Annotated in this window: 50 protein-coding genes (1 of these 50 running past the window's edge); 32 read left to right on the forward strand and 18 right to left on the reverse strand. The window is 71.9% G+C overall.

The window, feature by feature from the left end; translation table 11 throughout:
- The 4 genes from ACWD4G_RS20280 to ACWD4G_RS20295 form a co-directional block, all read left to right on the forward strand.
- A protein-coding gene (locus ACWD4G_RS20280; protein WP_451295225.1) for an amino acid adenylation domain-containing protein crosses the window boundary here: on the forward strand, positions 1-16,122 show its 3' portion. 771 nt of this gene lie to the left of the window's left edge; only the last 16,122 of its 16,893 coding nucleotides appear in the window; the start codon falls outside the window, past its left edge; it ends in the stop codon at positions 16,120-16,122.
- Positions 16,123-16,238: 116 nt separating this feature from the next.
- Complete coding sequence (locus tag ACWD4G_RS20285) at positions 16,239-16,451, forward strand: MbtH family protein (protein ID WP_451295227.1); 213 nt, start codon at positions 16,239-16,241, stop codon at positions 16,449-16,451.
- Between the two features lie 37 nt (positions 16,452-16,488).
- Complete coding sequence (locus tag ACWD4G_RS20290) at positions 16,489-17,511, forward strand: TauD/TfdA family dioxygenase (RefSeq protein WP_451295229.1); 1,023 nt, start codon at positions 16,489-16,491, stop codon at positions 17,509-17,511.
- Positions 17,512-17,575: 64 nt separating this feature from the next.
- A complete protein-coding gene (locus tag ACWD4G_RS20295) occupies positions 17,576-18,838 on the forward strand; it encodes a diaminobutyrate--2-oxoglutarate transaminase (RefSeq protein ID WP_451295231.1) in 1,263 nt (420 codons plus the stop codon).
- A 149-nt stretch (positions 18,839-18,987) separates the two neighbouring features.
- On the opposite strand, the gene ACWD4G_RS20300 is transcribed toward ACWD4G_RS20295, so the two are convergent.
- Positions 18,988-19,980 carry an aldo/keto reductase gene (locus tag ACWD4G_RS20300; protein WP_451295233.1) on the reverse strand — a complete coding sequence of 331 codons (993 nt, stop codon included), beginning with the start codon at positions 19,978-19,980 and terminating at the stop codon, positions 18,988-18,990.
- A 73-nt stretch (positions 19,981-20,053) separates the two neighbouring features.
- Here ACWD4G_RS20300 and ACWD4G_RS20305 point away from each other — a divergent pair, with 73 nt between their 5' ends.
- The 8 genes from ACWD4G_RS20305 (at position 20,054) to ACWD4G_RS20340 (ending at position 25,117) form a co-directional block, all read left to right on the forward strand.
- Positions 20,054-20,500, forward strand: coding sequence for a hypothetical protein (locus tag ACWD4G_RS20305; RefSeq protein ID WP_451295235.1), 447 nt, complete (start codon positions 20,054-20,056; stop codon positions 20,498-20,500).
- Positions 20,497-21,138, forward strand: a complete 642-nt coding sequence (locus ACWD4G_RS20310; protein ID WP_451295237.1) for an HAD family hydrolase — start codon at positions 20,497-20,499, stop codon at positions 21,136-21,138. Before ACWD4G_RS20305 ends, ACWD4G_RS20310 begins: the two co-directional genes overlap by 4 nt.
- Before the next feature lie 103 nt (positions 21,139-21,241).
- Positions 21,242-22,429, forward strand: a complete 1,188-nt coding sequence (locus ACWD4G_RS20315) for a helix-turn-helix domain-containing protein (RefSeq protein ID WP_451295239.1) — start codon at positions 21,242-21,244, stop codon at positions 22,427-22,429.
- 413 nt (positions 22,430-22,842) lie between these two features.
- Positions 22,843-23,121: a hypothetical protein gene (locus tag ACWD4G_RS20320; RefSeq protein ID WP_451295241.1), complete on the forward strand. Its 279-nt coding sequence runs from the start codon at positions 22,843-22,845 to the stop codon at positions 23,119-23,121.
- Complete coding sequence (locus tag ACWD4G_RS20325; RefSeq protein WP_451295243.1) at positions 23,118-23,348, forward strand: hypothetical protein; 231 nt, start codon at positions 23,118-23,120, stop codon at positions 23,346-23,348. Before ACWD4G_RS20320 ends, ACWD4G_RS20325 begins: the two co-directional genes overlap by 4 nt.
- Positions 23,345-23,992 (forward strand): hypothetical protein, encoded by a 648-nt coding sequence (locus ACWD4G_RS20330; RefSeq protein ID WP_451295245.1) that lies wholly within the window; start codon positions 23,345-23,347, stop codon positions 23,990-23,992. Before ACWD4G_RS20325 ends, ACWD4G_RS20330 begins: the two co-directional genes overlap by 4 nt.
- Before the next feature lie 339 nt (positions 23,993-24,331).
- A complete protein-coding gene (locus tag ACWD4G_RS20335; protein WP_451295247.1) occupies positions 24,332-24,826 on the forward strand; it encodes a glycine-rich domain-containing protein in 495 nt (164 codons plus the stop codon).
- Positions 24,827-24,901: 75 nt separating this feature from the next.
- Positions 24,902-25,117 (forward strand): hypothetical protein, encoded by a 216-nt coding sequence (locus ACWD4G_RS20340; protein WP_451295249.1) that lies wholly within the window; start codon positions 24,902-24,904, stop codon positions 25,115-25,117.
- Positions 25,118-25,618: 501 nt separating this feature from the next.
- Here ACWD4G_RS20340 and ACWD4G_RS20345 read toward each other — a convergent pair.
- Positions 25,619-26,431 (reverse strand): SDR family oxidoreductase, encoded by an 813-nt coding sequence (locus tag ACWD4G_RS20345; protein ID WP_451295251.1) that lies wholly within the window; start codon positions 26,429-26,431, stop codon positions 25,619-25,621.
- Between the two features lie 66 nt (positions 26,432-26,497).
- Positions 26,498-27,922 carry a hypothetical protein gene (locus tag ACWD4G_RS20350; protein WP_451295253.1) on the reverse strand — a complete coding sequence of 475 codons (1,425 nt, stop codon included), beginning with the start codon at positions 27,920-27,922 and terminating at the stop codon, positions 26,498-26,500.
- Positions 27,923-28,092: 170 nt separating this feature from the next.
- On the opposite strand from ACWD4G_RS20350, the gene ACWD4G_RS20355 reads away from it, so the two are divergent.
- From ACWD4G_RS20355 to ACWD4G_RS20375, 5 genes are read left to right on the forward strand one after another with little or no spacing between them, the layout of a single operon-like run.
- Positions 28,093-30,528 (forward strand): MMPL family transporter, encoded by a 2,436-nt coding sequence (locus tag ACWD4G_RS20355; protein WP_451295255.1) that lies wholly within the window; start codon positions 28,093-28,095, stop codon positions 30,526-30,528.
- Entirely contained in the window at positions 30,525-31,085 is a 561-nt protein-coding gene (locus ACWD4G_RS20360) for a hypothetical protein (protein WP_451295257.1), read from the forward strand. Before ACWD4G_RS20355 ends, ACWD4G_RS20360 begins: the two co-directional genes overlap by 4 nt.
- Positions 31,082-32,215: a 3-oxoacyl-ACP synthase III family protein gene (locus ACWD4G_RS20365; protein ID WP_451295259.1), complete on the forward strand. Its 1,134-nt coding sequence runs from the start codon at positions 31,082-31,084 to the stop codon at positions 32,213-32,215. Before ACWD4G_RS20360 ends, ACWD4G_RS20365 begins: the two co-directional genes overlap by 4 nt.
- A gap of 19 nt (positions 32,216-32,234) precedes the next feature.
- The gene (locus tag ACWD4G_RS20370; RefSeq protein ID WP_451295261.1) at positions 32,235-32,525 is read left to right on the forward strand and encodes an acyl carrier protein; all 291 of its coding nucleotides are present in this window, start codon (positions 32,235-32,237) and stop codon (positions 32,523-32,525) included.
- A complete protein-coding gene (locus tag ACWD4G_RS20375) occupies positions 32,522-33,754 on the forward strand; it encodes a beta-ketoacyl-[acyl-carrier-protein] synthase family protein (protein ID WP_451295263.1) in 1,233 nt (410 codons plus the stop codon). Before ACWD4G_RS20370 ends, ACWD4G_RS20375 begins: the two co-directional genes overlap by 4 nt.
- Positions 33,755-33,761: 7 nt before the next feature.
- Here ACWD4G_RS20375 and ACWD4G_RS20380 read toward each other — a convergent pair whose 3' ends face one another.
- Positions 33,762-35,594, reverse strand: a complete 1,833-nt coding sequence (locus ACWD4G_RS20380; protein ID WP_451295265.1) for an endo alpha-1,4 polygalactosaminidase — start codon at positions 35,592-35,594, stop codon at positions 33,762-33,764.
- Positions 35,595-35,814: 220 nt separating this feature from the next.
- Here ACWD4G_RS20380 and ACWD4G_RS20385 point away from each other — a divergent pair, with 220 nt between their 5' ends.
- The gene (locus ACWD4G_RS20385; protein WP_451295267.1) at positions 35,815-36,180 is read left to right on the forward strand and encodes a hypothetical protein; all 366 of its coding nucleotides are present in this window, start codon (positions 35,815-35,817) and stop codon (positions 36,178-36,180) included.
- A gap of 112 nt (positions 36,181-36,292) precedes the next feature.
- Positions 36,293-37,189 carry a phosphotransferase family protein gene (locus ACWD4G_RS20390; protein ID WP_451295269.1) on the forward strand — a complete coding sequence of 299 codons (897 nt, stop codon included), beginning with the start codon at positions 36,293-36,295 and terminating at the stop codon, positions 37,187-37,189.
- Between the two features lie 67 nt (positions 37,190-37,256).
- Here ACWD4G_RS20390 and ACWD4G_RS20395 read toward each other — a convergent pair whose 3' ends face one another.
- The 5 genes from ACWD4G_RS20395 to ACWD4G_RS20415 all read right to left on the reverse strand — a co-directional run bounded on the left by ACWD4G_RS20395 (position 37,257) and on the right by ACWD4G_RS20415 (position 41,021).
- Positions 37,257-37,607, reverse strand: a complete 351-nt coding sequence (locus ACWD4G_RS20395) for an ArsR/SmtB family transcription factor (RefSeq protein WP_451295271.1) — start codon at positions 37,605-37,607, stop codon at positions 37,257-37,259.
- Between the two features lie 244 nt (positions 37,608-37,851).
- Entirely contained in the window at positions 37,852-38,307 is a 456-nt protein-coding gene (locus tag ACWD4G_RS20400; RefSeq protein WP_451295273.1) for an ATP-binding protein, read from the reverse strand.
- Positions 38,307-38,714, reverse strand: a complete 408-nt coding sequence (locus tag ACWD4G_RS20405; RefSeq protein WP_451295275.1) for a pyridoxamine 5'-phosphate oxidase family protein — start codon at positions 38,712-38,714, stop codon at positions 38,307-38,309. Before ACWD4G_RS20405 ends, ACWD4G_RS20400 begins: the two co-directional genes overlap by 1 nt.
- Entirely contained in the window at positions 38,711-40,471 is a 1,761-nt protein-coding gene (locus ACWD4G_RS20410; protein ID WP_451295277.1) for a SulP family inorganic anion transporter, read from the reverse strand. Before ACWD4G_RS20410 ends, ACWD4G_RS20405 begins: the two co-directional genes overlap by 4 nt.
- Before the next feature lie 190 nt (positions 40,472-40,661).
- Positions 40,662-41,021: a zinc ribbon domain-containing protein YjdM gene (locus ACWD4G_RS20415; RefSeq protein WP_451295279.1), complete on the reverse strand. Its 360-nt coding sequence runs from the start codon at positions 41,019-41,021 to the stop codon at positions 40,662-40,664.
- A gap of 266 nt (positions 41,022-41,287) precedes the next feature.
- Between ACWD4G_RS20415 and ACWD4G_RS20420 the strand changes: the two genes are divergently transcribed.
- Both ACWD4G_RS20420 and ACWD4G_RS20425 read left to right on the forward strand, forming a co-directional pair.
- Positions 41,288-41,662, forward strand: coding sequence for a hypothetical protein (locus ACWD4G_RS20420; RefSeq protein ID WP_451295281.1), 375 nt, complete (start codon positions 41,288-41,290; stop codon positions 41,660-41,662).
- Between the two features lie 181 nt (positions 41,663-41,843).
- Positions 41,844-42,215: an ArsR/SmtB family transcription factor gene (locus tag ACWD4G_RS20425; protein WP_451295283.1), complete on the forward strand. Its 372-nt coding sequence runs from the start codon at positions 41,844-41,846 to the stop codon at positions 42,213-42,215.
- Positions 42,216-42,259: 44 nt separating this feature from the next.
- On the opposite strand, the gene ACWD4G_RS20430 is transcribed toward ACWD4G_RS20425, so the two are convergent.
- Positions 42,260-43,150, reverse strand: coding sequence for a hypothetical protein (locus ACWD4G_RS20430; protein ID WP_451295285.1), 891 nt, complete (start codon positions 43,148-43,150; stop codon positions 42,260-42,262).
- A gap of 109 nt (positions 43,151-43,259) precedes the next feature.
- Positions 43,260-43,676 (reverse strand): hypothetical protein, encoded by a 417-nt coding sequence (locus ACWD4G_RS20435; protein ID WP_451295287.1) that lies wholly within the window; start codon positions 43,674-43,676, stop codon positions 43,260-43,262.
- 314 nt (positions 43,677-43,990) lie between these two features.
- On the opposite strand from ACWD4G_RS20435, the gene ACWD4G_RS20440 reads away from it, so the two are divergent.
- Complete coding sequence (locus ACWD4G_RS20440; protein ID WP_451295289.1) at positions 43,991-44,977, forward strand: helix-turn-helix domain-containing protein; 987 nt, start codon at positions 43,991-43,993, stop codon at positions 44,975-44,977.
- A gap of 126 nt (positions 44,978-45,103) precedes the next feature.
- On the opposite strand, the gene ACWD4G_RS20445 is transcribed toward ACWD4G_RS20440, so the two are convergent.
- Positions 45,104-45,619 (reverse strand): hypothetical protein, encoded by a 516-nt coding sequence (locus tag ACWD4G_RS20445; protein WP_451295290.1) that lies wholly within the window; start codon positions 45,617-45,619, stop codon positions 45,104-45,106.
- 211 nt (positions 45,620-45,830) lie between these two features.
- Between ACWD4G_RS20445 and ACWD4G_RS20450 the strand changes: the two genes are divergently transcribed.
- Positions 45,831-46,685 carry a MerR family transcriptional regulator gene (locus tag ACWD4G_RS20450; RefSeq protein WP_451295292.1) on the forward strand — a complete coding sequence of 285 codons (855 nt, stop codon included), beginning with the start codon at positions 45,831-45,833 and terminating at the stop codon, positions 46,683-46,685.
- On the forward strand, positions 46,682-47,896 hold the full coding sequence (locus ACWD4G_RS20455) for a glycosyltransferase (protein WP_451295294.1): 1,215 nt from the start codon (positions 46,682-46,684) through the stop codon (positions 47,894-47,896). The genes ACWD4G_RS20450 and ACWD4G_RS20455 overlap by 4 nt, the downstream gene beginning before the upstream one ends.
- A gap of 450 nt (positions 47,897-48,346) precedes the next feature.
- Here ACWD4G_RS20455 and ACWD4G_RS20460 read toward each other — a convergent pair whose 3' ends face one another.
- The 6 genes from ACWD4G_RS20460 to ACWD4G_RS20485 form a co-directional block, all read right to left on the reverse strand.
- Positions 48,347-48,550, reverse strand: coding sequence for a cold-shock protein (locus tag ACWD4G_RS20460; RefSeq protein WP_451295296.1), 204 nt, complete (start codon positions 48,548-48,550; stop codon positions 48,347-48,349).
- A 233-nt stretch (positions 48,551-48,783) separates the two neighbouring features.
- The gene (locus ACWD4G_RS20465; protein ID WP_451295298.1) at positions 48,784-49,122 is read right to left on the reverse strand and encodes a MerR family transcriptional regulator; all 339 of its coding nucleotides are present in this window, start codon (positions 49,120-49,122) and stop codon (positions 48,784-48,786) included.
- Between the two features lie 205 nt (positions 49,123-49,327).
- Positions 49,328-49,498: a hypothetical protein gene (locus ACWD4G_RS20470; protein WP_451295300.1), complete on the reverse strand. Its 171-nt coding sequence runs from the start codon at positions 49,496-49,498 to the stop codon at positions 49,328-49,330.
- A gap of 21 nt (positions 49,499-49,519) precedes the next feature.
- Positions 49,520-49,876, reverse strand: coding sequence for a PRC-barrel domain-containing protein (locus tag ACWD4G_RS20475; protein WP_451295302.1), 357 nt, complete (start codon positions 49,874-49,876; stop codon positions 49,520-49,522).
- Positions 49,873-50,382: a DUF5994 family protein gene (locus tag ACWD4G_RS20480; RefSeq protein WP_451295304.1), complete on the reverse strand. Its 510-nt coding sequence runs from the start codon at positions 50,380-50,382 to the stop codon at positions 49,873-49,875. Before ACWD4G_RS20480 ends, ACWD4G_RS20475 begins: the two co-directional genes overlap by 4 nt.
- An 89-nt stretch (positions 50,383-50,471) precedes the next feature.
- The gene (locus ACWD4G_RS20485) at positions 50,472-50,807 is read right to left on the reverse strand and encodes a hypothetical protein (protein ID WP_451295306.1); all 336 of its coding nucleotides are present in this window, start codon (positions 50,805-50,807) and stop codon (positions 50,472-50,474) included.
- Positions 50,808-50,897: 90 nt separating this feature from the next.
- Between ACWD4G_RS20485 and ACWD4G_RS20490 the strand changes: the two genes are divergently transcribed.
- From ACWD4G_RS20490 to ACWD4G_RS20525, 8 genes are all read left to right on the forward strand, one after another.
- A complete protein-coding gene (locus ACWD4G_RS20490) occupies positions 50,898-51,035 on the forward strand; it encodes a hypothetical protein (protein WP_451295308.1) in 138 nt (45 codons plus the stop codon).
- A 94-nt stretch (positions 51,036-51,129) separates the two neighbouring features.
- Positions 51,130-51,771, forward strand: a complete 642-nt coding sequence (locus ACWD4G_RS20495; RefSeq protein ID WP_451295310.1) for a hypothetical protein — start codon at positions 51,130-51,132, stop codon at positions 51,769-51,771.
- A gap of 355 nt (positions 51,772-52,126) precedes the next feature.
- The gene (locus ACWD4G_RS20500; RefSeq protein ID WP_451295384.1) at positions 52,127-52,783 is read left to right on the forward strand and encodes a sigma-70 family RNA polymerase sigma factor; all 657 of its coding nucleotides are present in this window, start codon (positions 52,127-52,129) and stop codon (positions 52,781-52,783) included.
- Positions 52,784-52,933: 150 nt separating this feature from the next.
- The gene (locus ACWD4G_RS20505) at positions 52,934-53,971 is read left to right on the forward strand and encodes an ABC transporter substrate-binding protein (protein ID WP_451295312.1); all 1,038 of its coding nucleotides are present in this window, start codon (positions 52,934-52,936) and stop codon (positions 53,969-53,971) included.
- Between the two features lie 68 nt (positions 53,972-54,039).
- On the forward strand, positions 54,040-55,014 hold the full coding sequence (locus ACWD4G_RS20510) for a FecCD family ABC transporter permease (RefSeq protein WP_451295386.1): 975 nt from the start codon (positions 54,040-54,042) through the stop codon (positions 55,012-55,014).
- A gap of 91 nt (positions 55,015-55,105) precedes the next feature.
- Positions 55,106-55,885 carry an ABC transporter ATP-binding protein gene (locus ACWD4G_RS20515; protein WP_451295314.1) on the forward strand — a complete coding sequence of 260 codons (780 nt, stop codon included), beginning with the start codon at positions 55,106-55,108 and terminating at the stop codon, positions 55,883-55,885.
- Positions 55,886-56,008: 123 nt separating this feature from the next.
- Complete coding sequence (locus ACWD4G_RS20520) at positions 56,009-56,452, forward strand: NUDIX hydrolase (RefSeq protein ID WP_451295316.1); 444 nt, start codon at positions 56,009-56,011, stop codon at positions 56,450-56,452.
- A 264-nt stretch (positions 56,453-56,716) separates the two neighbouring features.
- Entirely contained in the window at positions 56,717-57,229 is a 513-nt protein-coding gene (locus tag ACWD4G_RS20525) for a hypothetical protein (protein WP_451295318.1), read from the forward strand.
- The last annotated feature ends 54 nt before the right edge of the window (positions 57,230-57,283 follow it).

Raw genomic sequence — 57,283 nt, forward strand, 5'->3', positions numbered from 1 at the left:
CTGCGCGGCCTCTCCGGGGCCCGCTGGTCCCTCCCGGTGATCGCCGCCATGGCCGCCTACACCCACCGGGTCACCGGCGCCCACGACGTCATCGTCCGGCTGTTCATGGCGGCCCGGCTGAGCCCGCACGCCCTGGCGACACCCGCCATGCTCGTCAACGACGTCCCGCTGCGCGTCCCCGTCGACGGCTCCACGACCTTCGCCGACCTCCTCGACCGGGTCGCCGCCCGTCTCAACGAGGCGACCCGCCACCAGCGTTACCCCCAGGAGCGGCTGCGCCGCGATCTCACCGCCGCCGCCCAGCCGGGCAGCCTCGGCGGGCCCTCCGTGAACGTCCTGTCGTTCGCCTCACCCCGAGTGTTCTTCGGCACCGTCGAGGCGGAGGCCCACCAGCTGGCCTCCGGCCCCGTCCGGGATCTCGCGCTGCACGCGTTCGGCGATCCCGAGGGCGAGGGCATCGAGATCGTCCTCAACGCCCACCCGGGCCGCCACGCCCCCGACACGGCCGCCGAACACCGCGCCCGCTACCTCCGCCTGCTGGACACCGCCACCGAGCGCCCCGACCTCCCGATCGGCGCGATCGACCTCCTCGACGACCAGCAGTGGGAGCGATTCCACGCCTGGAACGAGACGGGTCGTACGACGAACGACGTCGACCGCACCACGAACGACGTCGACCGCACCACGAACGGGCCCGGCCGTACGACGAACGAGACCGGTCGGCCCACGGACCCCCGTTCCCTGGTCGCCCTGTTCGCGGAACAGGCGACCCGGACCCCCACCGCCGAAGCCCTCGTCTTCGACACCCACCGCCTCACCTACCGCGAACTCGACGCCCGCGCCAACCGCATGGCCCACGCCCTGCGCCGCGCCGGAGTCGGCCCCGAGGCCAGGGTGGCCGTCGTACTGCCCCGCTCGGCCGACCTGATCGTCGCCCTGCTCGCGACCCTGAAGGCGGGCGCCGCCTACGTACCCGTGGAGCCCGGTCTCCCGGCCGACCGGATCGCCTACCTCCTCGCCGACTCGGGCGCCCGCTTCGTCATCGACGAGGCGAACGTGGCGACCCTCGGCGCGGGCGAGCCGGACACGGACCCGGGTGTCGTCGTGCGCGGGGACGACGCCGCCTACGTCATCCACACCTCGGGCACCACCGGCCGTCCCAAGGGCGTGGTCGTCACCCACGCCGGGATCGCCGCGATGCTCGCCTGGATGCAGGACGAGTACGGGCTGACCCCGGCCGACCGTGTCGTGCACAAGACGCCGATCGGGTTCGACGTGTCGGTGTGGGAGGTCTTCTGGACCCTCACCCGGGGCGCGACGCTCGTCGTGGCCCGCCCCGACGGCCACCGCGACCCCGCCTACCTCGCCCGGCTGGTGCGCGACGAGCGGGCCACCGTCATCCACTTCGTCCCGGCCATGCTGGGCCCGTTCCTCGACGAATACAGCGCTCTGCCCAGCGAGTCGCTGCGCATGGTCAGCTGCGGCGGCGAGGCGCTTCCCACCGCGCTCGCCGACCGCTTCCACCGCCTGTCCGGGGCGCGGCTGCACAACTCCTACGGCCCCACCGAGTTCTCCGTGACGGCCACCTCCCACGCCTGCGCCCCCGGCGTACCGGTCACCATCGGCACGCCCACCACCGGCTCCCGCGCCTATGTACTCGACGCGGCCCTGCGGCCCGTGCCGGACGGCGCCACCGGCGAGCTGTATCTCGCGGGCGTCCAGCTGGCGCGCGGCTACCTCGGCCGGCCGGGCCTGACCGCCGACCGTTTCGTCGCCGACCCGTACGGCCCGCCCGGCACCCGGATGTACCGCACCGGCGACCTCGTACGCCGCCGCGCCGACGGCGAACTGGAGTTCGCCGGACGTACCGACGACCAGGTCAAGATCAACGGCCAGCGGGTGGAGCCCGCCGAGGTCGAGGCTGTCCTCGCGTCGGCGCCCGGCGTCCGACAGGCGGTCGTCCTCGTCCACGACACCGCCGCCGGCGGCCGTCAGCTCGCCGGGTACGTCACCGGCAGCCCCGAGACCGACCCGCGTGCCTGGCTCGCCGACCGGCTGCCCGCCCACATGGTGCCGGTGTCCGTCCTCACCCTGCCGTCGATCCCCGTCACCCCCAACGGCAAGGTGGACCGCCGGGCCCTGCCCGCCCCCGCCGAGCCCACCACCGGACGCGCGCCCTCGACCCCCGCCGAACGCACCCTGTACACCCTCGCCGCCGAACTGCTCGGCCGCCCCGGACTGGGCGTGGACGACGACCTGTTCCTGCTGGGCGCGGACAGCATCCACGCCATCCAGCTGTCCGGCCGCGCCCGCCGCCGGGGCCTGGACATCGCTCCCCAGGACGTCTTCGACCACCCGACCGTCGCCCGCCTCGCCGCCGCGAGCCACACGGTCCCGGCCGACGCCCCCGCCCCCGACGACGACCCGGTCGGCCCCTTCCCCGAGACCCCCATGGAGCGGCGCCTCACCGAACGCGGCGGCCCCACCGCCGGATACGCCCAGTCCCTGCTGCTCACCACCGAGCCCGGCCTGTCGTACGACGGACTGCGCGCCGCCCTCCAGAGGGTCCTCGACCACCACGACGCCCTGCGCACGCACGGCCGGGAGATCAGGCCGGTGGGCGCGGTCCGGGCGGAGGACTGCCTCGTACGCGTGGAGGACGGTGAGGTGTCCGCGCACCGGGAAACCGTCCGCCGCCAACTCTCCCCCGAGAACGGCGAGATGGTCCGAGCCGTCTGGTGCGACGCGGGCCCGTCCACCCCCGGCACCCTCCTCCTCGTCCTGCACCACCTCGTCGTCGACGGCGTCTCCTGGCGCATCCTCCTCACCGACCTCGCCGAAGCACTCGCGGCCGGAGCCGAGGGCCGTGCCCCGGCCCTGTCCCCGGCGGGCACCTCCCTGCGCCGCTGGGCCGAGCACCTCGCCGCCCTCGCCGACGACCCGGACACGCGGGCCGAACTCCCGCTGTGGACCGAGCGGTTGTCCACCGAGGAGCCCGTACTCGGCGCCCGCCCGCTCGACCCGGCCCGGGACGTCCACGGCACCGCCCGCACGGTCACCGTCACCGTCCCCGCCGACCTCACCGACACCCTGCTGACGACGCTGCCCGCCGCCTACCGGGCGACCCCCGACGACATCCTGCTCGCCGCGCTCTCGGCCGCCGTCCAGCGGCACCGGGGCGAGGGCGCCGTCCTCGTCGACCTGGAGGGCCACGGCCGCGACCATCTGCCCGCCGGGCTGGACGTGTCCACCACGGTCGGCTGGTTCACCCGTATCCACCCGGTGCGCCTGGGCGCCGGTACGGAGACCGGCCCCCACCTCATCAAGCGCACCAAGGAGGAGCTGCGTGCCGTCCCGCACGGCGGACGCGGCCACGCCCCGCTACGGGATCACCTCACCGACCTCCCGGCCCCGCAGATCTCCTTCAACTACCTGGGCCGCCTCGACGCGCACGCCCTCGGCGGCTGGCACCTCGCCGACTCGATGACGGCCGTGGAACTCCTCGCCGACCCCGGCCTCGCCCTCACCCACACCCTCCAGATCGACGCGTACGTCCGTGACGGCGCACTCACCGCCGTATGGACGTACCCGGAAGGCGTCCTCACCGACGCCGACGCCCGCGCCCTCGCCGACGCGTGGACCGGGGCGCTCGCCGAACTCGCCACGCACACCCGGGGCGGCGGCCTCACCGTCTCCGACGTGCCCCTCGTACGGATCACCCAGGAGGAACTGGACAAGTTCCGGGGCGCGGCGGACGTGCTGCCGCTCTCCCCGCTCCAGGAGGGCCTGCTCTTCCTGGCGCTGTACGAACCCGACGACCCGTACGTCGGGCAGCTCGTCCTCGACATCGACGGCGGCTACGACCGCGACCGGATGAAGGCCGCCGCGGGCGCGCTGCTCCACCGGCACCCGAATCTGCGCGCCGGCTTCCGCACCCGCCCGACGGGCGCCCCCGTCCAGATCGTCCCCGCCGATGTGAAGGTGGCGTGGAAGGAGGAACGGGAGGGCACCGAACTGGAGGACTTCCTCGCCCGTGACCGGGCGCGCGGCTTCAGCGTCGTCCGGCCCCCGCTGATCCGGTTCACCGCCCTCGGCGACCGCCTCGTCGTCACCCACCACCACCTGCTGGTGGACGGCTGGTCCCTGCCGCTGCTGGTCCGCGAGCTGTTCACGCTGTACGGCGGCGGTGGCGACCGCGACTGCGGCGGCGAGCTGCCCCCGGCCCCCGCCTACCGCGACTATCTGGCCTGGCTCGCCGAACAGGACCTGGACGCCTCCGCCGAGGCGGTGCGGAAGCGGCTCGACGGTCTGGCAGCGCCCACCCTGATCGCCCCTCCCGGGCACACCCCGGAGGGTTACGGCTTCCACGAGGTCGTCCTGCCCGAGGAACTGACCGACGCCCTGACCTCCGTGGCCCGTGCGCACCGGCTCACCCTCAACACCGTCTTCCAGGGCCTGTGGGCGCTGCTGCTGGCCGGGCTGACCGGGCGGGACGACGTCGTGTTCGGCACGACCCTCTCCGGGCGCCCGCCGGAGCTGCCCGGCGCGGAGTCGACGATCGGGCCCTTCATCAACACACTTCCGGCCCGGGTCCGGATCGAGCGGGACGAGCCGCTGGCGGCGCTGCTGGCCCGCATCCAGAGCGACCAGCAGGCGCTGCGGACGCACCAGCACGCCTCCCTGGCGACGATCACACGTGCCACCGGCTTCGAGTCGCTGTTCGACACGATCATCTTCTTCGAGAACTACCCGACGACCGACGGCATCGAGGCCGGCGGCCTGCGCCTCGCCCACGCCGACCTCGCCGAGCGCACCCACTACACCGCCAGCCTCTACGTCTTCCCGGGCGACCGGCTGAGGCTGCTGTTCGGTCACCGCACCAGCGCCATGAGCCCCGAGGCCATGACCCGCCTCGCGGACCTGCTGACCGGGCTGCTAGGGGAGGTGGCGGCGTCCGAACTCGCCGTATCCACCGGTGAGTTGGCGGCCGTGCCCGAGGCGGACCGGCTGCTGATCATGGGTGAGCGGGCCGACGACCCGACCGACTCCCCGGAGAGCGCCGGGCAGACCGGCGGCGGGGCGCCCCGCACACCGCAGGAAGAGACCCTGTGCGGCATCGTCGCCGAAGTCCTGGGCGTCGAGGAGGTCGGCGTCGACGACGAGTTCTTCGCGCTCGGCGGCACGTCGATCCTGATGATCCGGCTGGTCCACCGTGTACGCGACGAGTTCGGTGTGGACCTGTCCCTGCGGGACGTGTTCGCCGCGCCGACCGTCGCCGGGGTCGCCGAGCGGCTGTCGGGCATCGGCCCGCAGGCCAAGCGGATCACGGCGGACGAGCGGCCCGCCCGCGTGCCGCTGTCGTTCGCGCAGGAGCGCATGTGGTTCCTGCAGCGGCTCCAGGGCGGCTCCGGCACCTACAACATCCCCATCCAGGTCCGGCTGACCGGCCCCCTGGACGCGGACGCCCTCGGTGCCGCGCTCGCCGACCTCGTCGCCCGCCACGAGGCCCTGCGCACGCTGTACCTGGAGGACGACGACGGCCCGTACCAGCTCGTCCTCCCCCCGGAGACCCCCTTCGCCATGGAGGTCGTACGGGACGCCGGCCCCACCCCCGACCTGCTCGCCTCCGCCTCCCGGCCCTTCGACCTGGCCCGCGACCTGCCGCTGCGCGCCACCCTCTACCCGACCGGCCCGGACACCCACATCCTGCTCCTCGTGGTGCACCACATCGCCACGGACGGCGCCTCGCTGCGCCCGTTCACCGAGGACCTGTCCGCCGCCTACCGCGCCCGGCTCGCGGGCAACGCGCCCGAGTTCCCCGAACTGCCCGTCCAGTACGCCGACTTCGCGGTCTGGCAGCGCGACACCCTCGCCGGGGACCTGCCCCGCCAGATCGACCACTGGAAGCAGACGCTGCACGACCTTCCGCCGGAGGTCACCTTCCCCGGCGACCGGCCCCGCCCGGCGGTGGCCACCCACCGTGGCGACCACGTCGAGTTCTCCGTACGGCCCGAGCTGTACCAACGCATCCTCGACCTGGCCGGACGCACCCGCACCACCCCGTTCATGATCCTCCAGGCGGCCGTGTCGACGCTGCTGACCCGGCTCGGCGCGGGCGAGGACATCCCGCTCGGCGGTGTCATCGCCGACCGGCCCGACTCGGTCCTCGACGACGTGGTCGGCGTCTTCATCAACACCCTCGTCTACCGCGTCGACACCTCCGGCGACCCCCGCTTCGAGGACCTGCTGGACCGCGTCCGCGAGACCGGCCTCGCCGCCTACGCCCACCAAGGGGTGCCGTTCGAACGCCTGGTGGAGGAGCTGAACCCGGAGCGGTCCCGGTCCCGGCACGCCTTCTTCCAGGTGATGCTGGCCTGGCTGGACCTTACCGAGGCCCGTATCGACCTGCCCGGCGTGCACGCCGAACCCGGCCCGGTGACCAGCGGCACCTCCAAGTTCGACGTCCACTTCGACTGCCATGTCGAGGGCGACGGGCTGCTGTGCCGCCTGGAGTACACGACCGACCTGTACGACCGGCGCACCGCCGAGAGCTTCGCCGCCCGCTTCGTCCGCGTCCTGGAGAAGGTCACCGCCGACCCGGCGCTGCGGCTCTCCGAGGTCGACGTCCTCGACTCCGGCGAACGCGCCCAGGTGCTGAAGGGCTGGAACGACACCGCCGTACGGTTCGACGAACAGCCTTCCGTGGTCGAGCTGTTCGAGACGCACGCGGCCCGGCACCCGGACGCCGAGGCCGTCCGCTTCGAGGGTGAGCGGGTGACGTACGGCGAGTTCAACGCCCGCGTCAACCGGCTCGCGCACGCCCTGATCGCGCGGGGTGTCGGCCCCGAGTCGAGGGTCGCCGTGATGCTGCCGCGCTCGGTGGACCTGATGACGGCCCTGTGGGCGGTGCTCAAGACGGGCGCCGCGTACGTGCCCATCGACACCGGCTACCCGGCCGACCGCATCGCGTACATCCTTGAGGACTCCGGCGCCCGGCTGCTGGTCTCGGACCGGGACGTGGACGGCTTCGAGCGGATCGGAGCCGACACCGACGGACCGGCGCACAACCCGGGGGTGACGGCCCACGCGGACAACGCCGCGTACGTCATCTACACCTCCGGCTCCACCGGCCGCCCCAAGGGCACCGTCAACACGTACGCGGGCATGGCCAACCGGCTGTACTGGATGCAGCGCGACCACGAACTCATCGCCGCCGAGCGGGTGTCGCAGTCCACGCCGGTGAGCTTCGACGTGTCGGTGTGGGAGGTCTTCTGGACCCTGATGTACGGCGGCACGCTCGTCGTCGCCCGGCCCGACGGCCACCGCGACCCGCTCTACCTGGAGCGGCTGATGCGGGAGGAGTCCGTCTCGGTCGTCCACCTCAGCTCGTCCATGCTGGGCGCCTATCTCGCCGAGACCCGGCTGCCGGCCTCCGTCCGTCTGGTCGTCTCCGGTGACGAGGCACTGCCCGCCGAACTGGTCCGCCGCTTCCACGAGGGCTCGCGGGCCGTGCTCCTCAACGCGTACGGCCCGACCGAGGCCGCCGTCGACGTCACCGCGTGGGCCGCCCCGGCGGACACCGAGACCGTGCTGATCGGCGGCCCCGTCGCCAACACCCGTGCGTACGTGCTGGATTCGGCCCTGGCGCCCGTCGCCCCTGGGGCGCCCGGAGAGCTGTACGTCGAGGGCGTCCAGCTGGCGCGCGGCTATCTCGACCGGGCCGCCCTGACCGCCGAACGGTTCGTCGCGAGCCCCTACGGCCCGCCCGGCTCCCGGATGTACCGCACGGGTGACGTGGCGCGCTGGACGGCGGACGGCGAGCTGGAGTACCTGGGCCGCGCCGACGACCAGGTCAAGCTGCGCGGGCTGCGCGTCGAACTCGGCGAGATCGAGGACGCGCTGGCCGACCACCCGGCCGTCGCCCAAGCCGCGGCGGCCGTGCACGGGCAGTGGCTCGTCGGGTACGTCGTGCCCGCAGCCGATGTCACCGGTGGGACGGTGGACCTGGACGAGCTGCGCGACCGCCTGGCCGCCCGGCTCCCCGAGTACATGGTCCCCGCCCAGGTCGTCGCCCTGGAGACACTGCCGCTCACCCCGAACGGCAAGCTGGACCGCGAGGCCCTGCCCGTGCCGGACCTCGCGCACGGCTCCGGGCGCGGGCCGCGCACCCCGCAGGAGGAGATCCTGTGCGGTCTGTTCGCCGAGGTGCTGGGCGTCGACGAGGTGTCGATCGACGACGACTTCTTCGCACTCGGCGGCCACTCCCTGCTGGTGACCCGCCTGGCGAGCCGTATCCGCGCCGCCCTGGACACGGACGTCGAGCTGTCGGTGCTCTTCGAGGCGACGACCGTGGCGAAGCTGTCCGCCCGGATCGGTGCCGCCGGGCCGCGCCGCGCGGGCGTGGTCGCGCTGCCCCGCGAGGGCCGCCTGCCGCTGTCGTACGCGCAGGAACGGCTGTGGTTCCTGCACCGCTTCGAGGGCCCGTCCCCGACGTACAACCTGCCCGTCGCGCTGCGCCTGTCCGGCGACCTCGACGTGGCCGCGCTCACCGCCGCCGTCACGGATGTGGCCCTGCGGCACGAGACGCTGCGGACGGTCTTCGCGGAGGACGAGCACGGCCCGCACCAGGTGGTTCTGGAGCCGTCGGCCCTGCCGTCGCCCGCCGTCGTACGGATCGACGAGGACGCGCTCCACGCCCGCCTCGCCGACGCCGTCCGCGTCCCCTTCGATCTCGCCGCCGAACCCCCGCTGCGGGCCACGGTGTTCGACCTCGGCGACGGCGAGTACGTCCTCCTCCTCGTCCTGCACCACATCGCCGGCGACGGCGCCTCCATGCCCCCGCTGGCCCGCGACCTCGCCACCGCCTACACGGCCCGGGTGCGCGGCGAACAGCCCAGCTGGGCCCAACTCCCGGCCCAGTACGCCGACTACGCGGTGTGGCAGCGGGACGCGCTCGGCTCCGCCGAAGACCCGGACAGTGAACTCGCGCGGCAGCTGGCCCACTGGAGCACGGCTCTCGCCGGGCTGCCCGAGCAGCTGGAGCTGCCCTTCGACCGGCCCCGGCCCGCCGTGCCCACCCACCGGGGTGACACGGTCGCGTTCTCCGTGCCCGCCGAGGTGCACGAGGCGCTGGTCCGGATCGCCCGCGAACGGCACACGACCGTGTTCATGACCGTGCACGCGGCCCTGGCCGTGCTGCTGCACCGCCTCGGCGCTGGCGACGACATCGTGCTCGGCTCACCCGTGGCCAACCGCACCGACGACGCCCTCGCCCCCCTCGTCGGCTACTTCGCCAACAGCCTCGTCCTGCGCGCCGATCTGACCGGCGACCCGGACTTCACGGAGGTGCTGCGCCGCGTACGGGCCGCCGACCTGGCCGCCTACGCCCACCAGGACGTGCCCTTCGAACGGGTCGTGGAGGCCGTGAACCCGGTGCGCTCCACCACCCGGCACCCCCTCTTCCAGACGATGCTCAACTGGAACAACGCCGACCAGCAGGCCGTCCACGACCTCGTCGACAGCCTGCCGGGCGTCCGGGGGCGGGTGCTGCCGGTCGCCTCCCCGTCCGCCAAGTTCGACCTGTCGTTCTTCCTGAGCGAGCGGGCGGAGGGCGGGGGCGAGGGCGGTATCGGGGGCGGCATCGAGGGCATCCTCGAATTCGCCACCGACCTGTTCGACCGCGACACGGCCGCACGCATCGCCGAGCGCTTCACCGGCCTGCTCGCCGCCCTCACCGCCGAACCGGCCCGCCCGGTGCGGGAGTTCGACGTCGTGGGCGATCAGGAGCGGCGGCTGCTGCTCACCGAGTGGAACGCCACCGCCCACGAGCTGCCGTCCGGCACCCTCACCGATCTGATCGAGGCCCAGGTGGCCCGTACGCCGTCGGCCCCGGCCGTCGCGTACGGCGGCACCGAGCTGTCGTACGGCGAACTCGACGCCCGCGCCAACCAGCTGGCCCGGCACCTCGTCCAACTGGGCGCCGGTCCCGAGCGGTTCGTGGCCGTGCTGCTGCCGGTGTCCGAGGACATCCCGGTGACCCTGCTGGCGGTCCTGAAGTCCGGTGCCGCCTATCTGCCGCTGGACCCCGCCCACCCCGCCGACCGGCTCGGATTCATGCTGGACGACATCGCGCCGGTCGCCGTCGTCACCACGGCCGGCCTCGTGGAGAAGGTCGCCTCGGTGTCGGACGTCCCGACGGTCCTGCCCGGCGATCCGGCGATCGCGAGGCAGTCCGGGGCCCCGATCACGGGCGTCGAACGCCGTCCCGAGAATGCCGCGTTCGTCATCTTCACCTCCGGGTCGACCGGCCGGCCCAAGGCGGTCGTCGTCGAACACCGGTCGCTGGTCGCGTACTTGGCGTGGGCGACACACGAGTACGAGAGCATCCGCCGCCGGGTCCTCGTGCACTCGCCCGTCGCCTTCGACCTCACCGCCACCGGTATGTTCGGCCCGCTGATCTGCGGTGGCCGCGTGGAACTGGTCCGCTGGAGCGCGAGCGGCCCCGACCCCGAGGCGCCGGTCACCCGGCCCGACTTCGTCAAGGCCACCCCCAGCCATCTGCATCTGCTGGGCGCCGTGCCCGACGCGTACTCCCCGAGCGGCCAACTCGTCCTCGGCGGCGAGTCGCTGCTCGGCGACGTCCTGGACGCCTGGCGGGCCCGGCACCCCGGCACGACCGTCCTCAACGAGTACGGCCCGACCGAGACGACCGTCGGCTGCAGCCTGTTCCGCATCGAACCCGGCGACCAGGTCCCCTCCGGCGTCATCACCATCGGCACCCCCGCCTGGAACACCCGGATGTACGTGCTGGACGCGCTGCTGCGCCCGGCGCCCCTCGGCACCACCGGCGAACTGTATGTCGCCGGTGACCTCGTCACCCGTGGCTACCACGGCCGCCCCGGCCTGACCGCGGGACGCTTCGTCGCCAACCCCTACGGCCCGCCCGGCTCCCGGATGTACCGCACCGGCGACCTGGCCCGCTGGACGGCGGCCGGACGCCTGGAGTTCGTCAGCCGCGTCGACGACCAGGTGAAGATCCGGGGCTTCCGTGTCGAACTCGGCGAGGTGGAGGCCGTTCTGACCGCCCAGCCCGACATCGACGCGGCCGTGGTCGTGGTCCGAGAGGACCGGCCCGGCGACAAGCGCCTGGTCGCCTATGTGGTGCCGGAGCCGGGCAGGCCCGCCGATCCCGCCGCCCTGCGCGCCGTCGCGGCCCGCGCCCTGCCCGACTACATGGTCCCCTCCGCCTTCGTCCCGCTGGACACCCTGCCGCTGACCGCCAACGGCAAGATCGCCCGCAGGGCGCTGCCCGCGCCGAACCTCACCGCCGAGGGCATGGGCAGGCCGCCCGCCGAAGGTTTGGAGCGGCGAGTGGCGGACCTCTTCGCCGCCGTACTCGGGGTGCCCGAGGTCTTCGCCAACGACGACTTCTTCCACCTCGGCGGCCACTCCCTGCTCGTCGCCCGGCTGGTCAACCGCGTCCGCGCCGACCTGGGCGCGGAGCTGTCCATCCGGGAGGTCTTCGAGCACGCGACCGCCGCCGGCCTCGCGGACCTGCTGTCCGACCGCCCGACACGGCCCTCCCGGCCCCCGCTGGTCCGACGCGAACGGCCCGACCGGGTGCCCCTGTCGGCCGCGCAACGCCGGATGTGGTTCCTCGACCGCCTCGACGGCCCGGCCCGGACGTACACCATCCCCGTCGTCCTCCGGATGACCGGCACCCTCGACCCTGACGCCCTGCGCGCCGCCTTCGGCGACCTGGTCCGCCGGCACGAGGTGCTGCGCACGGTGATCGTCGAGGGGCCGGTGGAGTCTGCGGGGTCCATGGGGTCCGTGGGGCCGGACGGGCTGAGCAGGGCGGTCGGGTCGGAAGGGCCGAACGGGTCGAACGGGCCTGTGGGGTCGGACGGGTCGGACGGGTCAGGCGCGCCGGGCGGGCCGGACGGGCTGAGCGGGCCGGTCGGGCTTGGCGGGCCGGGCATGCCTGGCGCGCCGGAAGCGCTGGACGGGCCGTATCAGGTCCTCGTCGACACCGAGCCGCGCTTCGCGGTCCGGTCGTACGACGCGGCCGAGTTCGACGCGGCCCTGGCGGAGGCCGCCGGGACGCCCTTCTCCCTGGACCACCAACCGCCCATCCGGGCCGTGCTGTTCACCGACGGGCGGCACGAGCACGCCCTGCTCCTCCTCCTGCACCACATCGCGGGCGACGGCGCCTCCATGCGCCCCCTCGCCGAGGACCTCTCCACCGCCTACGCCGCCCGTCTCGCCGGCCACGCCCCCGACTGGGCCCCGCTGCCCGTCCAGTACGCCGACTACGCGCTGTGGGAGCGGGAACTGCCCGCCGACCGCGTCGACTTCTGGACACGCGAGCTGGCCGGCGTCCCCGACCAGATCGAACTGCCCACCGACCGGCCCCGGCCCGTCGTCGCCTCCCAGCGCGGCGGAACCGTCCCCTTCACCGTGCCGCCCGCACTGCGCGACCGCGTCGACACGGTCGGCCGCGACCGGGGCGCCAGCGCCTTCATGGTCCTCCACGCCACGCTCGTCACCCTGCTGAACCGGCTGGGCGCCGGCGACGACATCGTGATCGGAACGCCCGTCGAGGGCCGCCCGGACACCGCGCTCGAAGACCTCGTCGGACTGTTCACCAACACCCTCGTGCTGCGCACCGACACCTCCGGCGCCCCGACCTTCGAGGAACTGCTCGACCGGGTACGCCGGGCGGACGTGGCCGCGTACGACCACACCGACGTGCCCTTCGAGCACCTGGTCGAGGTCCTCAACCCGGCCCGCTCACGCTCCCGGCACCCCCTGTTCCAGGTCATGCTGACGGTCAACCAGGAGCCCGTCGCCCCCACCCTGCCCGGCCTCGACGTGACCCTCGGGGACGTACCCGGCGACCGCGCCAAGTTCGACCTGTCCCTGTCGCTCACCGAGACCGCCGAGGGCGGCTGGACCGGAACGGTCGAGTACGCCACCGACCTGTTCGACCACGCCACCGCCGAGAGCGTCGCGACCCGCTACCTACGCCTGCTGGAGGAGGCGACCACCGACCCGACGCGCCCCCTGCGCGCCCTGCCCCTGCTCACCCCCGCCGAACGCGAGGACGCCCTCGTCCGCCGCAACGAGACGGCCCGGCCACTGCCGAAGGCATCGCTGCCGGAGATGTTCGAGGCCCAGGTGACGCGGACGCCGCACACGTTGGCAGTCGTGGCCAACCGTACGGAGCTGACGTACGACGAGCTGAACCGGCGCGCGAACCGGCTCGCCCGGCACCTGATCACGCTCGGGGCCGGACCGGAGACGGTCGTGGCCGTGGTGCTGCCGCGCCGTCCGGAGGTGGTCGTGGCGCTGCTCGCGGTGCTGAAGACCGGCGCCGCGTACCTGCCGATCGACCAGGCGAACCCGCGGGCGCGCATCGAGGCGCTGACCGCCGACGCGGGCGCCGGGATCGTCCTCGACGAGGAGGCCTTGGCCGCCGCCCCGGACACCGGCCCGGCCGACGACCTCGGCGTCCGGGTCCACCCCCACCAGGCCGCCTATCTGATCTACACCTCCGGATCGACGGGCCGCCCCAAGGGAGTGGTCGTCGAACACGGCTCGCTCGCCGCGTATCTGAGCGAGGCCGAGGCGATGTACCCGGCCGCGTCCGGCGAGTCCCTGGTGCACACCTCCCTCGCCTTCGACATGCCGGTGACCACGCTGTTCACCCCGCTGATCACGGGCGGCCGGGTGCGGTTCGCGGACCTGGACGAGAGCACGCCGACCCCCGACCTGCTCAAGGTCACCCCGAGCCATCTACAGCTCCTGGAGTCGCTGCCCGACAGCGTCAGCGACGCCGCCAACCTGGTGATCGGCGGAGAGGCCCTGGACGGCACGGCGTTGCGGACATGGCGCGCGAAGCACCCCGAGGCCGTGGTGATCAACGAGTACGGCCCCACGGAGGCGACGGTCGGCTGCGTGGTCCACCGCCTGGAACCGACCGACGACCTGCCCGCAGGCCCCGTACCCATCGGCCGTCCCATCGCGGGCGCACGCGTCTACGTACTCGACAACCACCTCCAGCCCGTCCCCGACGGCGTCTGGGGAGAGCTGTACCTGGCGGGCACCGGCCTGGCCCGAGGCTACGCCGGCCGCCCCGCCCAGACCGCCGAACGCTTCGTCGCCGACCCCTACGGCCCACCCGGCACCCGCATGTACCGAGTGGGCGACCGCGCCCGCTGGAACCGCGCCGGGGTACTGGAGTACGCCGGCCGAGTAGACGACCAGGTCAAGATCCGGGGTTACCGGATCGAGCCCGGCGAGATCGAATCGGCCCTGACAGCACTGGACGAAGTCGCCCAGGCGGCGGTGATAGCCCGAGAGGACCGCCCGGGCGACAAACGCTTGGTCGCCTACGTAGTGCCACGTGGAACCCCCGGACGAGCAGCGCCCCGTAAGGGGCGCGGGGCAGCATCGATCAGCGGCTTCGCCGCGGGGCGCGACCGGCCCCCACTGACCGTCAGTGAACAAACAACCCCTCGCACCCCACTCAACCCCGACGACCTACGAACCAAGCTCGCCACAACACTCCCCACCCACCTCATCCCCTCCACCATCATCGAGATCCCCGAAATCCCCCTGAACCCCAACGGCAAGCTCGACCGCAGGTCGCTACCAGCCCCGCCGGACACCACCACCGGCACAGGCCGAGCCCCCCGAACCCCCCAAGAGGCTCACCTCTGCACCCTGTTCGCCGAGGCACTCGGCGTACCCACCGTCTCCCCCGACGACGACTTCTTCGCCCTCGGCGGCCACTCCCTGCTCGCCACCCGCCTCGCCCGCCGCATCGGCGACACCCTGGCGATCCGCTTCAACCTCTCCGCACTTCTCGAAGCCCCGACCCCGGCAGCCCTGGCCCACCACCTCACGGAGGACACCCCGCACACCACGTCATGGGTCCCGGACTCGGAAGCCGACCTGAGCCCCACCCTCCGCTTCACGCCCGCTCCGTACACCGCTGGCCCCCGGGAGATTCTGCTGACCGGAGCCACAGGTTTCGTCGGCGCCTTCCTCCTCGCCGAGCTGCTGCACAGCACATCGGCACGGGTGCACTGCCTCGTCCGCGCGCGGACGGACGCCGAAGCGGACGAGCGGCTGACCAAGGCCATACGGCGCTACGGCATAGACCTCGGCCCGACGACGCCGGACAACCCACGGCTGAATGTCGTCCGGGGCGACCTGGCGGCAGCGGACCTCGGCCTCGCCCCCGCCGACTGGGCGGAGCTGCGCGAGCGGGTCGACACGATCGTGCACAGCGGCGCACACGTCCACCACCTCTCGCCGTACACCCGGCTGAAACCGGCCAACGTGGAGGGCACCCGGACCCTGCTGCGCCTGGCCGCCGAAGGCCGGCCGAAGGCGTTCCACCACCTCTCCACCCTCGGTGTGTTCGGGCCCGGCCAGGGCCGGAACTCCCGGCTGGTCACGGAGGATTCACCGATCGACGGTGAGAAGCACCCGTTCGGGAGCGGGTACGCGGCGAGCAAATGGGTCGCGGACCGGCTTGTGGAGCGTGCCTTCGAACGGGGAGCCACGGGCGGCATCCACCGGCTCGGCCGCGTCTGGGCGCACACCTCGACCGGTGCCGTCAGCCCGGACGACATGTTCTCCCGGCTGCTCACCAGTTGCGCCGCGCTCGGCTGCCATCCGGTCGGACCGGATCTGGCGGAGGCGCTGCTCCCCGTCGATGTCCTGGCCCGCGCCGTCGTGGGGCTGATCCTGACGGGGACCGGAACCGGGACCGGGACCGCCCGTGTGCACCACCTCCACCACCCGCGCACGGTCGGAGCCGGTGACTTCATGAGTGAGTACGACCGGCTGCACGGCACGGTCTCCGAACCGGTCCCGCTCACCGAGTGGCTGCACCGTCTGCGGCGCGCGAGCGAACGGGGACAGGACCTGCCGATCCTGCCCTACCAGGCGTATCTCGAAGAGCACGCGAGGAACGCGCCGGACCTGCGGCGGCCGACCCTGGAGTTCGAGAACGACAGGACGCTTCAGCGGCTGCGCGACCTGGGGGTCGCCGTCCCGGACATCGACGAGGCCGCGATCACCCGCTACTGGGACTTCGTCGAACGCTGAGCCGACCCACGCGGACCGGGCCCGGTTTCCACCACCGTGGCCCAACTCCCCCCCCACACACCTGGGAGGCAAAGCGCCTCCCGGCTCCCGAAATCCCGAAAGGAACCCGACCCACCATGACCACCAACCCCTTCGAGAACCCCGACGGCACCTACCGGGTCCTGGCCAACGACGAGGGCCAGCACTCCCTCTGGCCCGACTTCACCGACGTACCGGCCGGCTGGACCACCGTCTTCGGCCCGGACAGCCGCACCGCCTGCCTGGAGTACGTCGAGCGCGAGTGGACCGACCTGCGCCCCAAGAGCCTCGTCCGGGCGATGGGCGAGTGATGACGCGGACGACGACGCGAGGGAAGGGAACACACACGTGAGCAGCGTCGACATGGCGCAGGCACCCCTGGGTACGGCCCCGGCGCCGTACCCGGCGGGCGCCGAGGACGGCACGGTACGTCTAGGCGCCCCCACCCTGGCCCGGCTGGGCCAGGTGACGACCGAGCTGCTGGACCACGCGGGCGACCGGGTCGACGACCCCGCCTGGGTGGCCCACGCCCGCCACGCCTGGGAGGACACCCCGGCCGAAGTACGCCGTACCGTAAGGGAGTTCCGCCGGGACTCCGGCCCCGACGGCGCCCTCGTCCTGCGTCGGCTTCCCATCGGCGCCCAGGACCTGCCCCCGACCCCCATGGTGAAGGGCTCGGTGCAGCGCGTCCCGTCCCTGCCGGCGGCCACCCTGCTGCTGTTCGCGGCGGGACTCGGCGACCCGGCGGCGTTCGCGGCGGAGAAGTCGGGGGCGCTGGTCCAGAACGTGGTGCCGGTGCCGGGCCAGGAGGAGGTCCAGGGCAACGTCGGCTCGGTCGAGCTGACCTTCCACACCGAGAACGCCTTCCACCCCCACCGCCCCGACCACGTCATGCTGCTGTGTCTGCGCCCGGACCACGAAGGCGTGGCGGAACTGCGCACCAGCTGCATACGCCGGGTGCTGCCCCGGCTGACCCCGGCCACCCGCGACGCCCTCGGCCGCCCCGACTACGTCACCGAGGCGCCCCCGTCGTTCGGCCGCAGCGACGGCGGCACCGTCCACGCCGTCCTCACCGGCGACCCCGACGACCCGGACCTGTGCTTCGACGAGGCCGCCACCCGCGCCCTGACCCCCGAGGGCCGCGCCGCCCTCGCCGAACTGGCCGAGGTGGCGCACCGCACGTACACGGGTGTGCTCCTGCGCCCCGGCGACCTCGCCGTCGTCGACAACCGGGTCACCCTGCACGGCCGTTCGGCGTTCACCCCGCGCTACGACGGCCGTGACCGCTGGCTCCAGCGGACCTTCGCCTTCAGCGACCTGCGCCGATCCCGCGACCACCGCCCCGATGACGGAACGGTGCTGGTCAAGTGACCCCGCGAGGGAGTCGGCCCGCGACGCGTGACGAGAACCGTCGACATGAAAGGTACGTGCTGACATGACCGAGACCGACCGGACACCCCTCGCGGTGTTCGAACGTCACGAGTCGAACGTACGCAGCTACTGCCGCGACTTCCCGGTGGTCTTCGAACGAGCCGCCGGACACCATCTGTGGGACACCTCAGGGCGCCGCTATGTGGACCTGCTGTGCGGGGCCGGCTCGCTCAACTACGGCCACAACCCGCCCGAGATCGTCGAACGGGTGACGGCCTACCTCACGGCCGGCGGCCCGGTGCAGTCGCTGGACCTGCACACCACGGCCAAGGCCGACTTCCTGGAGCGGTTCACCGGCCTCGTCCTCCAGCCGCGCGGCCTCGGCGACTTCGTCGTCCAGTTCCCCGGACCGGCCGGAACGCTCGCCGTGGAGGCCGCCCTGAAGCTGGCCCGCAGGGTCACCGGGCGCACCGAGGTGATCGCCTTCACCGGAGGCTTCCACGGCGCGTCCCTCGGCGCCCTCGCCGCCACGACCTCCCCGCTGCTGCGCGGCGCGGCGGGCGTACCCCTGACCGACGTCACGATCCTCCCGTACGGGGATGCCCCCGACGCGGTCGCCGCCCTGGAACGCGCCCTCGGGCCGGGCGCGGCGACGCCCCCGCCCGCCGCGGTCCTCCTGGAGACGGTCCAGGGCGAGGGCGGACTGCACACCGCTCCCCGCGCGTGGCTGGCCCGTATCCGTGAACTCGCCGACGCCACCGGCACGTTGGTCATCGTGGACGACATCCAGGCGGGCTGCGGACGCACCGGCACCTTCTTCAGCTTCGAGGACGCCCCCGAACTCCGCCCCGACCTGGTCTGCCTGTCGAAGTCCCTCAGCGGGATGGGGCTGCCGATGGCGGCGCTGCTGATCCGGCGCGAGCTCGACCGTTGGGCCCCCGGCGAGCACAACGGCACGTTCCGCGGCCTGGGCCTCGCCTTCGTGGCGGGCTCGGCGGCACTGGACCACTGGACCGACCCGCACTTCACCGACCACGCCGCCGAACTGGCCGCCGCCATCGGCACCAGCCTCGCGAGCGTCACCGACGCCCTCCCGGCGGGTGCCGCCGAAGTCGTCGGCAAGGGGGCGATGAGCGGACTGAGATTCCCCGCCCCCGGCACGGCCGAGCGGATACGGGAGGCGTTGTTCCGCGCTGGCGTCGTCGCCGAGACCTCGGGGTCGGGGCATGTACTGAAGCTTCTGCCACCCCTGACGATGCCCCTCGCCGAGTGGAAGGAAGTGGCGGACACCTTGGGCGAGACCGTCCGGGTGCTCGCTGCGGCGTAGCCGCCCGACGCCCCGGGGACGAGCCGAGCCGAGCGGCCCCGGCCTTCCCCGGGGCGGCCGCATTCCCCGGGGCAGCCGCGCCGCGGACCGAGCGCCGCCTCCGCCGCGACGACGGTGGCGGCGCTCGGACACGCATGCGGCCGCGACCGCTACCAGGCGAAGGCCTCCGGAGACGGTCCCGGCCCCGGGAAGATCTCGTCCAGCCCGGCCAGCAGTTCCTCGCTCAGCTCCAACTCGACGGCGCGCAGGGCGGATTCGAGCTGTTCCGCCGTGCGTGGGCCGACGATCGGGCCCGTGACGCCGGGGCGGGTGAGCAGCCAGGCCAAGGCCACCTCGCCGGGCTCCAGACCGTGCTTGTCGATCAGGTCCTCGTACGCCTGGATCTTCGCGTGGACGTCGGGGCCGGACATGGCGCCCGCGGCCCGCCCCTCGGCGCGCCGGCCGCCCTTGACCTCCTTCTTCAGCACGCCGCCCAGCGCACCGCCGTGCAGCGGCGACCAGGGGATGACGCCGAGGCCGTACTCCCGCGCGGCCGGGATGACCTCCATCTCGGCGCGGCGCTCGTAGAGGTTGTAGAGGCACTGCTCGCTCACGAGGCCGATGGTGCCGCCGCGACGGGCGGCGGTCTCGTTCGCCTGGGCGATCTTGTAGCCGGGGAAGTTGGAGGAGCCGGCGTAGAGGATCTTGCCCTGCTGGACCAGTACGTCGACGGCCTGCCAGATCTCCTCGAACGGGGTGTCCCGGTCGATGTGGTGGAACTGGTAGACGTCGATGTGGTCGGTCCGGAGCCGCTTGAGCGAGGCGTCCACGGCACGCCGTATGTTCACCGCCGACAGCTTCTCGTGGTTGGGCCACGCCGCGTCGTCCGCGCCCATGTTGCCGTACACCTTGGTGGCGAGGACGACCTTGTCGCGCCGCTCGCCGCCCTTCGCGAACCAGTTGCCGATGATGCTTTCGGTACGGCCCTTGTTCTCGCCCCAGCCGTAGATGTTCGCCGTGTCGAAGAAGTTGATGCCCGAGTCCAGCGCCGCGTCCATGATCGTGTGGCTGCCGGCCTCGTCTGTCTGCGGACCGAAGTTCATGGTGCCGAGGACGAGTCGGCTGACCTTGAGTCCCGTGCGTCCGAGCTGCGTGTACTTCATGATCCGCACGCTAGTCGTGTGGGGTGTGGTTTGGGTAAGAGCGATCCCCCAACGTCCCCCGCGTCCTGCGGACTTGGGCCACCCCTCTACGACGCCCGCAGGCATCCGGGCGAGCGGCACCTTCGACACGACCGCTTCTGCCGTTTACCGGGCCATGCTCGACAACTCCACGGCCGACCTGGACGAGGGACCGGGCCGGATGGAGAGCGGCGACGTCTACCGGTCGGTCCGCATCACCGGCCTCGACGCCATCGAGAGCGAACTGGAGGTCCTGGCCCGGGGCCTGCGCTCGCTGGACGGCGCCTGGGGCGCATATGTCCGCGCCCCATGTATTGCGCGTTCCGGCCATAGTGGCGCATTGTGTTCGCCCCATCACCTCACCGGTGCCACCGCCCGGCATCTCCCAGGGGTGGTGAGTGCCTCCCTGCTGCCAGGCGGGGTGGCGTACCGGTGCCCCGGCCTGAACTACCCCCGGTCCGGCCGGGGCGCCGTACCGCGATCCGTAGGCTTCCAGGGGTGATTGAGACCATCGTCCTTGACATCGGCGAGACCATCACCCGCGATGACCGGTACTGGAATTCGTGGGCCGACTGGCTCGGCATCCCACGCCACACCCTTTCTGCCCTCGTCGGTGCCGTCGTCGCGCAGGGCCGCGACAACGCTGACGCTGTCCGCCTCATGCGTCCCGGCATCGACATTGCTGCGGAATACGCGGCGAGGGAGGCGGCCGGCCGTGGTGAGTTCCTCGACGAGAGCGATCTCTACGCCGACGTGCGACCGGGGCTGTCGGCCCTGCGCGAGCAGGGCATCCGCGTCGTCATCGCGGGCAATCAGACAAGCCGGGCGGGGGAGTTGCTGCGCGCCTTGGATCTGCCCGCTGACCTGGTTGCGACCTCGGCTGAGTGGGGTGCGGCCAAGCCGGCCCCGGGTTTCTTCGCTCGGGTGCTGGAGGTGGCGCAGACCGCGCCGGACGCGACGGCGTACGTAGGCGACCACCCGGCCAACGACATCTACCCCGCGAAGGCGGCCGGGCTGCGCGCAGTGCACATTCGCCGCGGGCCGTGGGGGCATCTGTGGGCGGACGACCCGAACGTAGTGGCGGCGGCGGACTGGCGGATCGACACCCTCACACAGCTTACGTCGGTCATCACGAGATAACGGCCAAACGGCCCCACCAGCCAAGACTGGTGGGGCCGTTCATGTACACGCTGCGTCGTGGTGCGGATACCGTTCGGAGTGGACGCCCCGAACTGGAGCCAGTATGCCCGCAGCCACGCATGGCGGGGTCGGCAAGCGGATTGCCTACTACCGCAGTGTCATGCGCCCGAAGATGACACAGCAGCAGCTCGCTGACGCGGCCTGTGTCGCCCTCGGCACGATCCGCAAGATCGAAAGAGGCGAGCGCGGCGTCACCGTTGCCACCCTCGAAGCCATCGCTGATGCGTTAGGCATTGACCCTGCCCGGCTATGCGCTGACCGAGGGGCCGCCCACACCACGGTCCACGATCAATTGCCCGTACTCTCCGCGGCGCTCGCCACATACGACCTGCCTGACGACGGCCCGGTCCGGCCGCTTCACGAACTGCGTGATGCAGTGAACCAGGCAGTGCGGTGGCGGCTGGCGTCGCAGTACACGCGTATCTCCCGCGTCCTTCCGGGCCTGCTCACCGAGCTTGCACGCGCCCGCCAAAGCGCACCGGTCGAGCAGCAGCGTGAGGTCGCCGAGATGTTCGTCACCGCGTGCCGCTCGGCGGACGCTGTGGCCTACAAGTTCGACGCCTACGACCTGTCGGCCCGGCTGATTGAGCTTATGCGGTGGGCCGCGCCCGAGACTGAGAACACGCTGCTCGCGGCCGCCGTCGCTTACGTACGGACAGAGACCTTCTTCGCCGCGAGCGCCCATGCTGCTGGGCTTCGTGCGCTGGAGCAGGCCATCGACGCCACTCCTGCTTCGGCGTCACGGCCGCAGATCGCCGCACGCGGCGCACTCCATATGAGGGCCGCCGTCATCGCCGGGCGCGCACGCAACGCCGAGGCCGCACAGACCCACATCGATGAGGCTCGCACACTCGCCGACCAGGTGGCAGAGGACATCTACTGCGGGACCGCCTTCGGCCCCGACTCGGTCCGCGTACACGAGGTGTCCCTCGCCGTCAGCCTCGGGAACGAACACGTCAGCCGCGCCCTCGACGTCGCCGAGGAGTGGAAGCCACCGACTGATTTGCCGGCCGAACGCCGTTCCGGTTTCTACATTGAACTCGCCCGCGCGCAGCTGTGGTCTGGCCTTCCTGACGACGCCTTCGAGTCGTTGAAGGTGGCCCGCGCCATCGCCCCCCAGCACACCAGGGAACACCGCTGGGTACGCGAGGACGCGGCCACACTCCGGCGCCTGAGGCGGGCCGACTCCGAGAGCCTCACCAACTTCGCTGAGTGGTGCGCTGCCACCTGAACGCCGGTACCTCAGATACCCCTCGCTGGGGTACTTGTGCCTCTTGCCAGCCCCCACCATCTGTCACATGCGCAGGAACCGACAGATGGGAACGGGTATGTCTGACGCGCTCCCACTCACGCCCACGGTCATCGATGGCGGGGTGAGCATTGTGCGGTTGCACGGCGAGGCATGCTTCGACTGTGGTGCTGTCGGCAAGAACCTGCGCGCGGCTGGGTCCGTCGTGATCCGGGGCAGTTTGCGCGTGTGGCAGATCGTCACATGCGGATGCCGGCGCACGGCGAACGCAGCGTGATGGCCAATCAGAGTAGGCCGCCAAGACCCCGGCGACCGGTCACGACGGTCCCGGGGCGCGGCCACCAGCTGCTGAGGAGCTGATGACAGTGATCCTTGTACCACGATTCGGCAGGCACGTGAGAGCACTGCTGTTCGGGTGGCGCCTATCCGGCCACCGGGCCCCCACCGCGGAGTTGGCATCCAGCCCGAACTTCCGCGCGGCGTACATGTCGCCCGCGATGCTGAGGGCGTGCCTCGGCGCGGCACGCCGCCGTCGGGCCCCGCATCTGTGGCCGTCCTCCGAGTTGTCCCTCGTCGAGGCCGACGCGATCACCCCGGTTCTCGTGCGCGCCTACGTGATCCCCGAGGACGAGCAGACCCGGCGCCTGGCCTCCCCGGCGAGGAGGGTCTGGTGACGATGACCGCGCGCAAGGCAGCTATCGGTGACCCCGTCGAGGACACCGACCGCAAGAAGATCGGCGAGGTCATGGGGTTCGAGGGCCCGTACGTGCAGCTGCGGCCGCTTGGAGGCGGCCGGGAGTGGGACGCCGAGCCCGACAGCATCCGTCCCGTCAGCCGCCAAGAGGCCCTGCGTGCCCGTCTCGCCGTGGCCAACGCCCGGTCGCGAGGTGAGCGCCCGTGACCACTGCTGAAGCCTCCGGAAAGGGAATCCTGTTCAGGGAGCAGGACTTACCTGCGTTCCGGGACCACCTCCATGACTGCGAGCGCTGCGCGCACTCGTCGACGGCGGTCGACGGGTGCCCGGACGGATACCGCATCAGGTGGCGCCTGGCACCGGTCGACGACGCCGCCGAGCTGGTGCTGCTCGCCCGGGACGCGCCGGCATCCACGCCGTCGAGCCCGTCGCGGCCGCTGCGATACAAGGTCATGCTGCTCGCGGACGAGTTGGCGCTGCTGATCACCCACGTCGGGCACCACCAGGGCGACGACGCCCCCGAGGTGACCGCTGAGGTGGACCGTGCCCGTGACATCCTCGCGCTCAAGCCCGGCGTGCCCGAGGCCGATCTGTGGGTGCACGCGCGCCGTCTCGCCCATTCCGTCGTGAGCCTGCGTAAGCACGTGCGGTCCCTCGGCGGCCAGGAGGACGACAGTGAACCGCCGACCTTCTGCTGGGGCTGTGCCCGGATGATCCGGCCCGGCCAGCCGTACAGGACATACCCGATCGACAGTGCGACTGGCCCTGGCGCGACCGTGTATCTGCACGATGCCTGTGAGCCGGGGCCGACCCCATCGCGAGCAAGACCGCCGAAGGCCAGGAAGCCGTGATCCGGATTACGGGCCTGGCTCTGTACGTGGCAGTCGTATCCGCCCCCGTCCTCGCCCTGGTGCCGGCGCGGACGCCGACCTGAGCGCCCCCACGGCGACCGAGGGTCAGGATCGCACCCCATGACGCCTCTCTGGCTGGGAACGGAAGCCTGGCCGGAGGTGGCAAGCCCGCTCCATTGGAGGCCCGGAAGCCTCCGGCGGGGCGGGTGATCAGAACTCCGCCCCGGCCGATCGATCCGCAAGGTTCGTTGTAGTGGGGGCGGACCTGTCAGTGCCTCGGCGGGCGTAGCCCCAAGCACGGCCCGCCGAGGCCGCCCACCCAACCGAGTTGGAGGACTCGTGCAGACAAGCACGCTCGGCCAGACCGACGCAATGGCGGCCCGCGCACTCATAACCGAGGAGGAGTTCGCCGGCGTCGTCGCGACGGTGCTCGACAACAACAAGGAGATGGAGCAGCCCACGGCGGAGCGCGTCGTCTTGGAGGCACTCAAGTTCGTGGACACCTGTGTCCGCTTCCCCGCCCTCAGGCTCCGGCCGTCGAGGATCGTCGACGAGGGATGGCACGCCCTGATCCTGCACACCCGCACCTACGCGAGGCTGTGCCAGTCGCGCGGCGGATTCGTACACCACGTCCCGGAGCGCCCGGACCCCTCCCGCCACAACCCGAAGGAACTGGAACGCACCCAGGCCGCGATCGTCGAGGCCGGGTACGAGGTCGACCTGACGCTGTGGCTGTCGCCGACTGATGCCTCTGTCCCGGTGGCCGCCGACTGCGAGCACAGCGGCGGTAGCGGTGGCTGCTCGGGTACGTGCTTCGACGGCGGCCCCAACTAGCCACGTACGGGTGAACTGAGCCTGCGGCGCGCACTGGCCGCCCTACGCTGCTGACCACGAGCAGGGAGGCAAACCATGGAGTGGACAGACCCGCGCTACGCGTCGGCCATCGACCTGCTGATGACGATGCGGGCCACGGCGCCGCAGGAGCCCAAGGCGATGTGCCGGCGCTGCCGGGGATTTCGGTTCCACCTGTTCATCGCCCCGGGCGGGGAACGGCACTGGAACCCCTGCGCCGTGTGTGGCGAGACCGGCCGGCATCCGGTCCGGCCTCGTCGCCCGCGTCGTTGACGCGTGACTCGGCCCCGCTCGTCTGCCATCCCCACTCGAGGCCCAGGACCTGTCGGTGAATATGTCCTGAGGGTTGGGCTGGGCCGCGTCATGCCCCCAGGCGCCGGGAAACGTGGCTGCCTCAAGAGTCCCCACGCCGCGCCGACCCTGACGAGTTGATGAAGAAGTTACTCGGGGGATGTCAGGGGCGAGTCCGTCTGGCGGCGGATGTCGTGGGCGCCTGCCCGGGCGGGGATTGGGCGCCATGCGCATTCAACCGGTTGTGAACACGACCGTGCCTCTTGCCCTTTGCCTGGTCATCGCTGCGCGGCCCGCCGCCTCTGCCGCGCCCCCCGCTCCTCCGGGGTGCGGTTTGTGGATTGAGTACGGAGGTTGTCGTTCGAGTACGGAGGTTGTCGATCGAGTACGGAGGCGACGCCTCGCGGCGCCGGGGCTGTGGGTGGTGCGGGTGGCGCGCACGACCGGGCGGCCAGGAGGCGCGGATTCCTCGACGGGCTCGGTTCAGAACCTCCCGGTCAGGTGGAGCGCCGTGCGGGTGACGCGGTCGGTGAGGGCGGCCGGCAGGGTGGCGAACAGGGGAGCCACGGGTGCGCCGGGGCCGACGCGGTAGCGGCGGCGCGGGGACTTCGCGGTCAGCGCTCGGCGTACGACGCGGGCCACGACCTCGGGGCCCGGCGGCGAGGACCACGCGACGAGCCGGGACACCGTCTGCCGGGCCCCCGGGGGCAGGCGGTCGAGTCCGTCCGAGAGCATGGGGGTGTCGATGAAGCCCGGTTCGACGAGGCTGACGTGGACGCCGGTGCCGGAGATCTCCACGCGCATCGCGTCCGTGAGCGCCTCCAGGCCGTGCTTGCTGGCGGAGTACCAGCCGTTGTAGGGGACGGACACCAGGCCCCCGAGGGAGCTCATCTGGACGATGCGGCCGTCGCCGCGGTGCCGCATGCCGGGCAGGAGCAGACGGGCCATCCGGGCCGCGCCCAGCAGGTTGACCTCCAGGACGGCGCGGGCGTCCGCGTCGCCGATGTCCTCGAAGGCGCCGGTCGGCGCGATGCCGGCGTTGTTGACGAGCGCCCAGGGGCCGCCGCCGGTCCCGTCCTCGATCTCCCTCACGGCGTCCTGGCAGGAGGCGGGGTCGGTGACGTCCAGCAGGACGGTGCGCAGGGTCCGGCCCCGTTCCCGCGCCATGACGGTCAGTTTCTCCGCCTTCTCCCGGCAGCGGGCGGTGGCGATGACGCGGAAGCCGTGGGCGGCCAGGTCGAGCGCGGTGGCCTGTCCGATACCGCTGGTGGCGCCGGTGACGACGACGGTCTTCAACAGAGAGGTCCTTTGAGCGGGGGGAGGGGGAGGGAGCGGGGGAGCGTGCACAGGGTGGCGCGGATGTCAGCGGGCATCGGAGGAGGCATGCTCTGGTGACGGTCGCGCCGTGGCCCGGTCGGGGACGACGGCCGCGTGGAGTTCGGCCAGAGAGGCCGTCAGGAGGGCCGGCAGGTGGTCGACGCGGTCGACCCAGTGTTTGAAGGACGGCTGCACCAGGATCGTTTCCGGGCCCTGTACGACGACGAAACCGCCGTCGACCCGCTTCGGCCGCTGCGAGACGCACAGCAGGTCTTCGGCGCCCATGGCCTTCGGGTCCTGGGACGAGGGAACGACGGTCACCACGGCGCACGGGCGCTCGCAGTGGACCAGGGTCCGGGCGAGGAGCCGGCCCAGCGGGTCCGGGGCGTGCATGGCGCGGGTCTGCAGGGCGCGGAACGCGCTGAGGACACGGTGATCGGTCCGGTCCATGACCAGCCGCAGACGCCGCTCGGGCGAGGGTTCCGCGCACGGCAGAGTGAAGGGGTACATGCCCACCTGGTTTCCCAGGGCGGTCCTGTCCCTGGGGGCCCGCAGACTCATGGTGAGCATCGTCGCCAGGCCCCGGCGCTGCCGGCGACCGAGGTGGCCGGTCCAGTACTCCGGGGTCCAGTCGCGCAGCGCACCGCAGATGACGGCGAGCAGGACCTGTGCGGTGGAGGCGCCCGTACTGCGGGTGATGTCGTCGAAGACGGCCCGGTCCAGGCTCACTTGGGAGTACCGCCAGCCGGTGTCGGCGGGGTGGGCGGCCAGAGGAAGCCATTCGGCGCAGGGGAGAAGGACTTTGGACGCGTGGCGTACGCCCGTCCACAGCCCGTGCTTCCACAGTTGGCCCGACCGCGGTACGCCCGTTCCTGGCCCGCGCTTCCGCAGTACGCCCGTGCGCCGCTCCCGCTTCGGTGGCCCGAGTTTCAACGGCCCGCGCGACGAGGGCGGTTGCGGACGTGGCGCCGGAACGCGGGCGGGCGGCGGGAGCCTCTCCCCGGTGAAGAGGGCGTTGCCGGTGAGGGCCATCGCGATGCCGTCCTGGAGGAGATGCGACACCCGGTAGGCGATCAGGTACTCGTCCACGTCCTCGCGGTAGCCGCTGATGACGAGTACGCCCCACGGCGGCCGTCCGGTCGGCCACTCCCGCTCCGCGGCCTCCCTCAGACAGGAGGCGAGCGATCGGCCTGCGGGGAACCGGAGTTCGGCCACATGCTCGGGCAGATCGACCTCACACGGTTCGAAGTACCGGTGCCAACGGCGCCCGCCGACGCGGTAGCCCAGCGCGGGGATGCGCTCGGTCACATCGGCGAGCAGCGCGCACAGTTCGCCGGCGGTGGGCGGAGTGCCCCGCAGACGCAGGGCGACCAGCCCGTCCCGGTCCTTCTGGGGCAGCAGATGCATCATCTTGTCGATCGTGTTGAAGGGGACCGCGCCCTCGGCCGGGCGGTATCTGCGCGCGAACATGCCGATCACCTCACCACACGTTGATTACGTTCTGTGTAACTATGTAGCGCATAGTAACTAGATGGCATCTCTGGACACGATTGCTCCCTTTATTGCGAGTTGTCGAATGTTCGGATCAACGGCCTTCCGTCAACGGAGTGTTGAGGGGGCTTCGACAGGAGATCGCGCGCATGCTGAAGCCGACGACGGGGCGGCGGCGGAGCCGATGGCTCGTCATGCGGGGCCGATGGTCCGGCCTGCGGGGCCGGTGGTCCGTCCTGCCGGGCCGGTTGCTCGTCCTCATGTGGGCGCTTCTCGCGCTGGCGGCCGGGCTCGCGATCCCCGTGGGGCTCCATCACCCACAGGAGATGTCCCTTGAGGCGCCGGGCAGTTCGTCCGCGCGCGCCACCGCACTCATCGAGCGCGGCTTCCCCGAGATCGGCAGCCGACAGGTGATCCTCGCCTTCGACTCCCCGACCCTCACCCTGGACGCGGAGCCCTACCAGCGGGCGCTCGCCGCGACCACCGAAGCCCTCGGATCGGCGCCGGGCATCGGCCAGGTCATGTCCGTCCCGGCCCCGCCGGACCTCGACCCGCACCACACCTACCTGGCGGCCGGTGTACGGGGGGACGCCGATCTCGGGCCGCTTCTGCCCCTCTGGCAGGAGCGTGCCGAAAGGGCCGCCGCCCGCGCCTCGTCGGGCCGGGTCGAGGTGGCGCTCACCGGATTCCCGCCGGTGGCCGCGGAGTTGCAGCGGACCGGCCTCGCCGATCTGCGGACGGTGGAGGCGGTGACGCTCCCGGCGGCCCTGGTGGTGCTGACCGTCGGCCTGGGCGCGGTGGGCTCCGCCGTGGTGCTGCTGGGGACGGCCGCCTTCGGCGTACTGCTGGGCGCCGGGGCCATGGCCGCGCTGGGGACCGTACTGCCGGTCGACAGCACCTCGCTGACCGTCGTCAGCACCGTCGGTCTCGCGGTCGGGCTGGACTACTCCCTGCTGATCCTGCTGCGTTACCGCCGCCACCGCCGGGACGGCGACGCTCCGTTGGAGGCCGCACGACGCACCAGGGCCTCCGCCGGGCGGGCGGTGCTGTGGTGTGCGGGCGCGGTCGTACTGACCTGTACGGGGCTGCTGACCGTGCCGCTGGACTTCGTCCGGACCATGGCCGCGGCGGCCGTCGTGGCCACGGCCTCCACCGCCGTCGTGGCCGTCACCGCGCTGCCCGCCGCCCTCGCCCGCCTCGACGCGCTGCTGACGTGGGGACGGCTCCGCGTCGCCCGGGGCGGTGGCCGGGGCCGACTCCACACCGGTCGAGGCAGTGGCCGCAGCCGGTTCCGCCTCGGCCCGGGCAGCGGTCGGCTCCGCGTCGGCCGGGCCGGTGATCGGCTCCGCACCGGCCAGGGCAGTGACCGCAGCCGGCCCTGCCCCGACCAGGGCGGCGGTCGCCTAGCCCGTCCGGCTCCGGAGGAGCATGTCGTACGTCCGTCCCTCGGGGAGCGCCCCACCCCTCCGGCCGCCCTGGGCGAGCGCTTCACCCGGCATCTGATGCGCCGCCCGTGGCCGTATCTGCTGGGTGCCCTCGCCGTGGTGGCCCTCGCCGCCGCACCGGCCGGGCAGTTGCGCCTCGGGCTCCAACTGGACCGTGGCGCCATCGCCGACACCCCGGCGGGGCGCGGGCTCCAGCAACTGGAGGCCGACGGGCTCACGAACGTCACCTTCCTCGCCCTCCCGCACCGCCCCGGCACGGGGCCCGTGGACACCACGCTCCTCGCCGACGCCCTGCGCTCAGACCCGCGCGTCAGCGGGTTCGGTGTACTCGACAACGGGCGGGACCTGACCGTCGTCACCATCACCGACCGCGTCCGCGCCGACAGCCCCGCCTCCGCCGGCCTCGTCGACGACCTGCGCGCCACCGCCGCCCAGACGCTGCCGGGCCGGCCGGCGTACTCCGGCGGACCGGCCGCCGCGCTCGCCGACCTCCGGGACGCCGCGGTGGCCGCGGCGAAACCGGTCGCCGTGCTCGCGGCCACGGGCTCGTTCCTGCTGATGCTCGTGGCGTTCCGCAGTGTCGTCCTGCCGTTGAAGGCGCTGGCCATGAACGTCCTGTCCACGGCCGCCGCGTTCGGCCTCCTGGCCTGGGTCACCGGGCAGACCGCCCAGACCGTCAACGTCGGCGTCCCGCTGCTGGCCCTCACGGTCGTCTTCGGGCTCTCGCTGGACTACGAGATCCTGCTCGTCCACCGCGTCACCGAGCACTACCGCACCACGGGCGACCACCGGGAGGCGGTCGCGCGCGGTATGCGCGACAGCGCCCGCCCCATCACCGTCGGCGCCGCCGTGATGGCGACCGTCTTCGCCGGGCTGATGGCCACCCACCGCCAGGACTTCCAGCAACTGGGCTTCCTCGTCGCCGCGGCCGTCCTGCTGGACGCCACCTTGATCCGCATCGTCGTCGTACCGGCCCTGATGCGGCTGCTCGGCCACCGCAACTGGTGGATGCCCCGCGTTCTGCACCGCCTGGTCCCGCCCGTCGCCGTACGCCCCGCGCTGCCCCCGCAGCGTCCCGGCCACCCCGAGAAGCCCGCCCCCGTGGCAACCGCCACCCACCACCGAGGAGACCGCGCATGACGCCCCCGCTCACCCGCCGTATCGCCGTGTCCGCCGCCGTGCTCGCCCTCGGGGCGCTGGCGGCAGGCCCGCCCACCACCATGGCCCCCGGCCGAACCGTGCTGACCTGCCATGTCGCCACCAGCGCGGCCCACCCCATCACCTTCGCCCCTCCGCTGGGCGTCCGGACCCGCGCGACCCGCGTCAGCGCCACCTTCCGCGTCACCGGCTGCGTCTCACCGGACCGCTCCGCGAGCCGACTGCGCTCCGGCACCGCCACGATGAGCGGCAGCGGCCGGGCCAGCTGCTCCGGCGGCTCCGGCATCGGCGGATCGGTCACCGTCAGGTGGTACGACGCCTCCGGCCGACGCGCCGGCACCTCGGTCATCGTGCCCAACCGGCGCTCGGTCAACGGCTACAACCCCGCCGACGCACTCCTGGGCGGCAACGTCACCCGAGGCCCGCTCACCGGAGCCTTCATGACCGGCAGCGCCACCCCGACCAGCGATGTGACCTCCTGCGTCAGCCGAGGCCTGCGCACGGTCAGCGGCGCGGGAACGGTCCGCTTCCAGCGATGACACCCGTTCCCCGCCACAGCGACGCACCCGTTCCCCGCCACAGCGACGCACCCGGTCCGCGCTACGGCGACGCACCCGTCCTCCGCCACAGCACGGTCCGTCACGTCGCCGTCCACATCCCCACGCGCAGGCAGCACGGGGAGGAGATCGAGCACGAGGTCCGCGCGCGCAACCCCGAAGTCCGGCTGCTGCCCGGCCTGTTGAAGCAGATGTACGGCTTCGAGGAGCGCCGCGTCGCGCCCCACGGCACCTGGCCCTCCGACCTCGCGGCAGCCGCGGCCCGCCGAGTCCTGGACGAGACCGGCCTCACCGCCGACGACATCGACCTGCTGCTGTTCGCCTCTGCCTGCGAGGACCTGGAGGAGCCCGCGACCGCGCATGTCGTCGCACACAAACTCGGCGTCACCGCACCGGTCTTCGACATCCAGAACGCCTGCAACGGCTTCCTCAACGCCATGGAGACCGCCGACGCCCTGATCCGCGGCGGCGCCTACGGACGCGTCCTCGTCACCACCGGCGAACGCGGCACCGTCCACACCCGCCAACCCGCCCGGAACCGCGACGAACTCGCCCTCCTCCTGCCCGCGCTCACCCTCGGCGATCTCGGCGCCGCCATGCTGCTGGAGGCGAGCGGCCGGCCGGGCCTGCTCGCCGCCCGCTTCTTCGCCAACTCCTCCGGCTGGCAGGCGGCGACCGCCACCAACCCGTACTTCACGCCGGACGACCCGCGACCGGCCGTCCGCTTCGACTCGCAGGCCCTGGCCGCCGCGTTCGACGGCATGGCCGCCGCCTGCACCGACGCCCTGCGCGGCCTGGGCCGAAAGCCCGGGGACCTCGACCTCGTCTGCCTCCACCAGGCATCCGTGCCCTTCACCCGACTCACCCTCGACTCCCTGGGCATCGACGAGGACCGGACCGTGCCGACGTTCACCCGCTTCGGCAACGTCGCCACCGCCACCGTCCCCCTGCAACTCGCCGAAGCCTCCCGCACCGGCCGCCTCCGCCCCGGAGACCTGGTGGGCCTGTACGGCCTGGCCAGCGGAGCCTCCGGCGGAATGCTCCTCATGGACTGGCACCCCCAGACAGCCCCACCGGCACGACCGGCTCCACCGGCACGACCGGCCCACTGACCACGGAAGAGAGAACCCCATGTCCCCCTCCGCCTCCACCTCCCCCTCCACCGACTCCTACGACATCCTCCGCACCGTACTGACCTCCACCTTCAACGTCCCGGACGACGAGATCACCCCCGAGTCCACCCTCCAGGACCTGCAACTCGATTCCCTGGCCCAGGCCGAGCTGCTGGTGATCCTTCGGAACGACCTCGGCGTCGTGATCGAGATCGACGGCGGTCATGTCACCCGCACCTCGACTCTCGGCGCCCTCGCCACCGCCCTGGACGAGCTGCGTACCACCGGAGCCGGAGCGGGAGCCCGATGAGCCCGGCAAAGCCCCCGGTCGCCGTCACCGGCCTCGGTCTCGTCACCCCCGCGGGTGAAGGGGCCGAGGCGGCCTGGCAGACCGTACTAGCGGGCCGCTCCCTCGCCGCCCCCGACCCCGCCCTCGCCGGCCTCCCCGTGGACTTCTCCTGCCGCGTCCCCCTCCCCGGCCAGGCACTCGACCGGCGCATCGGCCGCAAATCCTGGCGCATGGGACGCCCGGCCAAGTTCGCCGTGCTCGCCGCGCGGGAGGCCGTACGCGACGCCGGACTTGACCCCGCCACCTGGGAACCGTCCCGCGTCGCCGTCGTCATCGGCTGTGGAATGGGCGGGCTGGAGGAGACGGAGACGCAGGCCCGGCGCCTGGAACAGGACGGTGTTCAGCAGGTCTCCGCCCTCGCCATCCCGAAGATCATCCCGAATCTCGCTGTCGGCGAGGTCTCCATCGACCTGAACGCCCGTGGCATCGGTTTCGCCCCCGCCACCGCCTGCGCCTCCGGTGCCACCGCGATCGCCGCGGCCCGCGACCTCCTCCACGCCGGCGTCTGCGACATCGCGATCGCCGGAGGGGTCGAAGCCGCCGTCTCCCGCCTGAGCACCGCGGGCTTCTGGCGCATGGGCGCGCTCTCCGTACGCACCGACGCCCCCGCCGAGGCCTCCCGCCCCTTCGCCGACGACCGCGACGGCTTCGTCATGGCCGAAGGCGCCGGCGTCCTGGTCCTGGAACGCGCCGTGGACGCCGCCGCGCGCGGCGCACGCCCCCGCGCCCTGCTCACCGGCTGCGGCAGCAGCACCGACGCCCACCACCCCACCGCGCCTCCCGAGGGCGCGCCCGGCGCCGAAGCGGCTCTGAACGGCGCGCTCGACGAGGCCGGCATCGGTCCGCACGACGTCGACCACGTCAACGCCCACGGCACCTCGACCCCCCTCAACGACTCGACCGAGGCCGCGCTTATCTCCCGCGCCCTCCCGCACCGCCCCAGCGTCACGGCGGCCAAGGGCGTCCTCGGTCACACCCTCGGCGCCGCGGGCGCCATCGAGGCGGCCCTGACCGTACTGACCATCCAGCACCGCCGAGTCCCGCCCATCGCCAACCTCCAGGCACCGGACGCGGACTTCGACCTCGACTGCGTCACCAAACAACCCCGCGCACAGGACATCCGCACCGCCGTCAGCCACTCCTTCGGCTTCGGCGGACACAACGTCGTCCTCGCGCTGCGCAAAGCCTGAGGCCTGGTCAGCAGGTCTCGCGCAGATAGCCGCCCGTGGCCTTGGGTACGACGTCCAGATCGCGGCGGACGATGCTCAGCGTGCCGCTCCAGCCGGAGCACGCGTTCTCCAGTCCCTCCGCCGTGTACTCGACGACGAACACCTTGTTGTCGAACGCTTGGGCGAACTCACCGCACTCGTTCCACTCGCCGCACTCTTCCACCACGGCGAAGTCCAGGCCCACGGAGGCACGGACGGGCGCCAGCTCCAGGGTGTTCTTCTGGGCGATGGCGAGGCCCTTCGCATGGGCGTGCGCCGACAGCAGCTTCATGAACGCCTTGGCCTGACCGGCCTTGAGGTAGTCCGGGAAGCGGGTGAAGGTGTCGTAGTTGTCGGGCTCGACGGCCTGGTACCCCTTGGCCGCGCACTCGTCGATCCAGGCGTTCACCCGGGCGGCGATACGTTTGCGCTTGGCGGCCGTACGGATGTCCAGGACCGCCTCGTTCCAGTCCTGGTCGTAGACGACGTTCCCGTCGGCGTCACGCAGCAGCAGATCGGAGTCCCAGTCGTCCTCCGCGCCCTCCTGCGCCTGGAGGGCGTTGAAATTGCAGATGTTGTACGCGTTCGGCGAGGACGGGTCCTCATGGCTACGGCTGACCACCCGCACCCCGCTCGGCAGGGCGTACGCACCGCCGATCTGGTAGTCCCACCGCACATGCGTCGGCGGCAGAGTCACCGCCCCGCCGGAGGCGGACGAGGGGGAGCCCGACTCGGAGCCGGAGCCGGATGCGGAGGCGGACTCGGTGGGTGACGGGGAACCGTCCGTCCCGTCCGCCCCGCCCTTCCCCTCGGTTTCCCCCGCCGTCGTCATCAGCGAGAAGCTCAGCCCGGTGACCACCAGAGCCGCGACGAGGCCGATGAGGATACGTGGCCCTCGACGTCCATGACGGGTGGAACGCCCGTCCGAGGCCACCTGGGTGGTGCCATCCGGAGCACCAGAGGAATCAGGGGCACCAGCGGAACCAGGCGAGCCCACGGAGGCCCCGGACTCCGCCGACTCCGGCAACGTCAGCACCATCCGGTGCAGTTCGGCGAGTGCGGGCCGGGCCGCCGGATCTTTGGCCAGACAGCGTTCGGCGATGCTCCGGAGCGGTTCGGCGACTCCGTCCAGGGCCGGAGCCTCGTACATCACCTGGTAGCCCGTCAGATAGGGGCTGCTCCCGTCGAACGGACGGGTGCCGGTGGCCGCGTACACCAGTACCGACCCCAGCGAGAACACGTCCGAGGCGGCGGTGACCTCCCGTGGGGAGGCGAACTGCTCCGGCGACATGAAGGGCGGGGTGCCGATCAACCGCCCGGTCATGGTGAGGGCTTCGTTGTCGACGGCGTGCGAGACGCCGAAGTCGATGACACGGGGCCCGTCCTCGGCCATCAGGATGTTGCTCGGCTTCAGATCACGGTGCACCACGCCCACCCGGTGGATGTCCCGCAGCGCCTCGACCAGGCCCAGCGCGAGTGTGCGCAACTCACCTCTGCCCAGCGGGCCGTCCTTCGCCACGACGTCCGACAGGGTGCGGCCCGGTACGTACAGGGTCGCCATCCACGGCTGCTCGGCGTCCGGATCGGCGTCCACCACCGGAGCCGTGAACGCCCCGCTCACCTGGCGTGCCGCCGCGATCTCCTGCCGGAAGCGCGTACGGAACTCCTCGTCCTGCGCGTACGGCGGGTGCACGACCTTGACGGCGACCTGCCGTCCCGAGGCCGAACGGCCCAGGAAGACGACGCCCATGCCGCCACTGCCGAGCCGGTCGGTCAGCGTGTAGCCGCCTATGGACTCCGCGTCGCCGGGTCTCAGCGGCATCACCCGTCACCCTTTTCATGTGCCGTGCCCTCGAAAGGCTGTTCAGTGGGAGAAGAGTAGACCGGCGCTTTCCCGGCGAGCAGCCCTCCCGAGCCGCGATGATCCTCACTTTTCGTCAGCTGCCGGGTTGAAGAGTTTTGCAATTGGCGCACTCCCGTTCTTCGCAAGTACGTAGCATCAGGTCCCGGCCCAACCGGCAGACGCAGGGGAGAGGGAGCGCATGAACATCGAGACCGCACTCAAGGAGGCCATGGTGATCGATGGCGCCGTCGGAGTGGCGATCGTCGACTACGAGAGCGGTATGTCGCTCGGCACCCTCGGCGGCGACAAGAACCTCGACATGGAGGTCGCGGCGGCCGGCAACACCGAGGTCATCAGGGCCAAGGCCCGCACGCTGGAGGCCCTCGGCATCCAGGACGACGTGGAGGACGTACTCATCACCCTGGGCGGCCAGTACCACATCATCCGGCCGCTCTCGGCCCATGGCGGCGCCCTGTTCATCTACCTCGCTCTCGACAGGGGCCGGGCCAACCTCGCCCTGGCCCGCCACAACCTGAAGCGCATAGCGGCAGCCGCTGACATCTAGATCCACCGGAAAGGCGCGTCCGAGGCGCTGCGTCTTCTCTGAAGGGTCCGCATCGGAGGTGAGGCGTGAACGCCGTTGCGGCTCGGAGCGGGGGCTCAGTAGCGTGCGGCGCATGATGTGGTCCGACCGAGCCGATGCGCGCCTCGCCAGAGCCGTTCTGAGCGAGGCGAACCACGCTCATGGCACCCGGTTCCGGCTGGATCACCGATTCGATGACGGGTTTCAGTCCGGAGCCTGGTCACTGATCGACGACACCGGCCGGCAGGCGGTACTGAAGCGGGGCCCCGACCGCGACTGGGCCCCTCGGATCGAGCGAGCCGCCGGGGGTGTCGCGAAGATCCGCGCCGCCGGATATCCGACGCCGGCCTGGCTCGCCGTCGGCCCCGGCCCGGACGGCTTCGGATACCAGATCCAGGAGTTCGTACCCGGCCGCAGCCCGAGCCGGGTCACCGCGAGGGAGGCCCGGACGCTGATCGACCTCCTGGAGACCCATGCCGGTCTCGACCCCGACCCGCAGCGGTGCTGGTCGCGGTATGTGACGGACCGCATGACCGGCCGGTGTGAAGACCTGTGGCGGCAGGCGGCCGGGACCGACCCGACGGGACGGGAACTCGTCGGCGTCTGCGAACGGCTGCTCGCCGCCCACGGGCCGGTCACCCTGCCCACAGGCGACCTGGTCCACGGTGACTTCCGCCCCGGCAACATCCTCTTCCACGCGGGCCGTGTCACCGGTGTCGTCGACATCGAGGCACTGGGCAGCGGCACCAGAGCCTTCGACTACGCGACGCTGCTGAGCACCCCCGACCTCACCCCTGCGGCGGTGCGGATGCTCCGCGCCGCCGGTGAAGAGGTGGCCGGACCCGGCGTGCTGGCGTACTGCTTCGCCCACGTCGCCCTCGACCTCGCCGTTTTCGTCCACCGACGAAACCTTCGGGCGGGCATCGAGAGCGTCCGCATGCTCGTCGATCGCGCGGCGTTCCTCCTGGGCCGCGCGCAGGGGGTCGCGTAGCTCGTCGCGCTGCCCGGATGCGCTCGCGCGCCCGAGCACGGATCGGCTGTCGGCGTCCCCCGCTCCCTCAGGACGGGGGTTTCGTCTGTGCCTGGGCGGCCCGCAGGTCCGCGAGCAGTTCGGCCTGTCCGGCGAGCACACCGGACAGGATGGCGCGGGCGACCTTGAGCAGTTCGGCGATGTGCGGGCTGGTCAGCGAGTAGTACACGGTCGAGCCCTCCTTGCGGGTCACGACCAGGTTCGCCCGGCGCAGCACCGCGAGCTGCTGCGACAGATGGGCCGGTTCGATCCCTACCTCGGGCAGCATCTCCGCCACGGCGTGCTCGCGCTCGCTCAGCAGCTCCAGCACCCGGATGCGCGCGGGGTGCCCGAGCGTTTTGAAGAACTCGGCCTTCAGTTGGTACAGCGGGGTCGTCATCGTGCCGTCCCCTCCCTGGCGGCGTGGTACAGCTCTATCGGCCGCTCCTTGGCGCATCGCTTCCACCCTCCCCCACCCTTCGGTCGGGGGGACCCCCACCTTGCTTCGCTCGTCACACACATGCGGCCCATCCTCGCCTGCGTCGGCGGCGACACCGAATCCGCGTACGAGAACGGAGTCTCCCGAGAACAGCGGTGACAATCTCAACAATTGCAAAGATGAGCAAGTCTATACATCGATGGCCTCACAGGGGCAGGGTGATCCAGATGCTCTTGCCCCTGCCGTCGGCGTCGCCCCTGACCACCGCCGTGCCGCCCAGGCCGAGGGTGAGTTCCATGACGGTGGCCAGCCCGCCCGTCCCGTAGCCGGTGCCCGTCCCGTCGCCGTCGCCGTCTCGGCCGGCCGACGCGTACAGCGGCGGCTGGTAGGGGTGGCGGTCGTGCACGGCGAAGGCCAGACAGTCCTCGCCCGCCGCGTAGATGACGGTGACCTGCGGGGAGAGCACGGCGGCGTGCCGGACGCTGTTGGTGACCAGCTCGCTCAGGATCAGCAGCGCCGGGTCGACCGTGGGGTGGCGCAGTCCTATGCCCCACTCGACGAGGGCCTGTTCGGCGGTCTCCCGGGCCGTCCGGACCGCCGACGGCATCATCGGCAGCGTGAGCACATGCCGGTAGGGCAGCACATCGAGCTGGACGCCCATCACGCCTCCGCGCGGGTGAGGCGGAACCCGGTCACCGTCTTGGGGTGCAGCCGCAGCAGGGTGTCGTGCGGGCCGTGGGTCCAGCCCGAGAGAGTGCGCCGATGGTGGGCCGCCTCGTCGGGATCGGTGATCACATCGACGGGTCCGGCGACGGTGACCGTCCAGCCGGTGCCGCCCACCGCCCGGATCTCGTCCACGTGGTACGTCGCCGTCGCCGCGACCGCGGTGGCGGGCGCGGGCGTACGCACCACCAGCCGCCCGTACTCCCAGGTGTGCCGACCGGGCCGGACGACGATCTGGTCCCGCTGTGTGTACACCAGCCGCCCCAGCGAGCTGCCCTCCAGCAGCCACAGGGCCTCGGCGCCCGAGACCTCGACCATGCGCAAAGGCGAGGGCGGAGTGCTCATGTGACGGTTTCCTCTGCTTCGTCCTTGATGGTTTCCCTGGTGCCGTCGCCGAGTGGCGGCCGTGACGTCCGGGCCGGGCGCGGCACCATGACACCGGCCCGCCCCAGGTAGGCGCGGGCCCCCTGGATCGCCTCGGGCGTGGTGGCGTACTCGCCGCCCTCCCGGCACAGCAGTTCCAGCGCGCCTACGGAGTGCAGCACCTGGCGCTGGCCGGGGCGGATGCCGGAGGCCATGACGACGATGCCGCGCCGGTTCAGCTTCTCCAGTACGTCCTTCAGGACCAGGGCGCCAGTGGCGTCGACGGTCGACACCCGGGACATACGCAGGATGACCACGCGTACGTCGGCGACCTCGGCCAGTTCGAGGAGGAAGCGGTGGGCGGCGGCGAAGAACAGCGGCCCGTCGATGCGGTAGGCCACGATGTGCTCGGCCAGCAGCGCGTGCTCCTCGGCGCTGTGGTCGCCGCGGTCGAGGGGGACCTGGGCCAGCCGGGCCTGCTTGGCCACGGCACGCAGGGCGAGGGCGCCCGCGACGAGGAGGCCGATGATCACGGCGTAGACGAGGTCGAGGGCGAGGGTCGCGACGGCGGTCAGTACGAGGATCAGGGCGTCGGAGCGGGTGGCCCTGGCCATCGCCCGCAGCGAGCCGACCTCGACCATGCGGATCGCGGTGGCCAGCAGTACGCCCGCGAGGGCGGCGAGCGGGATCTTCGAGACGAGGGGCGCGGCCGCGAAGACGATCACGGCGAGGACGGCGGCGTGGACGAGGGAGGCGAGCCGGGAACTCGCGCCGGTGCGGACGTTGACCGCGGTCCGCGCGATCGCGCCGGTCGCCGGCACACCGCCGAACAGGGGCGCGGCGAGATTGGCCACGCCCTGGCCCAGCAGCTCGCGGTCCGGGTCGTGCTGCTGGCCGACCGTCATACCGTCGGCGACCGAGGCCGACAGCAGGGACTCCAGGGCGGCCAGCGCCGCGACCGCCACCGCCGGGGCGAGCAGCGAGGTCAGCGAGCCCGGGTCGAGGAAGGCCAGCGAGGGGGTGGGCAGTCCGGCCGGCAGGTCCCCGATCGGCTTCGCCGCGTCCAGGCCGGCCAGCTGGGCGACGACGGTGGCGCCGATCACCGCGAGGATGGAGAAGGGGACCGTGGGCCGCAGCCGGGCGCCGAGCAGCATGACGGCGGCGACCGACAGGGCGAAGGCGACGGCGGTCCAGTTCGGGTGCCGCGCGAACTCCTCCAGAGCGCGCCAGGTCACCACGAGGACCCGGTCGCCCTCGGGCTTGGACACTCCCAGCGCACCCGGGATCTGCTGGAGTCCGATCACGGCGGCGATGCCGAGGGTGAAGCCCTCCACCACGGGCGCGGGCACGTACTGCATGTACTTGCCCGCCCTGAGCAGGGCGAGCGCGACGAGGATCACGCCCGCCATCAGCCCCACGGTGAGCACCCCGGACGGGCCGTGCTCCGCGACGATCGGCACCAGCACCACGGTCATCGCGCCGGTCGGCCCTGACACCTGGAGATTCGAACCGCCGAACACCGCGGCGAGCGCCCCCGCCACCACCGCGGTCGCCAGCCCCGCCTCGGCGCCGAGCCCGGAGGAGACACCGAAACCGAGTGCCAGCGGCAGCGCCACGATCGCCACCGTGAGACCGGCCAGCAGGTCCCTTCGCGGATCGCGGCGCATCTCCGCCAGATCACCGCGGCCGGGCATCAGCGCTGCGAGCCGGGCGACGGCCCGGCCGAGCGACCTCCTCATCGCCAGGCCCCTTCTTTCCTCGAACACAGGCAACAAAGCATCTAACCAATTGCAAGATTTTGCAATTCATCATCCCACTGGTGCACATGAGATCCGCTCACCGGCGGGTCGGGGGCGGGGGAGGGGAGGAGCGGGGTTGGGAGGAACGAGGTGGGGCGGGGTGGGGCGGGGTGGGGAGGCATGGGGAGGGTCAGGCCTTCTTGACCACGCTGGACTTGAGCTGCATCGCGCCGAAGCCGTCGATCTTGCAGTCGATGTCATGGCCGTCGACCCCGTCGACCAGCCGGATGTTGCGCACCTTCGTACCGGCCTTGATTCCCGAAGGGCTGCCCTTGACCTTGAGGGCCTTGACGACGACCACGGTGTCACCGTCCCGCAGCACATTGCCGACCGAGTCCTTGACGGCCTGCGTCCCGGCGGCGTCCGCGCCCTGTGCACCGGTCTCGGCGGGTGCCCATTCGTGGTTGCACTCCGGGCACACCACGAGGGCGTTCATCACATACGTGTACTCGCAGGAGCACTTCGGGCAGGGAGGAATGTTCTCAAGCATCCGGCCAGGGTAGCGGGCCCGGGCGCCCACCCCGCCGGGGGCCGAACGCCCTCCGCCCCTCCCGGCCCCGTGGTCCCCGTCGAACACGATCGGTCACCGGTGTCGCACCATCCGACATCTTCGGGCTCTCTCGTGCAGTACCGGAACAACGGGGGCCGCCGGGCAGGGGCGCTCCATAGGGTCCTGGGCACCGGCGGGGAGGGCGAGGCCCGAACCGCGCAGTGACCGGCAGGAGGAGATACCGGCATGGGCGAGGAGATACCGGAATGAGCAATGTGGAGGTCTCACTGAAGGAGATCATGACGTCGATCGAGGGCGCGCTGGGGACCGCCCTGGTCGACTACACCAGCGGTATGGCGCTGGGCACCCTGGGCGGCGGCAAGGATCTCGACCTGACCGTCGCGGCGGCGGGCAACACGGATGTGATCCGCGCCAAGACCCGCACGATGGAACACCTCGGCCTCAAGAGCGACATCGAGGACGTGCTGATCACGCTCGGCAGCCAGTACCACCTGATCCAGCCGCTCAAGAGCCGCAGCGGCAACGGCCTGTTCCTCTACCTCGTGCTCGACCGGGCGAAATCGAACCTGGCCATGGCCCGCCACCAGCTCAAGCGCGTCGAGGCCGTCATCGACGTCTAGGACGTCCGGGACCTGACAGCCACGGCCCCGCACGCACGCCCATGACTTGAAGATTTCTTCACATGGGCACATCCAGATCAGAGCAATCCACTGGGTGTGCGGGGCCGCATCCCCGAGGATCGGTTCCACCAGGATCGGTTCCACGAGAATTCGGTTCGTCACGCGGCAGGGAAGGATTCCCATGCAGGTCCCGCTCTACCAGGCCAAGGCCGAGTTCTTCCGCATGCTCGGTCACCCCGTACGCATACGGGTCCTGGAGCTGCTGCAGAACGGCCCCGTCCCGGTACGCGACCTGCTCGCCGAGATCGAGATCGAACCGTCCAGCCTCTCCCAGCAACTGGCGGTACTGCGCCGATCGGGGATCGTGGTCTCCGTCCGGCAGGGTTCGACCGTGAGCTACGAACTCGCCGGCGGCGATGTGGCCGAGCTGCTGCGCGCGTCCCGCCGCATCCTGACGGAACTGATCGCCGGCCGCACCGAGTTGCTCGCCGAACTCCAGCAGGCGGACCTCCGGCAGACGAACCTCCAGCAGGCATCGCGGTCCGGCGAGTAGCCGCCGCGGCCCATGCGCTCAGGGGGGCGTCGGGCCGGAACCCGTCAGGGCGCGGGGAAGGAGAGGCGTACGCCGTGCTCTTCCTCGGCGTCGCGCAACGACGGCACCAGGGTTTCGCGCAACTTGTCGACCTCGGCGGCGTGGTCATCGAGGAAGCGGGTGCGCAGCCGCTCGCGGATCGGCTCGCGGACGGCTTCCACCGGGCGCATGCAGTCGGCGTACGCCTCGCCCAGGGCTCGGTCCTCGCGTGCCATGTCCTCCGGGGCGGCGGAGTGCAGTCGGGTGTCCGTGTAGCGGAAGAAGCCGTCCTCGTCGGGGACGTCGATGCCGTGGCGTGCGAGGCAGTCGGGCAGTCCGGCCAGGACCTCGACCGTGGCGGGGTCGTCCTTCAGCGAGGCGAGTTCCTTGAACCAGCCTGCCTGGAGCGGCATATAGGTCTCGCGCAGCGCGTCGGCGGTGGCAGCGCCCTCGTCCCGGCAGCGGCGTACGTCTTCGGAGGTGCCGTAGCGGCCCTCGGCCGGGAGCGCGGAGGGCAAGGGGACCTCGGCACTCTGGCCGAAGCCGTGCCGGCCGACGAAGTCGAGGTCGGGCAACTCGAAGAAGCGGATGAACGCGGGCGGCGGGGCGTCCTGAGGAAGGTCGAAGCCACCCTCGGCGGCGCACGAGGCCGCGACCGTGTACGCCACCTGCTGCCCGAACGCGTCCAGCCCCTGCGCCCAACGGGCCTCGGCACCGGTCGTCGGCAGCAACATCCGTACGGGGTCGTCCGGGAGCGCGTGGGTGACGCGGGCGGAGGACACGGTGGCCGCGCCGTCAGGGCCGGAAGACGCCCCCGGGTTCGTCGGAGCGCCGGCCGTCGAGCAGGCGGCGAGCACGGATGCGGCCGCGGCGGCGACGGCGGCGACGGTGGCGGCACGGATCGCCCGGTTCCTCACTCCGATCCCCCCGTTCCCTTCTCTCTGTCCGTTTCCTCGGGCATCGGGGTGGCGCCGTCGGCCGGTCGGCCCTGAGCCGACGGCACCACCCGGAAGCGGCGGGTCGGGATCAGTGGGTGATCCGGACCGTGTCGCCGCCGTCGTAGTAGCTCGCCACGCCGAACCGGGTGCCGTCCGCGACGTCGGTGCACAGCCAGTACGTGGAGTCGTTGATGCTGTGGCTGCCGTCCGCGGCGTAGACGTAGCCCTTGGCGCAGGTGCGCCAGCCGCTGTCCCAGAGAAGGCGGCCGGCGTAGCGGTCGTAGGTGCGGGAGGTGGAGTTGTTGGAGTAGGTGAGGTTGAGGTCACCGCAGCTGCTGTTGGCCTTGGAGAGGATGGTGCTCGATCCCCGGTACCCCGTGGTCAGAGTCGAGGTGACACAGGCCTGTGCGCCCATCTCGGCGGCGGACGCCGCCGGCGCGAGGGCCACACAGGTCGCGGCGGCCGAGGCGATGGCCAGGGCCCCGGCGACGAAGGTTCGCTTCATGACTTCCCCCATCGGTTGTCGACGAACGGTCGGGCGGCGGGCGCTGGTCGCCCTGCCCGATGTGCTTCGCCAGTGACTCTGGCAGCCCCCGCCCCGCGCCTTCCACGACCTTTGACGAGGGTCGAAAGGCCCAGTTCAGACGGTGACGCCCGGTGTTCCGGCTTCCTTGTGGTTCCCCTGGTTTTCGGACATCCCGCCGCTGTCCGGAACCACCTCTCATCGCCTCCCCGTCTGTCCCAGCGGTGTCTCCACAGGGGCATCTCAAGGAATCTCACCGGGAGCCAACGCGGAGAAGTGCGGGGGGACATGGAGACATGCTGCGTATCGACTTCGGCACGGACGACCTCAACCGGCTGCGGGTGGCGGGCAACGGCGACTTCATGTGGGACGTGGTGCTCAGCCTGCAGCTGCTGCAGAACCGGCACTCGGCGCTGGTCTTCGACCCCTGGCGGAAACGGGTGCGCGAGGCGCTGACGCGGGCGGGGCTGTTACGGACGACCAGGGCGCTGATGGAGCTGTGCCCCAGCGCCTCCTACTTTCCGGACTTCCTCACCCCCGGACTGGGCGACCCCGATCCGGACACGGCTCTGGACGCCGTGCTCTCCACACCCGCACAGCGCCTGAGACAGGAACTCGCCCGGCTCTACGGGGACCGGCCGGCGCCGGCGGCGGCCCGTCGGCTGGCCGAAGGCGGGAGCGAGGTGCTGCACCGGCTGGGGGCGGCGGTGCGCCGCTATCACGCGGTGGCGGTGGCGCCGTACCGGACGGCCACCGACCACGCCCTCGGGGCGGACCGCTCGGCACGCGCCGACTCGGCGTTGGCCAGGGGCGCGGAGGGGCTGCTGGCCAGCTATCAGCCGGAGCTGACCTGGCAGGACGGCCGACTCGACTGCGGCTACCCCTTCGACCGTGAACTGGTGCTGGACGGCCGCCCGTTGACGCTGATTCCGTCGTTCTTCTGCACCCGGTGGCCCGTCACCCTGGCCGCGCCCGACCTCCCTCCGGTCCTGGTCCATCCGCTCGCACCGGCGCCGGGTTGGCTGGCGGAGGCCGACGGCGGAATCGGCTCGCAGGAGCGGCTGCACCGGCTGCTCGGACTGACCCGGACCCTGGTACTGGAGTCACTCGGCCGGCCGATGTCCACCAGCGGGATCGCCGCCTCGCTGCTGCTCTCCCCGGCCAGCGCGAGCCGCCACGCCGCGGTGCTGCGCGAAGCGGGCCTGGTCAGCTCCTTCCGGCAGGGCCACTCGGTACTCCACCGCCGGACACCGCTGGGAGAGGCACTGCTCAACGGAACGTGAGACGGCCGAGGCCGGTGAGGCGGCCGAGACTCGTGGGACAGCCGAAGCCCGTGAGACGGCCGAGGCGCGGCGAAGCGCCCGCCTCGGCCGGACCCGAGACGGGCGCTTCGCCAACCCCCGTGCGGATCAGCAGTTCTTGATCTTCCAGACCGGGGTCCAGTTGTACGAGGTGCTGGAGTTGAACGCGGTCGAGGTCTTGATGACCGTGCCGCTGGAGTTGTAGAAGTACGCCTTGGTGCCGGTGGTCTGGTTGTTGACGTAGCCGCCGGTGCCGTTCCAGTACGACAGCGAGTACGTGCGGCAGACGTAGAGGTCGAACACCTTCCACGCGCCGCGGACCGGGTCCCACACGCGGGTGCAGAGCCTGCCGTACGAGCAGGTGTAGTCGGAGCCCGACGAGACGTAGCGGATCTGTTCGGCCGACGGCGACACCGTCGGCGATGTCGCCAGCACACCCACGTCCGCCCGCGCGCCCGCCGGAGCCGGCGGCGCGGTCAGCGTCTGCTCGCCGCCCCGCGCCGACTCGGCGGAACCGGCGGCCTGAGCCGGGACGTCCGCCTGCGCCGGCGCCGCGAACAGCAGCGAGCCGACGGCCAGACCCGCCCCCGCGACGAGTCCCGCCACCTTGTGATGGACCTGCATCTGTTCCTCCTCCACACATCGAACATCGAACCGTGCGCGACCCATCGTGGAACGCACCCCCTCGGGCGGACGGAACATTCGACGGATACGCAAACAACGGGCAGGCGCTCGCCGCACGGTGTGGTGCGGGCCCGTCCGGGACGAGCGGCGGGCCGGTTGACCCTCCCCTTACGTCAGGCTTGAGGCTGGAGTCGAACGAAAGGGCAGATGCATGGACTACTCCGTGGGTCAGGTCTCCGCGCTCGCCGGGGTGACCGTGCGTACGCTGCACCACTACGACAAGGCGGGGTTGCTCTCACCCGGCGGCCGCAGCCACGCCGGCTATCGCCTCTACGACGACGCCGACCTGGCCCGACTCCAGCAGATCCTCTTCTACCGGGCACTGGGTTTCTCCCTCGACGACGTCGCCGACATTCTCGCGGACTCCCAAGCGAGGGCCCTGGAGCATCTACGGACCCGGCAAGGGCAGTTGAGGGACGAGATCGCCAGGCTGCAACGGCTCGCCGACGTCACCGAGCGGGCCATCGAGGTCCAGCGGACGGGTGTTTCGCTGACCCCCGAGGAACGTCTCGACGTCTTCGGAGAGATCACCTTCGACCTCAGCTACGCCACCGAGGCCGCGTCGAAGTGGCGGGGTTCGGAGGGGCACCGCGATGCGATGACGCGGGCGGACACCCACACCAAGGAGGACTGGCGGCAGCTCATGGGCGAGGCCGCCGCCTGGCGCACGGAGCTGCTCGCGGCCTTCGACGAGGGGGAACCCTGCGACGGCGAACGGGCCATGAACCTCGCCGAGGAGCACCGTCGCCATCTCACCCGCTGGTTCACACGCTGTCCCCCCGACATGCACCGGCGCGTAGCGGACGACTTCACCGCCGACCCCCGCGCCTTCGCCCTCGTCGTACCACTGTCGCAGCAACGCGCGAACCTCGCCGCCTACCTGCGCGAGGCGGTCCACGCCAACGCGTCCCGCCGTGCCGGTCTCCGCACCGATCCCCAGGAGGACCGGGAAGGCCGGGAAGACCGAGAAGGCCGAAGAGACAGTGAAGAGCGAGAAGAGCCATGAGAATCCTGATCGCCACCGCCGGATCGCGCGGTGACGTCGCGCCCTACACCGGTCTGGGTGCCGCGCTGCGCCGTGCCGGGTACGACGTCGCCCTGGCCACCACGGACGCCTTCGCGCCCCTCGTACGCGACGCCGGGCTGGAATTCCGCCCTCTCCCCGCCGACACACGGGCCCACGGGGGCGCGAGGAGCCGACGTGACCTGATGCGCGCCGCCGCCGCGTTCATCACCGAACTGGGCCGGGGCTTCGCCGACGCGGTGGCCGACGGCGCGGATCTGCTCCTGCTGTCGGCCACCACGGCCCCGCTCGGCTGGCACATCACCGAGGCCACGGGCATACCGAGCCTCGGTGTGTACCTTCAGCCCACCGCACCGACCGGCGACTTCCCGCCCGTGGTCATGAGCCCCCGCTCCCTGGGCAACCGCGCCGCCAACCGCGTGGCCGGACGCCTGGCCCTCCACATGACCGACCGCGTCTACGCGCGGGCGACCCGGGATCTGCGTGACCGCCTGCGACTGCCCCCGCTCGCCGCCTCCGCGACACGCCGACGGCAGGAACAGGCCAACTGGCCAGTCCTGTACGGCTTCAGTACGGCACTGGTGCCACGCCCTTCCGACTGGCGTCCCGGCCTGGAGGTCGTCGGAAACTGGTGGCCCCACGTCGACGCCGCCGACCGGCTGCCCCCGGACCTGGAGGACTTCCTGGCGGACGGTCCCCGTCCCGTCCTCATCGGTTTCGGAAGCATGGCCGCCGGCGAGGGGGAGCGCCTGAGCGAGATCGCCGTACGAGCCCTGCGCCGTGCCGGGCTGCGCGGCATCCTGCAGTCCGGTGCCGCCGGACTCGCGGCCGACAACGACGACATCCTCACCATCGAGGACGTACCGCACGCCGTGCTGTTCCCACGGCTGGCCGCGGTGGTTCACCACGCGGGCGCGGGCACGTCGGCGGCCGCGCTGCGCGCCGGAGTTCCCGCGGTGACCGTGCCGGTGACCGCGGACCAGCCGTTCTGGGCGGGTCGGCTCGCCGCGATCGGAGCGGCGACCGATCCGATCCCCTTCCGGTCCCTCACCACGGAACGGCTCGCCGGCGCGCTCGACCTCGTCGTGCGGCGGCAGACGTACACACGAGCCGTCGCGGCCGTCACGCAACACATGGCGGCCGAGGACGGACCGGGCCAGGTCCTGAAGGCCATCCAGCAGTCCTCGAAGTGATCGCCGCTGCCTCGGCGTGGGGCGAACGCGGCGGCGAACAGCCCCGGTTGCTCGTAGTCGCGCGGGACTTCGGCCACCCGCTCCTTCCACGGAGCTTCCGGGCCAGGTGTCCCGTGAGTCACCAGCCTGGCGCCTCCTCGTCGGCTCGCACCCGACCTGCGTCACGGGGTAGACGCGGCGGGCGATGGTCACGGACACGCCGGTGACGGATTCGGGAGTCGGGGGAAACACTGCCGAGCGCATGGAATTTCCGTCGGTACGGAATAGGCCGGAACTGCTACCGGTGTGAGGGGTGCGGCTCATGGAGGAATCTTCCTCGATGCGGCGTATCGAGGAATTCCGTCGAGTGATGGGGAGCCGCCCGAGGATTCACAAGAAGGAGTTGAAGGGAAATACGAAAAGACCCGCACCCCAAGAGTGCGGGCCTCGTTCGAACGATCCGCGTCAGCGTCAGGCGGGAACGATGTTCTCGGCCTGCGGGCCCTTCGGGCCCTGCGTGACGTCGAAGCTGACCTTCTGGCCTTCCTGAAGCTCGCGGAAGCCCTGGGTGGCGATGTTCGAGTAGTGGGCGAAGACGTCCGGGCCGCCGCCGTCCTGCTCGATGAAGCCGAAGCCCTTTTCCGAGTTGAACCACTTCACGGTGCCGGCTGCCATAGTGAATCTCCCTTTGGGGCAGTGTCGGACTCCGCACTTTACGGATTCCGAGTCGCCGCTGTGATCACCCCTCCGGAAAGATCCGGAAAGCTCTGCAAAGAATCAAATCTCCGGCAACCAGAACTGCAACTGCTGTCACGTTAACACAGGGTCGGATGGAGGGGTCCATGGGATTTTCTGGATCGTCCATTAATGCTCATTCCGCCGTGTGTCGGATTTCTGTGACCGCCGGACTAGATATCCGCACCGTCCGCGTCCAGCTCGCGGCGCATTTCCCGGTTCAGGCGCAGGGCGTCGTCGAGCTGATCCTCCAGCGAGATGATGCGGCACGCGGCCTCGATGGGGGTGCCCTGGTCGACGAGTTCACGGGCGCGGGCGGCCCTGCGCAACTGACGGCGGGAGTACCGGCGGTGGCCGCCCTCCGAACGCAGGGGAGTGATCAGCTCGGCTTCGCCGACGGCTCGGAGGAAGGCCGGGGTGATCCCGAGGATGTCGGCGGCCCGGCCCATGGTGTAGGCGGGGTAGTCGTCGTCGTCGAGGTTCCCGGCGACAGGGGCGTTCTCAGCGGGCATGGCACCTTCGTTCCGGGGACGCGGCGAAGGGTCCGGCCGTGCGCGGCCTCCTTGCTCCGAAGGGGCCGGCACTCGTCCACCCGTCTGCCTCGTGCGACAACCCTAACTCCGGGGGAGGCCGGACAGTTGCCCTCGCGGTGACAGACTTTCCCCCTCGCGGAGTCCGGGCCGAACGGCCGGCGCGACACGGACCAGGGCCGAACGGTCAGCGCACGGCGCGCCGGCGAACGCGCCGTGACCCGACCACCGCGACGAACGCCACATCGGCCAGGAAGAGCACGACACCGATGGCCAGCAGATAGCCCATGCCGTCCGCCGCCGCACCGATGATTCCGAGAACGACGGCCACCAGCAGGAGCAGCAGAAAGGTCACCATCGACCCGATCACCTCCGGCGCTCAGCGGCGCGCGAGTTGACGCTCGCCATGGACGCCCGGCCGGTACGCCATGTCGTAGTAGTGGAAGATCGTCTCCTCCTGATCGGCGGGCAGTACGTCGTCCGTCCCGATCGAAGGCGCCTTCCGCACCGTCCCCTTCGCATGGGAGACCCTCACATACCCGGGCCCCAGGACCACCTCGTCGAGCGGCACGAAGACCAGACGCTGACGGGTGGGCAGCCCCGTACGGACCGTGGCCATGGCCGGTTCGTCCGTGGCCGTGTTCACGTAGACGGCCTCCAGAATGCCGATCTTCCGCCCCTTGGGGTCGACCACGTCGTGTTCGCGCCACTCCCGGACATCGGCCGCGCGGATCATGCCCGCCCCCTGTGTCCGCCGCCGAGGGGGTGGGAGCGGGGCTCGCCCACGGTGTCGACGAGGATCTGCCCGGCCGCTTTGAGGTTGTCGGCACGCGCCGCCTGGCCCATCGCCGCCCGTGCCGCGCCGGGCGGCGTGTCCGGTGGTACGACGAGCAGGGAGAAGAGGTCCTGACCGCCTCGGGTGACCAGGACGGTGTCGTCGCCCACGGAGGACGCGTCGATGTGCACGACCCGGCCGTCGACGACCAGGCGCGTAGGGAGTCCGTCCCAGGCGGCGGAGTCCAGGCCGACCCGGGCGACGGGCCCGAGGTGCTCGGTCAGCGCGCTGACCAGACCGGGCAGTTCGGCGGCGATGTCACGGGAACGCGGCCACCACGCACCGTCGAGGACCCCGCGCCGCTCATGTGTCGTCTCCAACCGCAGAAGGGCGGTCCCCGGCCGTACGGACGCGTGGATGCCGTCCGGAAGGAGTCCCGACGCGGGCGGGGGATCGGTACCGGGCACTGTGCTCACCTGCCTGTGCCGTTCCGGCAGCGGCTCACGGCCATGGGCCGACGAGGCCGGGAGCCGACGTCCCGGACTCACGTCCCACGCTACTCCTGCGGCCGTCCGCCGGGCTCGTCGGTGTGCGTGCGTCGGCCCTGGGAACGGCTGCTGTCCAGCCAGGGCGAGGGCGCGGACGGGGCGTCGGCGGCGGGGCGGGTGTCGACCGTCAGATGGAGCAGGGTGCCGCGCCCGTCCGGGCCGGTGGGATAGCTGCGGGGTTCGTCGGAGGGGAACACCCGGCGCAGGACATCGGCGACCCGTTGGGCCGTGGCGGGGTCCGCCGCGACGACGCGTACCTCGGCGAGCCCGTGGCCCGCAGGCGGGGTCCACCGGACCTCGGGGGTGCTGTCGACGTCGTCGGAGCGCTCGGACCTCGATCGCATGGACGTTCACCGCTCTCCGCCGCCGTGCCCCCAGGAGGTCCACCGTACGCCTGAGCCGTCCTGACCGGACGCCGGCGGGAACACGGTGACATGGCCGAGGCTCTCCATGCGTACGGCGACTACGTCCCCTACCGCGTCAAGAACCGCGACACCGGCGACTCCCCGCACTGCGCCTCGCCTTCAGGAAGTCGGCCGGGGCGCCCGTCGAGTTCCGGCGCGATGGCGTGATCTGGATCACCTGATCGGGGTTGAGTGGCGGGCACCGGTGCCGTGCGTACTCACCCGGTGACGAGCGGAGCCCGGATGCGAGGATGAGGCCGTCATGACGGTGGGGTGGGGTATGCGCACGGCGCGGTCCGCGATGTTCGCGGCCGTCTGCGTGCTGCTCGCCGCCCTCGGCCACGTACTGATGTCGGGCTCCACCGTTCCCTGGTGGACGCTGGCCGCCGGGTGCGTCGCCACGAGCGGCCTCGGCTGGTGCCTGGCCGGCCGTGAACGCGGGCTCCCGCTGGTGATGTCCGCCGTCGTCCTCGCCCAGGGCACGCTCCACTCGGTGTTCTCACTGGTCCAGCCGACGGCGACGACGCCCGTCACGGACTCCATGGACATGGGTTCGATGGGCTCCGCCGGTGTGAGCGGCATGGACCACGCGGCGCACCTCGGTCACATGGCCCATGGCACGGGCGGCGGTTCGTCGTCGTTCGGCATGCTCGCCGCGCACACGCTCGCCGCCGTACTGAGCGGTCTGTGGCTGGGCCACGGCGAGCGGGCCGCGTTCCGTGTCCTGCGGGCCCTCGCCTGCCGGCTGGCCGCTCCCCTGCGGCTGTCGACCGCCCTGGCGGCCCCGCCGCCGCACTGGCCGCGTCCACGGCCGATGCGCGAGCGCGCGGAGCGGGTGCCGCGTCTGACGCTCGCCCACACGATCATCTCTCGGGGGCCTCCGGCCGGGACCGCTGTCGTCTGAGACAGCCGGTTCCCCGAGGCAGTCCCCGTCCCACGGGCCCGCGACGTCGGTGCCGGGGGCAGGACAGGTCTTCGGGCCGGGGTCGTTCACCTCGCAAGGCGTACGACCCCACATCCCACATCCCTCAGTTCCGGGATGCCGCAGCAGTGGCGTACGACGCGGCCCGGCGCGGGCTCGCCGTGCCGGTCGCGGTCCCTTCGCCGCCGTACGGATGCGCCGTCGCGCGTGCCGCCGTATGGATGCGCGGTCGTGCGTACCGCCGTACCGACGCGCGGTCGTGCGTGCGACGACCGACGTACGGTCGGACCCGCCGCTGTGCCGGATCGGTCCCGGACAACCCGAGAAGGACACACAGGTGATCACTCCTGTTCTGCCCGCCTCCCGCGCGACGCGCGGCGAGGGGCACCGGACGGCATCGTGCGACGAGTCGGCCACGGCCTGGGCGCTGGCCGCCCGTGGTGGCGACCCCGACGCCGTCGACCGGTTCGTACGGGCCCTGCGCCCCGACGTCGTCCGCTACATCACCTACCTCTCCTCCGACCGTCAGCTCGCCGACGACCTGGCGCAGGACACCTTCCTGCGGGCGCTCGGCAGCCTGCACCGGTTCGAGGGGCGTTCGTCGGCGCGCACCTGGCTGCTGTCCATCGCCCGCCGCACGGTGGTCGACAGCCTGCGGTACGCCGCCTCCCGCCCGCGCCTGGCCGACGCGGAGGACTGGACGGCATGGGCCGAGCGGGCCCGCCCGGCCGGTCTGCCCGGCTTCGAGGAGGGTGTGGCGCTGCTCGATCTGCTGGACGCGCTGCCCGCCGAGCGCCGCCGGGCGTTCGTCCTCACCCAACTGGCCGGGCTGCCCTACGAGGAGGCCGCCGAGATCACCGGCTGCCCCGTCGGAACGATCCGCTCGCGGGTGGCACGGGCCCGGGCGACGCTGATCGGGCTCCTCGCCGACGCCGACGCCGACGCCCGCGCCCGCGCCGGGGAATCGCGGGGACCCGTCGCCGTGGCGGCGTAAGGCCACCGGGCGCCGGTGCCACCGCTCGCCCGGGGCACCGGCGCCCGGTCGAAGTGAAACCACGGGAACTCACGGGTCCCTCCCCCCGACTACTGCAACAGAACCCGTCGCCCCACGAGCACCGCGCACGCTCGCGCCAAGGAGTCCCGCATGTCGAAGAAACGGCCGGTCGCCGTAGCCCTGGCCGGCGCCCTCTGTCTGGTCACCACGGCGTGCGCCGACCCGACCGGCACGGCCGGCGCGGGCGACGACCCGGCCGCGGCCGCCGCGAACCCCGGCTATCCGGTGACCCTCGACAACTGCGGGGTGTCCGAGACGTTCACCAAGCCCCCCAGCCGGGTCGTCGTCATGAACGGCGCCTCGGTCGCGGAGGTCTCCACGCTTCTCGCCCTCGGCCTCCAGGACAGGATCGTCGCCAACCAGCAGGGCTACGGCAGGTCCGAGGTCGCGGGCCGTGCCGCCGCCATCAAGGCCCTGCCCACCGGTGACGTGAAGCTCAACGACGCCTACGACATTCCCCGCGAGGCCATGTTCGGTCTGCGCCCCGATCTCGTCCTGTCCGTCACCTCGTACGGCTTCGACCAGAAGAACGGCTTCGCCACCCGCGAGCAGTTGAAGGAGATCGGCGCCAACAGCTATGTCTCCCCGCAAGGGTGCGACGACGAACCCTCCAGGATGACCGTCGCCGACAGCTACCAGCTGCTGCGCGACATGGGGAGGATCTTCGACGTCGCCGACCGGGCCGAGGAGTTGATCGCCGCCGCCGAGAAGAACATCGCGGCCGTCACGGACCGGGTCGAGGGGGAGAAGCGGCCCGAGGTCATGGTGCTCTTCTCCCACATGGCCATGGGAGGCAACGACTTCAGCTCGGTCGTCTCCAACGGCATCGTCAACGACATCCTCGCCAAGGCCGGTGCCGCCAACGCCTTCGAGGACGCCTCCCGGACCACCTTCGCCGACCTGAGCAAGGAGAAGGTGGCCGCCACCGACGTCGACGCCGTCGTCGTCATCGCCTACAACGACCCGGACCCGGCGGCCTACGCCGAGCACCTGCTGAAGGAGTTCCCCCAGTGGCCGGCCGCGAAGAACAACACGTACGTGGCGCTGTCGGACTCGATGTACCTCGGTCCGAGCAACGACCTGGCCGTGGAGAAGATCGCCAAGATGCTGCACCCCGGAAAGTTCTGAGCCTCGGGCCGGGCCGACTGGGCCTGCCGTTGGCGGTGGCCGGCCTTCTGGTCGTGCTCGTCGCCGTCATGGTGGTGGCCGTGAGCATCGGGGCGGTCACCATCCCGGTGTCCGAAGTATGGGCCGTCCTGCTGCACCACATCACCGGGCAGGGCGCCACCGGCGACCCCGCCCTGGACCAGATCGTGTGGACGTTCCGGGCACCCCGCGTCGCCCTGGCCGCCCTCGTCGGCGCGGGCCTCGCCGTCACCGGGGCGGTCCTGCAGACCCTGGTCGCCAACCCCCTCGCCGACCCCATCGTCCTGGGCTTCTCCTATGGCGCCTCCCTCGGCGCGGTGCTCGTCATCACCCTCGGCGGGGCCGCGCTCGCGGGCTTCGGCGGCCTCGGGGTGTCAGGCGCGGCCTTCGCCGGAGCCCTCGCGGCCGGCGTCCTCGCCTTCGCCCTGGGACAGCGCCGGGGCCGACTGGCCCCCACCCGGCTGGTCCTGGCCGGGGTCGTCGTCGGCTCCGTCTTCCTCTCGCTGACCAGCTTCGTCCAGCTGATGGCCACCCCGACCGAGCTGCGGACCGTGATGTTCTGGATGCTCGGCAGCGTCGCCGGCGCCCAGTGGGACCAACTGCCGACCGTGACGGTGGTGGTTCTGACCAGCACCGTCGTGCTGACCCTGTTCGGACGGCGGCTCAACGCCCTGCTGGCCGGGGACGAGTCCGCCACCGCGCTCGGCGTGGACGTCAACCGGCTGCGCGCGATCCTGCTCGTCCTCAGCGCGCTGCTCACCGGCACCGTCATCGCCGTCGCCGGAGGCATCGGCTTCGTCGGCCTGATGATCCCCCACCTGGTCCGTCTCACCGCGGGCGCCGACCACCGCAGACTGCTGCCGCTGACGGCACTGCTGGGCGCCACCTACCTGGTCGTCGTCGACCTGCTCTCCCGCACCCTCAACCGCCCCGACGAACTTCCGCTGGGCATCCTCACCGTCCTGCTCGGCGCCCCCTTCTTCCTGTGGCTGCTGCGCCGCGACAAGGGCATGGACACCGTATGAGACCGCCGAAACGGCGCCGAGGCCCTGGACACCGTATGAAGCCGATGAACCCGTCGAACCCGTCGAAGCCGCGACGAGGGCTGGACACCGTATGAAACTGACCGTCGACCGGCTCCACATCACCCTGGGCCGCGAGCCGATCCTCCGCGATGTGAACCTGGAGGCCGCCGAGGGCGACATCGTCGGGCTCGCCGGCCCCAACGGCAGCGGCAAATCCACCCTGCTCCGCACGGTCTACCGCTCCCTGCGTCCGGCCGACGGCGCGGTCAGGGTGGGCGACGACGACGTATGGGAGCTGTCCGCCCGCACCGCCGCGCGCCGCACGGCGGCCGTACTCCAGGACTCCGGCACCACCACCGGCCTGAGCGTGCGGGAGATCGTCGCCCTGGGCCGCACCCCCCACCACGGGCTGATGGGCCGCGACGGCACCGAGGACCGCGAAGCCGTCGCCGAGGCGGTCCACCGCTGCGGAGTCGGCCCCTTCGCGGACCGCGACTACGCCACCCTCTCCGGCGGCGAACGCCAACGCGTCCTCCTGGCCCGCGCCCTGGCCCAGCGACCCCGGCTCCTCGTCCTGGACGAACTCACCAACCACCTCGACATCCGCGCCCGCTTCGAACTCCTGGACCTGATCCGCAGCACCGGCATCACCACCCTCGCCGTCCTGCACGACCTCGACCTCGCCGCCCGGCTCTGCGACCACCTCGTCGTGCTGTACGAGGGCGAGGTGGTCGCGGCGGGACCCGTACTGGAGGTCCTGACCCCGGATCTCCTCCGGGACGTGTTCGGCGTACGCGGCCACACGGAGCGGCACGCCGACGGCGTCGTCCGCATCACGTACGCGGCCCAGCCGCTCGCCGGACGGCCCTGAAGTCCGAGTTGCCGTCCGTGCCGCAGCCGAGCGGCGGACTGAGCGTGTCCGGCTCGGAGGCGACACCGGTGAATACCCGGGCAGGTCGGAGGGCGGTCCGGTGTCTGGAAGAGAATGGGGCGCATGACGCGACGTGCCGCAGTGCCTGTTCCGGCAGGGGACGACGAGGGAGCGCCGCTGGTCGTCGTGGCGGCCGCCGTCGTACGGTCCGGACGGCTCCTGGTCGTGAGCAAGCAGGCGGCCCCGGAGATCTTCTACCTGCCCGGCGGCAAGCCCGATCCGGGAGAGAAGCCGCTGGACGCGCTGTCACGCGAGCTGGACGAGGAACTCGGCGTCCGCCCTGTCGAGCCGCGCCTGCTGGCCGACATCGAGGCCATCGCGGCGCTCGAAGGGGTGCCGATGAGAATGACGGTGTACGAAGCCGGCATCAGCCGCACGCCCCGCCCCGCCGCCGAACTGGCCCACCTGCGATGGATCTCCGGTGCCGAGGACGGCATCGACCTGGCTCCGGCGGTCAGGGACCACGTCCTGCCACTGCTGGGGGAACGGGGCCTGCTGGTGTGCTGAGCAGGCTGAACCAGGGCTGCCTGCCTGGTCACCTCCGATCCCTTCCGATCTCTTCCACTGCGGGGTGCGGGGTGGTGCCACTTGGTGCCGTCCGGTGCCATGTTGTGCCACAAAAGGCGTGCGAGAGCGTACTGAACCGGGCTGCGCAGCGAGGGGGTCGGCCTCCTCGTGTTCGTGCAGGTGAGGTCGCGCCTATCGCCGTTCACGCCCTGTTGGCGCCATCAAGGCTTGTCATTGGCGCCACTGTGGTGCCATCATGGCGTTATGGACCTCACCCCGTATGTCGACAACCTCCGCCGCGAGCTCGCGGTGGCTGCCGAAGCCGGAGGAGACGAAGCCCGTGAGCTGGCCGAGAGGCTGACCGCTCCACTGGAGTCGGCGACCCGGCTGGTCATGCTCAACGTGCTCTCCGCGGCGATGGACGAGATCACCCGCGAACTCGCCCCCGGCTCGGTCGACGTACGACTGCGCGGACTCGACCCCGACTTCGTGGTGACACTGCCGTCCGCCGAGGGCGCCGCCCCGGTGGAGCCGGCCGCGCCCCTCGAACCGCTCAGGGCCCCGGCCGACGGAGACGAGGGCGGCACCGCCCGCGTCAACCTTCGGCTGCCGGCCCACCTCAAGACGCGCGCCGAGGACGCCGCGAACCGCGAGGGCCTGTCGGTCAACGCGTGGCTGGTGCGCGCCGTGTCCGCCGCGGTCGACGGCGGAACCGGGCCGCGTACACCGGGCAGGGCCCAGAACGTCGGACAGAGCTACACGGGCTGGGTGCGCTAGCCGCGCCCGCGCCCGCACCCCTTCACCCGCACCACGTCCCACCAGCGGGGACGC

The organism is Streptomyces sp. NPDC002643, assembly GCF_053592555.1.

What these genes read in the sequence shown, in the direction of transcription:
- ACWD4G_RS20285 (WP_451295227.1), top strand. Translation starts at nt 16,239, where the DNA reads ATGACCACCAACCCCTTCGAGAACCCCGACGGCACCTACCGGGTCCTG.
- ACWD4G_RS20295 (WP_451295231.1), top strand. Translation starts at nt 17,576, where the DNA reads ATGACCGAGACCGACCGGACACCCCTCGCGGTGTTCGAACGTCACGAG.
- ACWD4G_RS20300 (WP_451295233.1), bottom strand. Translation starts at nt 19,980, where the DNA reads ATGAAGTACACGCAGCTCGGACGCACGGGACTCAAGGTCAGCCGACTC.
- ACWD4G_RS20315 (WP_451295239.1), top strand. Translation starts at nt 21,242, where the DNA reads ATGCCCGCAGCCACGCATGGCGGGGTCGGCAAGCGGATTGCCTACTAC.
- ACWD4G_RS20340 (WP_451295249.1), top strand. Translation starts at nt 24,902, where the DNA reads ATGGAGTGGACAGACCCGCGCTACGCGTCGGCCATCGACCTGCTGATG.
- ACWD4G_RS20350 (WP_451295253.1), bottom strand. Translation starts at nt 27,922, where the DNA reads ATGTTCGCGCGCAGATACCGCCCGGCCGAGGGCGCGGTCCCCTTCAAC.
- ACWD4G_RS20355 (WP_451295255.1), top strand. Translation starts at nt 28,093, where the DNA reads ATGCTGAAGCCGACGACGGGGCGGCGGCGGAGCCGATGGCTCGTCATG.
- ACWD4G_RS20360 (WP_451295257.1), top strand. Translation starts at nt 30,525, where the DNA reads ATGACGCCCCCGCTCACCCGCCGTATCGCCGTGTCCGCCGCCGTGCTC.
- ACWD4G_RS20365 (WP_451295259.1), top strand. Translation starts at nt 31,082, where the DNA reads ATGACACCCGTTCCCCGCCACAGCGACGCACCCGTTCCCCGCCACAGC.
- ACWD4G_RS20370 (WP_451295261.1), top strand. Translation starts at nt 32,235, where the DNA reads ATGTCCCCCTCCGCCTCCACCTCCCCCTCCACCGACTCCTACGACATC.
- ACWD4G_RS20375 (WP_451295263.1), top strand. Translation starts at nt 32,522, where the DNA reads ATGAGCCCGGCAAAGCCCCCGGTCGCCGTCACCGGCCTCGGTCTCGTC.
- ACWD4G_RS20380 (WP_451295265.1), bottom strand. Translation starts at nt 35,594, where the DNA reads ATGCCGCTGAGACCCGGCGACGCGGAGTCCATAGGCGGCTACACGCTG.
- ACWD4G_RS20385 (WP_451295267.1), top strand. Translation starts at nt 35,815, where the DNA reads ATGAACATCGAGACCGCACTCAAGGAGGCCATGGTGATCGATGGCGCC.
- ACWD4G_RS20390 (WP_451295269.1), top strand. Translation starts at nt 36,293, where the DNA reads ATGATGTGGTCCGACCGAGCCGATGCGCGCCTCGCCAGAGCCGTTCTG.
- ACWD4G_RS20395 (WP_451295271.1), bottom strand. Translation starts at nt 37,607, where the DNA reads ATGACGACCCCGCTGTACCAACTGAAGGCCGAGTTCTTCAAAACGCTC.
- ACWD4G_RS20400 (WP_451295273.1), bottom strand. Translation starts at nt 38,307, where the DNA reads ATGGGCGTCCAGCTCGATGTGCTGCCCTACCGGCATGTGCTCACGCTG.
- ACWD4G_RS20405 (WP_451295275.1), bottom strand. Translation starts at nt 38,714, where the DNA reads ATGAGCACTCCGCCCTCGCCTTTGCGCATGGTCGAGGTCTCGGGCGCC.
- ACWD4G_RS20410 (WP_451295277.1), bottom strand. Translation starts at nt 40,471, where the DNA reads ATGAGGAGGTCGCTCGGCCGGGCCGTCGCCCGGCTCGCAGCGCTGATG.
- ACWD4G_RS20415 (WP_451295279.1), bottom strand. Translation starts at nt 41,021, where the DNA reads ATGCTTGAGAACATTCCTCCCTGCCCGAAGTGCTCCTGCGAGTACACG.
- ACWD4G_RS20420 (WP_451295281.1), top strand. Translation starts at nt 41,288, where the DNA reads ATGAGCAATGTGGAGGTCTCACTGAAGGAGATCATGACGTCGATCGAG.
- ACWD4G_RS20425 (WP_451295283.1), top strand. Translation starts at nt 41,844, where the DNA reads ATGCAGGTCCCGCTCTACCAGGCCAAGGCCGAGTTCTTCCGCATGCTC.
- ACWD4G_RS20435 (WP_451295287.1), bottom strand. Translation starts at nt 43,676, where the DNA reads ATGAAGCGAACCTTCGTCGCCGGGGCCCTGGCCATCGCCTCGGCCGCC.
- ACWD4G_RS20440 (WP_451295289.1), top strand. Translation starts at nt 43,991, where the DNA reads ATGCTGCGTATCGACTTCGGCACGGACGACCTCAACCGGCTGCGGGTG.
- ACWD4G_RS20445 (WP_451295290.1), bottom strand. Translation starts at nt 45,619, where the DNA reads ATGCAGGTCCATCACAAGGTGGCGGGACTCGTCGCGGGGGCGGGTCTG.
- ACWD4G_RS20450 (WP_451295292.1), top strand. Translation starts at nt 45,831, where the DNA reads ATGGACTACTCCGTGGGTCAGGTCTCCGCGCTCGCCGGGGTGACCGTG.
- ACWD4G_RS20455 (WP_451295294.1), top strand. Translation starts at nt 46,682, where the DNA reads ATGAGAATCCTGATCGCCACCGCCGGATCGCGCGGTGACGTCGCGCCC.
- ACWD4G_RS20460 (WP_451295296.1), bottom strand. Translation starts at nt 48,550, where the DNA reads ATGGCAGCCGGCACCGTGAAGTGGTTCAACTCGGAAAAGGGCTTCGGC.
- ACWD4G_RS20465 (WP_451295298.1), bottom strand. Translation starts at nt 49,122, where the DNA reads ATGCCCGCTGAGAACGCCCCTGTCGCCGGGAACCTCGACGACGACGAC.
- ACWD4G_RS20470 (WP_451295300.1), bottom strand. Translation starts at nt 49,498, where the DNA reads ATGGTGACCTTTCTGCTGCTCCTGCTGGTGGCCGTCGTTCTCGGAATC.
- ACWD4G_RS20475 (WP_451295302.1), bottom strand. Translation starts at nt 49,876, where the DNA reads ATGATCCGCGCGGCCGATGTCCGGGAGTGGCGCGAACACGACGTGGTC.
- ACWD4G_RS20485 (WP_451295306.1), bottom strand. Translation starts at nt 50,807, where the DNA reads ATGCGATCGAGGTCCGAGCGCTCCGACGACGTCGACAGCACCCCCGAG.
- ACWD4G_RS20490 (WP_451295308.1), top strand. Translation starts at nt 50,898, where the DNA reads ATGGCCGAGGCTCTCCATGCGTACGGCGACTACGTCCCCTACCGCGTC.
- ACWD4G_RS20495 (WP_451295310.1), top strand. Translation starts at nt 51,130, where the DNA reads ATGACGGTGGGGTGGGGTATGCGCACGGCGCGGTCCGCGATGTTCGCG.
- ACWD4G_RS20505 (WP_451295312.1), top strand. Translation starts at nt 52,934, where the DNA reads ATGTCGAAGAAACGGCCGGTCGCCGTAGCCCTGGCCGGCGCCCTCTGT.
- ACWD4G_RS20510 (WP_451295386.1), top strand. Translation starts at nt 54,040, where the DNA reads ATGGTGGTGGCCGTGAGCATCGGGGCGGTCACCATCCCGGTGTCCGAA.
- ACWD4G_RS20515 (WP_451295314.1), top strand. Translation starts at nt 55,106, where the DNA reads ATGAAACTGACCGTCGACCGGCTCCACATCACCCTGGGCCGCGAGCCG.
- ACWD4G_RS20520 (WP_451295316.1), top strand. Translation starts at nt 56,009, where the DNA reads ATGACGCGACGTGCCGCAGTGCCTGTTCCGGCAGGGGACGACGAGGGA.
- ACWD4G_RS20525 (WP_451295318.1), top strand. Translation starts at nt 56,717, where the DNA reads ATGGACCTCACCCCGTATGTCGACAACCTCCGCCGCGAGCTCGCGGTG.